The sequence below is a fragment of the Lysinibacillus sp. FSL W7-1291 genome (assembly GCF_038593415.1).
GTDB lineage: Bacteria > Bacillota > Bacilli > Bacillales_A > Planococcaceae > Lysinibacillus > Lysinibacillus fusiformis_D.
On sequence record NZ_CP151994.1, the window covers coordinates 1,614,801 to 1,672,471 of the forward strand.

53 protein-coding genes and 1 other RNA gene (2 of these 54 cut by a window edge) are annotated in these 57,671 nt (G+C 39.3%); 41 read left to right on the forward strand and 13 right to left on the reverse strand.

All coding sequences use genetic code 11. The annotated features are described in order from the left end of the window. On the forward strand, positions 1–626 hold the end of the coding sequence (locus tag NST76_RS07700; RefSeq protein WP_036118515.1) for an amino acid permease. The gene continues 688 nt to the left of window position 1, outside the view; 626 of the gene's 1,314 nt are visible here — the last part of the coding sequence; its start codon lies off the left edge, out of view; its stop codon occupies positions 624–626. On the opposite strand, the gene NST76_RS07705 is transcribed toward NST76_RS07700, so the two are convergent. Beyond that, positions 573–1,379 carry a YqcI/YcgG family protein gene (locus NST76_RS07705; RefSeq protein ID WP_101966312.1) on the reverse strand — a complete coding sequence of 269 codons (807 nt, stop codon included), beginning with the start codon at positions 1,377–1,379 and terminating at the stop codon, positions 573–575. The genes NST76_RS07700 and NST76_RS07705 overlap by 54 nt on opposite strands. A 446-nt stretch (positions 1,380–1,825) precedes the next feature. Further along, complete coding sequence (locus NST76_RS07710) at positions 1,826–2,263, reverse strand: MarR family transcriptional regulator (RefSeq protein ID WP_036118507.1); 438 nt, start codon at positions 2,261–2,263, stop codon at positions 1,826–1,828. Positions 2,264–2,383: 120 nt separating this feature from the next. On the opposite strand from NST76_RS07710, the gene NST76_RS07715 reads away from it, so the two are divergent. Beyond that, the gene (locus tag NST76_RS07715; protein WP_036118504.1) at positions 2,384–2,971 is read left to right on the forward strand and encodes an NAD(P)H-dependent oxidoreductase; all 588 of its coding nucleotides are present in this window, start codon (positions 2,384–2,386) and stop codon (positions 2,969–2,971) included. Positions 2,972–2,997: 26 nt separating this feature from the next. Here NST76_RS07715 and NST76_RS07720 read toward each other — a convergent pair whose 3' ends face one another. The 4 genes from NST76_RS07720 to NST76_RS07735 all read right to left on the reverse strand — a co-directional run bounded on the left by NST76_RS07720 (position 2,998) and on the right by NST76_RS07735 (position 8,091). Next, positions 2,998–4,071 carry a HAMP domain-containing sensor histidine kinase gene (locus tag NST76_RS07720; protein WP_089933204.1) on the reverse strand — a complete coding sequence of 358 codons (1,074 nt, stop codon included), beginning with the start codon at positions 4,069–4,071 and terminating at the stop codon, positions 2,998–3,000. Next, positions 4,068–4,745, reverse strand: a complete 678-nt coding sequence (locus NST76_RS07725; RefSeq protein WP_342544909.1) for a response regulator transcription factor — start codon at positions 4,743–4,745, stop codon at positions 4,068–4,070. Before NST76_RS07725 ends, NST76_RS07720 begins: the two co-directional genes overlap by 4 nt. Before the next feature lie 14 nt (positions 4,746–4,759). Beyond that, positions 4,760–6,517: an ABC transporter ATP-binding protein gene (locus NST76_RS07730; protein ID WP_058845078.1), complete on the reverse strand. Its 1,758-nt coding sequence runs from the start codon at positions 6,515–6,517 to the stop codon at positions 4,760–4,762. A gap of 389 nt (positions 6,518–6,906) precedes the next feature. Next, entirely contained in the window at positions 6,907–8,091 is a 1,185-nt protein-coding gene (locus tag NST76_RS07735; protein ID WP_058845079.1) for an MFS transporter, read from the reverse strand. A 125-nt stretch (positions 8,092–8,216) separates the two neighbouring features. Here NST76_RS07735 and NST76_RS07740 point away from each other — a divergent pair, with 125 nt between their 5' ends. Both NST76_RS07740 and NST76_RS07745 read left to right on the forward strand, forming a co-directional pair. Then, positions 8,217–9,095, forward strand: a complete 879-nt coding sequence (locus tag NST76_RS07740) for a LysR substrate-binding domain-containing protein (RefSeq protein WP_342544910.1) — start codon at positions 8,217–8,219, stop codon at positions 9,093–9,095. 198 nt (positions 9,096–9,293) lie between these two features. Beyond that, the gene (locus tag NST76_RS07745; RefSeq protein ID WP_342544911.1) at positions 9,294–10,544 is read left to right on the forward strand and encodes an MFS transporter; all 1,251 of its coding nucleotides are present in this window, start codon (positions 9,294–9,296) and stop codon (positions 10,542–10,544) included. A gap of 52 nt (positions 10,545–10,596) precedes the next feature. Here NST76_RS07745 and NST76_RS07750 read toward each other — a convergent pair whose 3' ends face one another. Next, positions 10,597–12,432 carry a multicopper oxidase gene (locus tag NST76_RS07750; protein ID WP_271913558.1) on the reverse strand — a complete coding sequence of 612 codons (1,836 nt, stop codon included), beginning with the start codon at positions 12,430–12,432 and terminating at the stop codon, positions 10,597–10,599. A 312-nt stretch (positions 12,433–12,744) separates the two neighbouring features. On the opposite strand from NST76_RS07750, the gene NST76_RS07755 reads away from it, so the two are divergent. From NST76_RS07755 to NST76_RS07785, 7 genes are all read left to right on the forward strand, one after another. Next, entirely contained in the window at positions 12,745–14,169 is a 1,425-nt protein-coding gene (locus NST76_RS07755; protein WP_342544912.1) for a tetratricopeptide repeat-containing diguanylate cyclase, read from the forward strand. A 274-nt stretch (positions 14,170–14,443) separates the two neighbouring features. Then, on the forward strand, positions 14,444–14,926 hold the full coding sequence (locus tag NST76_RS07760; RefSeq protein WP_036118471.1) for a DUF5590 domain-containing protein: 483 nt from the start codon (positions 14,444–14,446) through the stop codon (positions 14,924–14,926). A gap of 16 nt (positions 14,927–14,942) precedes the next feature. Beyond that, the gene (locus NST76_RS07765; RefSeq protein WP_036118468.1) at positions 14,943–16,136 is read left to right on the forward strand and encodes a pyridoxal phosphate-dependent aminotransferase; all 1,194 of its coding nucleotides are present in this window, start codon (positions 14,943–14,945) and stop codon (positions 16,134–16,136) included. Between the two features lie 28 nt (positions 16,137–16,164). Beyond that, entirely contained in the window at positions 16,165–17,460 is a 1,296-nt protein-coding gene (asnS, locus tag NST76_RS07770; protein WP_036118465.1) for an asparagine--tRNA ligase, read from the forward strand. 76 nt (positions 17,461–17,536) lie between these two features. Then, on the forward strand, positions 17,537–18,268 hold the full coding sequence (locus NST76_RS07775) for a DnaD domain-containing protein (RefSeq protein ID WP_036118461.1): 732 nt from the start codon (positions 17,537–17,539) through the stop codon (positions 18,266–18,268). Between the two features lie 14 nt (positions 18,269–18,282). Continuing rightward, the gene (gene nth / locus NST76_RS07780) at positions 18,283–18,945 is read left to right on the forward strand and encodes an endonuclease III (RefSeq protein ID WP_342535487.1); all 663 of its coding nucleotides are present in this window, start codon (positions 18,283–18,285) and stop codon (positions 18,943–18,945) included. Next, a complete protein-coding gene (locus tag NST76_RS07785) occupies positions 18,942–19,256 on the forward strand; it encodes a YpoC family protein (protein WP_036118455.1) in 315 nt (104 codons plus the stop codon). The genes nth and NST76_RS07785 overlap by 4 nt, the downstream gene beginning before the upstream one ends. A gap of 182 nt (positions 19,257–19,438) precedes the next feature. Here the strand turns inward: NST76_RS07785 and NST76_RS07790 are convergent, their stop codons facing one another. Beyond that, positions 19,439–22,087: a penicillin-binding protein 1A gene (locus NST76_RS07790; protein ID WP_089933188.1), complete on the reverse strand. Its 2,649-nt coding sequence runs from the start codon at positions 22,085–22,087 to the stop codon at positions 19,439–19,441. Between the two features lie 2 nt (positions 22,088–22,089). Next, positions 22,090–22,734 (reverse strand): Holliday junction resolvase RecU, encoded by a 645-nt coding sequence (gene recU, locus NST76_RS07795; protein ID WP_058845086.1) that lies wholly within the window; start codon positions 22,732–22,734, stop codon positions 22,090–22,092. Between the two features lie 379 nt (positions 22,735–23,113). Between recU and NST76_RS07800 the strand changes: the two genes are divergently transcribed. The 30 genes from NST76_RS07800 to NST76_RS07945 all read left to right on the forward strand — a co-directional run bounded on the left by NST76_RS07800 (position 23,114) and on the right by NST76_RS07945 (position 54,591). Beyond that, complete coding sequence (locus NST76_RS07800) at positions 23,114–23,308, forward strand: hypothetical protein (protein WP_036118439.1); 195 nt, start codon at positions 23,114–23,116, stop codon at positions 23,306–23,308. 216 nt (positions 23,309–23,524) lie between these two features. Beyond that, the gene (locus NST76_RS07805; RefSeq protein ID WP_230593757.1) at positions 23,525–23,902 is read left to right on the forward strand and encodes a YppE family protein; all 378 of its coding nucleotides are present in this window, start codon (positions 23,525–23,527) and stop codon (positions 23,900–23,902) included. After that, the gene (locus NST76_RS07810) at positions 23,877–26,141 is read left to right on the forward strand and encodes a DEAD/DEAH box helicase (RefSeq protein ID WP_340833911.1); all 2,265 of its coding nucleotides are present in this window, start codon (positions 23,877–23,879) and stop codon (positions 26,139–26,141) included. The genes NST76_RS07805 and NST76_RS07810 overlap by 26 nt, the downstream gene beginning before the upstream one ends. A gap of 123 nt (positions 26,142–26,264) precedes the next feature. Further along, positions 26,265–27,839, forward strand: a complete 1,575-nt coding sequence (locus tag NST76_RS07815) for a helix-turn-helix domain-containing protein (protein ID WP_342544916.1) — start codon at positions 26,265–26,267, stop codon at positions 27,837–27,839. Positions 27,840–27,937: 98 nt separating this feature from the next. Continuing rightward, positions 27,938–28,906, forward strand: coding sequence for an ABC transporter substrate-binding protein (locus NST76_RS07820; RefSeq protein WP_330493851.1), 969 nt, complete (start codon positions 27,938–27,940; stop codon positions 28,904–28,906). A gap of 29 nt (positions 28,907–28,935) precedes the next feature. Then, the gene (locus NST76_RS07825; protein WP_342535489.1) at positions 28,936–29,994 is read left to right on the forward strand and encodes a serine hydrolase domain-containing protein; all 1,059 of its coding nucleotides are present in this window, start codon (positions 28,936–28,938) and stop codon (positions 29,992–29,994) included. A gap of 209 nt (positions 29,995–30,203) precedes the next feature. Further along, a complete protein-coding gene (locus NST76_RS07830) occupies positions 30,204–31,454 on the forward strand; it encodes a ribonuclease H-like domain-containing protein (RefSeq protein WP_342544917.1) in 1,251 nt (416 codons plus the stop codon). A 121-nt stretch (positions 31,455–31,575) separates the two neighbouring features. Beyond that, a complete protein-coding gene (gpsB, locus tag NST76_RS07835) occupies positions 31,576–31,872 on the forward strand; it encodes a cell division regulator GpsB (RefSeq protein WP_036118417.1) in 297 nt (98 codons plus the stop codon). 61 nt (positions 31,873–31,933) lie between these two features. Beyond that, positions 31,934–32,313: RNase P RNA component class B (rnpB, locus tag NST76_RS07840), an RNA gene on the forward strand. A gap of 404 nt (positions 32,314–32,717) precedes the next feature. Then, positions 32,718–34,463: a GGDEF domain-containing phosphodiesterase gene (locus NST76_RS07845; protein ID WP_036118414.1), complete on the forward strand. Its 1,746-nt coding sequence runs from the start codon at positions 32,718–32,720 to the stop codon at positions 34,461–34,463. Between the two features lie 3 nt (positions 34,464–34,466). After that, positions 34,467–35,603: a class I SAM-dependent RNA methyltransferase gene (locus NST76_RS07850; protein WP_036118413.1), complete on the forward strand. Its 1,137-nt coding sequence runs from the start codon at positions 34,467–34,469 to the stop codon at positions 35,601–35,603. 85 nt (positions 35,604–35,688) lie between these two features. Then, positions 35,689–37,596, forward strand: a complete 1,908-nt coding sequence (locus NST76_RS07855; RefSeq protein WP_342544919.1) for an ATP-dependent DNA helicase — start codon at positions 35,689–35,691, stop codon at positions 37,594–37,596. Between the two features lie 227 nt (positions 37,597–37,823). Beyond that, on the forward strand, positions 37,824–39,284 hold the full coding sequence (locus NST76_RS07860) for a histidine kinase N-terminal domain-containing protein (RefSeq protein ID WP_051891581.1): 1,461 nt from the start codon (positions 37,824–37,826) through the stop codon (positions 39,282–39,284). Further along, positions 39,277–39,855, forward strand: coding sequence for a response regulator (locus NST76_RS07865; RefSeq protein ID WP_036118407.1), 579 nt, complete (start codon positions 39,277–39,279; stop codon positions 39,853–39,855). The genes NST76_RS07860 and NST76_RS07865 overlap by 8 nt, the downstream gene beginning before the upstream one ends. A gap of 83 nt (positions 39,856–39,938) precedes the next feature. Further along, complete coding sequence (gene eutH / locus NST76_RS07870; protein WP_141904141.1) at positions 39,939–41,183, forward strand: ethanolamine utilization protein EutH; 1,245 nt, start codon at positions 39,939–39,941, stop codon at positions 41,181–41,183. Between the two features lie 26 nt (positions 41,184–41,209). Continuing rightward, complete coding sequence (locus NST76_RS07875) at positions 41,210–41,551, forward strand: BMC domain-containing protein (protein ID WP_036118401.1); 342 nt, start codon at positions 41,210–41,212, stop codon at positions 41,549–41,551. 10 nt (positions 41,552–41,561) lie between these two features. Next, positions 41,562–42,062 carry a EutP/PduV family microcompartment system protein gene (locus tag NST76_RS07880; protein WP_342544921.1) on the forward strand — a complete coding sequence of 167 codons (501 nt, stop codon included), beginning with the start codon at positions 41,562–41,564 and terminating at the stop codon, positions 42,060–42,062. Positions 42,063–42,079: 17 nt separating this feature from the next. Further along, positions 42,080–43,501 (forward strand): ethanolamine ammonia-lyase reactivating factor EutA, encoded by a 1,422-nt coding sequence (locus tag NST76_RS07885; protein ID WP_036118394.1) that lies wholly within the window; start codon positions 42,080–42,082, stop codon positions 43,499–43,501. 5 nt (positions 43,502–43,506) lie between these two features. Beyond that, positions 43,507–44,877 carry an ethanolamine ammonia-lyase subunit EutB gene (locus NST76_RS07890; RefSeq protein WP_342544922.1) on the forward strand — a complete coding sequence of 457 codons (1,371 nt, stop codon included), beginning with the start codon at positions 43,507–43,509 and terminating at the stop codon, positions 44,875–44,877. A 9-nt stretch (positions 44,878–44,886) separates the two neighbouring features. Further along, positions 44,887–45,897 carry an ethanolamine ammonia-lyase subunit EutC gene (eutC, locus tag NST76_RS07895; protein WP_330493849.1) on the forward strand — a complete coding sequence of 337 codons (1,011 nt, stop codon included), beginning with the start codon at positions 44,887–44,889 and terminating at the stop codon, positions 45,895–45,897. Positions 45,898–45,908: 11 nt separating this feature from the next. Then, the gene (eutL, locus tag NST76_RS07900; protein ID WP_036118375.1) at positions 45,909–46,559 is read left to right on the forward strand and encodes an ethanolamine utilization microcompartment protein EutL; all 651 of its coding nucleotides are present in this window, start codon (positions 45,909–45,911) and stop codon (positions 46,557–46,559) included. Positions 46,560–46,574: 15 nt separating this feature from the next. Then, positions 46,575–48,065: an aldehyde dehydrogenase family protein gene (locus NST76_RS07905; protein ID WP_271912860.1), complete on the forward strand. Its 1,491-nt coding sequence runs from the start codon at positions 46,575–46,577 to the stop codon at positions 48,063–48,065. Between the two features lie 16 nt (positions 48,066–48,081). Next, complete coding sequence (locus NST76_RS07910) at positions 48,082–48,360, forward strand: BMC domain-containing protein (protein ID WP_004269321.1); 279 nt, start codon at positions 48,082–48,084, stop codon at positions 48,358–48,360. Positions 48,361–48,562: 202 nt separating this feature from the next. Further along, positions 48,563–49,153, forward strand: coding sequence for a phosphate propanoyltransferase (locus NST76_RS07915; protein WP_342544925.1), 591 nt, complete (start codon positions 48,563–48,565; stop codon positions 49,151–49,153). A 12-nt stretch (positions 49,154–49,165) separates the two neighbouring features. After that, complete coding sequence (locus tag NST76_RS07920) at positions 49,166–50,035, forward strand: phosphate propanoyltransferase (protein ID WP_036118369.1); 870 nt, start codon at positions 49,166–49,168, stop codon at positions 50,033–50,035. A 36-nt stretch (positions 50,036–50,071) separates the two neighbouring features. Then, a complete protein-coding gene (locus tag NST76_RS07925; RefSeq protein ID WP_036118365.1) occupies positions 50,072–50,356 on the forward strand; it encodes a EutN/CcmL family microcompartment protein in 285 nt (94 codons plus the stop codon). Further along, a complete protein-coding gene (locus tag NST76_RS07930) occupies positions 50,349–50,717 on the forward strand; it encodes a BMC domain-containing protein (RefSeq protein ID WP_036118362.1) in 369 nt (122 codons plus the stop codon). The genes NST76_RS07925 and NST76_RS07930 overlap by 8 nt, the downstream gene beginning before the upstream one ends. After that, a complete protein-coding gene (gene mdh / locus NST76_RS07935) occupies positions 50,717–51,664 on the forward strand; it encodes a malate dehydrogenase (RefSeq protein ID WP_058845099.1) in 948 nt (315 codons plus the stop codon). The genes NST76_RS07930 and mdh overlap by 1 nt, the downstream gene beginning before the upstream one ends. Before the next feature lie 260 nt (positions 51,665–51,924). After that, a complete protein-coding gene (locus NST76_RS07940) occupies positions 51,925–53,019 on the forward strand; it encodes an AraC family transcriptional regulator (RefSeq protein ID WP_342544927.1) in 1,095 nt (364 codons plus the stop codon). A 75-nt stretch (positions 53,020–53,094) separates the two neighbouring features. After that, positions 53,095–54,591: a carboxypeptidase M32 gene (locus tag NST76_RS07945; RefSeq protein WP_342544929.1), complete on the forward strand. Its 1,497-nt coding sequence runs from the start codon at positions 53,095–53,097 to the stop codon at positions 54,589–54,591. A gap of 53 nt (positions 54,592–54,644) precedes the next feature. Here NST76_RS07945 and NST76_RS07950 read toward each other — a convergent pair whose 3' ends face one another. From NST76_RS07950 to NST76_RS07965, 4 genes are all read right to left on the reverse strand, one after another. Beyond that, on the reverse strand, positions 54,645–56,306 hold the full coding sequence (locus NST76_RS07950) for a b(o/a)3-type cytochrome-c oxidase subunit 1 (protein ID WP_058845107.1): 1,662 nt from the start codon (positions 56,304–56,306) through the stop codon (positions 54,645–54,647). Beyond that, the gene (locus NST76_RS07955) at positions 56,293–56,784 is read right to left on the reverse strand and encodes a cytochrome b5 (RefSeq protein ID WP_036118325.1); all 492 of its coding nucleotides are present in this window, start codon (positions 56,782–56,784) and stop codon (positions 56,293–56,295) included. Before NST76_RS07955 ends, NST76_RS07950 begins: the two co-directional genes overlap by 14 nt. Before the next feature lie 24 nt (positions 56,785–56,808). After that, a complete protein-coding gene (locus tag NST76_RS07960) occupies positions 56,809–56,934 on the reverse strand; it encodes a hypothetical protein (RefSeq protein ID WP_255358839.1) in 126 nt (41 codons plus the stop codon). 300 nt (positions 56,935–57,234) lie between these two features. Then, a protein-coding gene (locus tag NST76_RS07965) for a chemotaxis protein CheX (protein ID WP_342545255.1) crosses the window boundary here: on the reverse strand, positions 57,235–57,671 show its 3' portion. Its footprint extends 22 nt past the window's final position; only the last 437 of its 459 coding nucleotides appear in the window; its start codon lies beyond the right edge, outside the window; its stop codon occupies positions 57,235–57,237.

Genomic DNA, 57,671 nt, shown 5'->3' on the forward strand with positions numbered 1-57,671 from the left:
CAGGGAGAATTATGCTCATTGTCATTACTATTATTTTTATCATGGCTATTGCGCTTGCGTTGGCACTTGTTTCCTGGAAAGACTTTTCGATAGATGAAAGTCCTTTTATTACAGCGCTTCAAGGTTATCATATCCCTTTTGTGGCAGATATTTTTAACGGTGTTTTAATCATTGCTGGTTTTTCAACCATGGTTGCTTCGCTTTACGCGGTCATAACCATTCTCACTACACTTGCCGAGGATCATGATGCGCCTGCCATCTTAGCAAAAAAGGGGAAGATGAAAATTCCTTTTCCTGCCTTTTTATTTTTAACAAGTGGCTTAGTAATTACGATTGTCATTGGTTTTTTGATGCCCGAAAAAATCTTTGAATATTTGATAACGGCAGCAGGTTTAATGTTGATCTATAATTGGCTCTTTATTTTAATAACATATAGAAAGCTAATGGAGCTATCGAGGTGGGAGCAAATTAAGAACAGTCTTGGCATGTTGCTTATTGCTGTAACCGTGTCTGGTACTTTAGGCGAAAAAACGAGCAGACTCGGTTTTTGCGTGAGCCTGCTCTTTATTGTCCTAATCGGTGTGGCGACCTGGATCGTTGTGAAAAGGCAAAAAAACATTGCGTAATGTCCTATTTTCCTGTGACATCCGTAAAAAAGGGCATTCGGATGGACTATGATTGTCATCACTTAAAAAATATTGCTTCCATTCATAGCTATCCTCTTGACCATACCATTTTAAATCTGGATGCCCTGGAATCTCGTCATATTCTGCGATGCGCTGGCGGATAAGTTTTTTGATTTTTCGTCCAAATGCAGTAGCGTCGTTTATATCGTCAAATATCCAACGTGGCTGAATAGCCATTAGCAAAGTAGAAAAGTGACGACTCTTCCGCAATTGATGAGCTGGTGTTGCACAAGAAATAAAATAGGGTTCTCCATTAAAGCAAAACTCCCATTCATGATGGTCTGGATTTGTCGGTATTGCCTCAGGCCAATCCAACTCATCCATATTGGTTAAATTGTTTAAAATGGACCAAAATAATTGCTGGTAATCCGCCACCTTATAGCTATCAAGCATATCATGAGGGGTATGAAAGAACACCGTGAGCGTTGTATATTTTCCAAAAGATCTTGCTGTGTTCCCATATTCCTTTAAGCATTCAGCTAACATCTGAATCGATTGCTCCTCCCGTGGATCCCCTATAAAGCTATAGCGTAAATGGTTCGATAAAAACCCCATTCTGGCTGGTACACAAGGAAACGTATTCCCTTCATCGGCAATTGTGGCAGCAAAGTCAGTATAGGCTGACTGTTGCCACAACGGCAATGTCTCCAAATGTTCCTCAATCCACTTCCGATCAAACACGATTACTTCCACTGGAAACTCCTCCTTTTACTCACATTTATTCTATTAAAGAAAAAGCAAATGGGTTACGACTCTGTGCAGTGTGCAAGGATGTTCTTTTTAAGGAGATTTTTAAAGATTTAAGGTAAATCATCAATAATCAATTTTTAGTTAAGGGATTGCTTTGATTAAGGAAATAGCTAAAAATCATCGTTTTTTGCAGAGGTTTGGGCTGTTGCGAGCGCTTCGGGCAAAGGAAAGAACGATTTTGAAGCAAAAGAGAGCACTTCGAGCAAAGATATGAGTGGAATTGAGCCAAAAGAGAGCGCCTCGAGTAAAGGGATGAGTGGTGTTGAGTCCAGGGTGAGCGCTTTGAGTCAAAGAATGGGCAGTATGAGCCAAGAGAGCGCTTAAATCAACGTTAAGAGCGACTCTAACCTCAGAAAGAGTGATTCAAGCCGCTAACACACAATCGAGGCTTAGTCTTTTTGTTGAAAGACCTTTTGCTCAAGGATGGTTAGGGCATGCTGGATGTCCTTTAAATCATCCGATGTGGCATGCTGAATAAGCGCTAAAAAGCGTTCCTCAATACAGGCGAATGCCTCTGCCATCATTTTTTCACCTTCGGGTGACAGGCGTACATATTGCTTTCTTCGATCCTCTGTGTCGCTAAATTTTTCAATTAATTGGCGTTCTTGTAGTTTTCGTAATTCACGGCTTGTATTCGGTAAGGACATGTGCTGACATTCACTGATTTCGGTTGGTGTGACAGGTTGGCTTACTTTAATATATTCAAGAATTTTATAGTGAAGCGGTGTGATATTAGCTGTGGTTACATTTTGTGTGAGATCATGTGTCACTTGATGGATTGTGGCTGTGAATGATACAAACTGATGAAATAAAGTGCTTTTATTCAATGGGATCACCTCTACTGACAAGATAACAAATAACTTGTCCTAAAACAATTATCATTTGACAACTAAAAAGGGATGGTTTATTATTTTGTTATCAAATGATAAGTAATTGGAGGGCACATGATGAAAACGTTAATTATTTATACATATCCAAATCATAAAAGTTTAAATTATGCTTTTTTACAGGAAGTATTAAAGGGTTGTCAAGAGAATCCTGCCATCGAAGAAATACAGATACTAGATTTATATGAAGAGGAATTTGATCCACGTTTAATTTTCCATGAGCATAAACGACGTCGTGATATGTATCAGGATCCGAAATTGGAAAAATATCGACAACAGCTTTCCTGGGCGGATCAGCTTGTATTTGTTTATCCGATCTGGTGGGGAAGACCGCCAGCAATGTTGTTAGGTTATATTGATCAATTGTTTGCAGCTAACTTTGCTTATCGGGATACAAAGGGGTTATTTCCAGAGGGACTTTTAAAAGGGAAGTCGGTTGTTTGTGTGTCGACGATGAAGGGACCAACCAATTATCCGTTTTTATGGTTGAATAATGCGCATAAAATTTTAATGAAGAGAGCATTGTTTAAGTTTGTTGGGATGAAAAAAGTAAAGTTTTTTGAGTTTGGAAATATGGAAAGTAAAAAGGGGAAACAGCAGCAAAAATTGGATAAAGTATATCACTATTTTAGAAAAGTTGCTTACTAGTTAAAAATAACTCGTGCAGACCGCTTTTAGTCGTTTGCACGAGCTGATGTACTATCGATGGGCACTGTAACCAAAAAGCTTGTAAATTCAGCGAGCTTGCTCTCCACAGCAATAGTTCCATGGTGCATATCAATAATTTTTTTGACAATGGCTAATCCTAAGCCACTGCCACCATTAGCCGATGTTCGTGATTGATCAGCCTTATAAAACCTTTCAAAAATATGCATTTGTTGTTCTTCTGTTAGACCAATGCCAGAATCTTGAATAATGACAGTGATCGAATCTAATTGCTTCTTCATAGACAATGTGATGGTCCCTTTAGCAGGTGTAAATTTAATGCTATTCGTTAGCAAATTCATCCAGACTTGATTCATTAAATCCTCATCTGCTGTGATGCTTATATTGTCAAGATGGAGGTCAAAGTCAAGCTGTTTGGCTAGCCAATTCGGTTCAAGAGCTAGGACAACAGTGCGTAATTGTTTATCAAGCCGATAATTTTTAGGTTCAAAGGGATGGTGATGTGATTCTAAGGATGTTAGTTTGAGTAAGTTATCGCTGATTTTTGATAAACGATTACTTTCCAATTCAATAATGTCTAAATAATGCTGACGCTTTTCTTCGGGCAAATTAATATTTTTAAGTGCCTTCGCAAAGCCATTAATAGACGTTAAAGGTGACTGAATTTCATGAGAGACGTTTGAAATGAACTCTTGACGCATTCTTTCAAGTTCACCTAATTCAACGGCCATATGATTGATGCCATGGATTAATTGCCCAAATTGGTCTTTTTCATCTGCTTTCAAGTCTAACTGGACATCAAAATCACCTTTTGCCATGCGACTTAATGCATCAACGATTTTATCCCAGTAGTTACGTTGTCGGTTCAGTCCAATTAAAAAGATAATTGCTGCAGAACAGGCAAAGAGTACAAATACACCAATTACCGTGCCTAATTGTAGCCAGAAACCATGGGGCTCTGTCCCCAATCGAGCATACAGCCAAGTGGTTGCGTGATAGGCAATAAAAGCAAATACAGTATTGGCAATAAGGAACAGGCAAAAGACCATTGCCAATCTTACAAGGAATCTTCGTTTTCTCATAACATTAATTCCAAACGATAGCCAAGACCACGAATAGTGCGAATGACAAAGCCACTCAGCTCTTGTGGGAAACGCTCGCGTATTCTTTTAATATGAACATCGACTGTTCGCTCATCTCCCTCATAGTCATAGCCCCATATTTCTTCAATTAATTGTTCTCTTGAAAAGGTTTTACCAACATAGCTGGCTAGGGTAAATAAAAGCTCGAACTCCTTTAAGCGAAGTAAAATAGTCTGTCCATTCATATCTACTTCATGTGTATGGCGATTGAGTTTGACGTTACCTGCTTCGACAACCTGAGAGAGAGAAATGCGATATCTTTTTAAAATCGATTTTACACGCACGATTAGCTCGGCTGGCTCGAATGGTTTCACGAGATAATCATCTGTCCCTAAATGAAAGCCTTTGACCTTTTGAGAAGTTTCGCCCTTCGCTGTCAGCATCAGGATAGGGAGGTCTGTATCAAATGAACGTATTTCCTCACATAATGCCCAGCCATCCATATTGGGCATCATAATATCCATTATGACCATATCCACTTTTTCAGTGGCTAATTGGGACAGTGCATCCACACCGTCCATAGCCTCAATCACCTCTAAGCCTTCATTTTGTAGAAAGACTTTTACTAATTCTCGAATATGTGCATCATCATCCACCACTAATAGTTTTGTCATCTCAACAAACCCCTTTATTCATCCTCTTTAATACGTAATTGTTGCATCGCAAACTCACGGTACATAGCATGTGTTTCAAAGAGCGTTTCGTGTGTACCACATCCTGTAATATGCCCTTTCTCAATAAATAGTATTTGATCGGCATCTACTACTGTTGATAGACGGTGCGCAATAACCAATGTTGTGCGACCTTCCATTAAGTTGTCTAATGCTTTTTGTACATAAATTTCTGACTTACTATCTAAACTCGATGTTGCTTCATCTAACATTAATATTTGTGGATTACGTAAAAGCGCTCTTGCAATAGAGATACGTTGACGCTGTCCTCCTGAAAGCTTAATGCCTCGTTCTCCAACTTCTGTGTCAAACTTATCTGGCAGCTCGTTAATAAATTGATCGGCATAGGCCATTTTGGCTACCTTTTCTAGCTCATCATCTTGCACATCTCGCTCAATACCATAGCAAATATTTTCTCGAATCGTTCCTGATAATAGGGCACTTTCCTGCGCCACATAGCCAATTTGACTGCGCCAAGAATGGAGTGAGAATGTTTCTATTGGTATATCTCCTAGCGTAATACTACCGCTCGTCGGCTGATAATATCTTTCTAACAGTGAAAATGTAGTTGTTTTACCACCACCACTTGGCCCGACGATGGCTGTTACTTTGCCTGGTTCAATCGTGAAGTTTATATCAGATAAAATAGGTTCTTCCCCATAAGAGAAATCGACATTTTTAACATAAATGGGTTGATTTACTTTTTCAACTGTTAAGCCTTCTTCAATATGTTCCTCTTCATGTTCAAGCAATGCACTAATACGTTCTGTTGCACCCATTGCTTTTTGCAGTTGAGTAAAGAACATTGTCAATTGCGTCATTGGCATAATGATTTGGATTAAATATAAAATAAATGCCACCATATCGCCAGCCGTCAGCTCCCCAGAGGAAACACGGACACCGCCATAGCCAATAATAGCTACAAGCACAGACATCAGCACAAATGAAATAAGCGGTGAAATCAATGCATGGATTTTTGCTTCTTTTAAGCCAAATGTAAAGAGATTAGAAATACCTTTTTTTCCACGCGCATATTCAATTTGTTCAGCATTGGAAGCCTTGACTAGACGTGTTTCGGGTAAAACTTGATTCAATACAGACGTAAATTTCGCTGTCTCATCTTGCATACCTTTTGAAATGACAAACATGCGTCGACCAAGCAACATTAAAATGACCATTGCCAGTGGTACAGCAATCAGCATCACTAACGTCATTTTCCAATCTAAAAATAACAGAATGATGATCGAACCAATAATCGAAATAACACCAGATAAACAATTTGCTAAATGCTCTGTAATCAGTTCTTTCACAACAGCTGTGTCATTTGTAACACGGCTCAAGGTTTCCCCTGTATCATGTTCATCATAATAGGGGATTGGTAAGTGTAGCAGTTTTCTCCATAATTGATCGCGTAATTTTGCTACAACATGATGACCAACTCGATTTAAATAGTAAATAGATAAGCCACTCGCAACAGCTTGTGCGATAAAGGCAATACCTAGCACAATGATTTGCCAATAATTAAGTGATTCTAAAGAAAAGCCATCCACTAATTGTTTTGTAAATAATGGAACAATAAAACCTACACCCGTTGTCGCTAAACTCATCACTAAAGCGATGACGAGTAGCCAAATCGGCGGCTCAGCCCGTTTTATTAATTGTATAAAGCGTCGCCAATCTTTTTGTTTTGTCGTATCTTTTGATGTCTCTTGCAAAGAAATAAGCCTCCTTCATTGTTCGAAAACAATGTTTTTCGTTTCTATGGCTTTACTATAGCATGCGATTATGAACTGAATATGAAATGAATCGTCATTAAAAAAGGTGATGTCACCATCATCTTTTGCTATTAGTCTGCGCATTCATCATGGTAGCAAGACTTCCCAAGCAAGCGATAGGTTCTAAGCTTTAGTTGAATTTGTAAAAGTTCCTCATAGCTTTTTAAATCAGTTTATAAAATTTCTTTAATCTATTCGATACGATAAATCAACATTTCCTTGGCGGTTTCGCTAATTTTCATATTTATGTAGATGCAATATGAATTGCAGAGGTACCCATTTAATGAAGGCCAACAAACGATTCAAAAATAAAAAGACGACCTACCTTGCTAGGAAGTCGTCTTTTTCATATGGATATGAGGTTGATTCTGATTGCCAATTTTTAGTTGAATCAGGACCATAGCTAGAACGATGATAATCATGCCAATAATCGCAACTGAAAAATTGCCTGTGAAGTCTCGTACTAGACCAACAAAAAATGGACCCAGGGCAGCGAATACGAAACCAACTGATTGTGTCATGGCTGCCAGGAAGCTTGCCTCGCTCATATCCTTGGCCTCATCGATAGGTAATGTTAATCCTAATGAGAATAGCCCACCTGCACCAATGCCAATCAACATACTACTTAACCAAGGATTATAAGAAAACAGTAGCATCAATAACCCAATTAATTCTAATGATGAACTGCTGATTAGCCATACAGCTCGATGCTGAAAACGATTATTTAAGATAGGCACTAAAAACGTGGCAGGCATTTGGGCGACGGTTAATAGTGTCAGCATCATGCCAGCATCGTGTTTGCTGTAGCCCATATTTTCAGCGATTGGTGGTAACCAAGCCATTATGGTATAAAACATGAAGGCCATTAAACCAAAAAAGCCTGTTAAAAGCCAAGCCTTTTGATTCGTTAGCATGTGCTTCACATTTATACCAGTACTAGATGGTTTAGCAGCGCCTGATTTTTGTTCGACTGGTTTCCACCAAAAGACTAAAGCAATCAGGGCAAGTATAGCCCATGAAGCGGCAGAAGCTTGCCATGAATGAAAGAGATTGCTCAATGGGATGGAAAGCCCTGAACCAAGTCCAGCGCCTACAACAAGTGCTAACGAGTAAAGACCGATTACACGAGACGGATTCGAAAACTTCTCCTTAATATAGCCCGATAATAAAGGACCCGCTATAGCAATACCAATGCCTGATAAAAAAGCCGTAACTAGCATCACCCAGGCAGAATAAGCAAAAAATCTTGCAGCTGTTGCTAGTCCAATAAGAATAAGGGAGTAAGCAATGGCTCTCTCAATGCTCCAACGATTGGCTAGTTGTATCGCAAAAGGAGCAAACAAGCCCATACATAGCACAGCTAAAGATGTTAATAAACTTGCAGTAGCCGCACTCATATGTAAAGATTCGCGGATGATGCCTAACAAAGGTGAGACCGAAGTAATCACAGGACGTAAATTAAATGAAGCTAAAATAATAGCGATAATGGGTATAATTGTTTGCTTTGCATTCATGTTATTTCAACTCCGATACAATTCATAGTAAGTTCAAATTGAAGTCTATACCAACCAAGATGATTGAACAATACTATTATTACTATTACAATAATAGATAAAAACTATGATTGGGTGTGATCGGTGTGGAAATACGTCATTTACACTATTTTATGGCAGTCTGTGAGGAGTTACATTTTACAAAAGCTGCTGAGAAACTTGGCATTTCTCAGCCAACATTAAGTCAGCAAATACGCGTGCTTGAGGACGAGTTAGGTATGCCATTGTTTGATCGGATTGGAAAAAAGATTGTTGTAACAGAGGCTGGCTCTCTATTATTTAGCTATGCTACGGAAATGCTCACAACATTACAAAATGTTAAAGATGCTATCAATGATTTACAGGAGCTGCAAAGAGGACAAATAAGTGTTGGTATTATGCCATCTGATTTAGATTATCGGATTACACAGCTTGTCATTGACTTTCATCAAAAATTTCCGAAAGTAAAACTGAAGATACTGGCTTCTATTGATATTATGCGGCAGGTTCTTGAAAATGAAGTGGATATTGGCATTGGGACGAATGTGGAGCCAGATGATCGTTTGGTAATCATTCCTTTACGTAGAGAGGAGTATGTACTGACCGTTTCACAGGAGCACCCATTGGCGAATCAAACCGCTATCACCATTGCTGAATTGAAAGGCCTGCCTATGGTGATGTATCCAGAAGGCTTCTTTGGCAGAGAGATTGTAGAGGAGGCTGTAAAAAAACATGGTTTTCAGCTTCATTCTATTCTTGAAACAAGCTCTGTCACGTCGATTATGAATCTTGTCCATGCCAATATTGGTGCGACAGTGCAACCATACCATCTAATCCAACAAATAAATGATCCTACTTTGTGTAGTATACGTATTTCAGATGGAGCACCTAGCCGTAGCTTGTCTATCATTTACCGAGTAGATCGCTATGTCAGCCAAGCAACAACAGCATTTATTAAACAAATTAAAGAATATTTCAAGGCTTGAAGCAAACGGTTAAGAAGATAAATTGCCAAATAAAGTTCCTTTTTTTGGTGAGATTACATATACTATTTATAAACCGACAGTCAGTCTAATTTATGTAGGGCAAGATATGAAGCGTGTAAAGTTTCACTTGTGCCTACACTTTTTTTACATAAATAATGACCGACAGTCGGTCTAATAAATTAAAGAGGTGGTCATTAAATGGAAATAACAATAACAGAAAAGGGCTATTCGAAAGATTTTTTTATAATGGTAGTTGGGCAAATTATTTCTATTTTGGGCTCTGCACTTTTAAGATTTGCTTTGTCACTTTTTGTGTTAGATATGACAGGACGCGCAGATCTTTTCGCTTTGCTTTTTGCTATTTCATGCCTACCTATTTTACTTACGCCATTTGGTGGTGCTATAGCAGATCGATTCAATCGACGTAATTTAATGGTCCTATTTGATTTTATCAGTAGTGCTATTGTCTTTATTTTCTTTTTCGTGTTACTGACAGACAATCATTCCGTGTTATCGATAGGGTTTGTTATGGTGCTGTTATCACTTGTCAGTGCAATGTATACACCAGCCGTAATGGCTAGTATCCCTATATTGGTTAGTGAACAGAAACTAGAGCAAGCCAATGGCATTGTCAACGGAGTGCAGGCTTTGGCAGGTGTGACTGCACCTGTACTAGGGGGAATTTTATATGGTGTGCTCGGCCTAAAAATGCTGGTCATTGTAAGTGGTTTTTTATTCTTCTTTACAGCTATTGTAGAAATGTTTATGACGATTCCCTTTATAAAGCGAGACTACGATGGGCATTTGGTGCAAATATTAATGAAGGATATGAAAGAAGGCTTTACCTATGTCGTGAAGCAAACATTTATTTTAAAATGCACGCTACTAGCTGCTTTATTGAATTTATTATTGACACCGCTTTTTGTTGTGGGCGTGCCGATTATCCTTCGCGTCACAATGGAAAGTAGTGATGCATTATATGGAATAGGTATGGGTATCATTGATTTGGCAACCATTTTAGGAGCATTAACGATGGGCTATTTTGCACAAAAGCTTCGTATTCACAACCTCTACATTTGGGTGTTGCTGTCGGCATTATTAGTCATTCCTATGGCGATGGCTGTGTTGCCTCGAATGTTACTAGTAGGCTATTATCCTTCATACGGCATCTTTATTGGGTGTGCCGTTGTGATTGCGATGATGATGACGATCATTTCCAATTACGTGATGACCCTTGTCCAAAAGCAAACACCAAATGATAAATTAGGGAAGGTCATGGCAATTATGATGGCAGTATCACAATGTATGGCTCCACTTGGGCAAATAGGGTATGGTATGTTGTTCGAGGTCTTTCAAGGTAGGATTTATATACCTGTTCTCATGATAGCTGTATGTGTACTATTGTTAGCGTTCATAACGAACAGAGTATGGCGATTTGAGACTAAATGATTTGTTATAACAAAGAAAACCACCTTTTTAATGGTAGTTTTCTTTGTAAAGCTTAAAATCTTCTCGCTCTATGACGCCTCTGCCTGTTAGTAGGAGCCTGCGTAGGCAAGAATGGGAAGAGAAGTGGTGGCCTAAACTGTGCATTATTGCCTACATGGACAGCCAGCGATTCCTTTTCACTCGTAGGAGCCGCACTCTCTTCCTCCTGTGCTATGGCGTTTAATAGCGGTGCTGGAGACTCGTTATGATGTGTAGTACTGGTAGTTTCAGTAGGATTTGTTGTAGCAGTCGCTTCTTGATGTTGTGCTGGATGTTCGATGGCAGCATGTGGCTGCTGGACTGCATGGACGTCTTTCATGACGAGGATTGGCCGCATCATATCATGGTCCTCGTGCTCAAGGAAGTGACAATGCCACATATAATGACCAATATGATCTTTCCAATGCATAATAATTTTCGTTACCTTACCTGCATCAGCTTTCACTGTATCCTTCCAGCCTCGCTCATAGTCACGTGGCTCCTCAGGTGGCCCTGTGAATTCTATAATGCCTTCATTTTGATAAAGTTCCAGATTAAAGGGTCTTCGCTCCAAAATTTTAAATTGAATGAGATGTAAGTGAATAGGGTGAAGAAAAGGTGTAGCATTAATAAAATTCCATATTTCCACACTATCTAAAGATGGTTTTTCTGTTGCTGGGTCATGGTACATACGGTCATTTAATAATAACATGGGGCGTCCAAATTCATCAGTTGTAGCTGTCAAGGGCAGTTGTCTTTCAATATGTGCATGGTGTGTATGGAGATCCATCGTAACGGCTAGCCTTTCAGGAATATCACTTGTATCTTCACATTTTAAAGGTACTGTGACTCTAAACTGCATAATGACATTTGTGTGTTCATTACTGAAATCTGTATCCGCATTGATTAAGGTGATTTCCTGTCCCGCACAGTTTGAAAAATCGATAATCACATCTGTACGTTCTGCTGGCAACAACTCGACAGATTGGATCAGTTGGGGGGCGGATAAGAAACCGCCATCTGTACCAATTTGAAACATTGGCTGACCATTTGACAGGCTGATAACATAGCCCCTCCGATTGGAACCATTAAGAAAACGAAATCTATATTTACGTGGCTCTACATCTAAGTAAGGCCATAATTTTCCGTTCACTACGATTGTATTACCAACAAAACCAGGTGTAATGGAGGGGTGAACGGGGACTGGGAATGGTGGTTCATCAGGATAAAACAACGAACCATCCTCATTAAAGGATTTATCTTGTATTAAAACCGGATATTCGTAGTCTCCACATGGTAAATTAGCGCGTTCCTCAAGTGCATCTCTCAGTAAATAAAAGCCTGCTAATCCTGCATAGACATTTAAACGTGTTAAGGCCATTGCATGGTCATGATACCACATGGTAGTGCCAGGCTGATGATTTGTATATTCATGTATTTCCTTATTAAATTTTGGCCCAGTATGCCGATAGTCTCTTGTGTACCATGCTTCTGGATGACCATCACTCTCCCAATCCACATTGGCGCCATGTAAGTGAGTGACGGTTCTTACCTCTTGAGAATCGTTGGCGGCATGAAGTGTAAAATCTACGGGCAAAAAGTGCTGTAAGGGTAGCTGATTTTTATATTTCACGTAAATGGTTTTGTCTTTAGTAGCTTCAATGGTTGGTCCTGGATAAAGCCCGTTATAGCCCCAAATGTATGTTTTGGGGAAATGCTTATGAAAACGGTGCTCGCCTTCCATCATGACTAATTCATAATAATCATTTTTTTGTTGCCCTCTACTATATTTGGGTTTAGCTATCATTGGTTTTGGAAGTTCATCTACAAATTTTGGAATAGTTGCTGGATCAGAAGGGTTAATTTGCATACTCACAACATCACGTCCTTTTTCAATACTTAAAATGGCTAATTATTTCATCATATGGGTAAAAACAATAGGTAACGGGGACAATGATGGAGAAAAGTGTGTGAAGGCATAAAAATTTAACGACAACTATGAATGGAAAGCGATGATTCATTTTGAAGGTGTAGCGCAAGAAAAAGATGGTTGGACCTAGTAAGAGATTTTGAAATGCAGGAAATAGTTGGTTATCTAATGAAAAGGGCGGACGGAGTGAATAAATATACCTTATAATTGAGAAAGCACAAAGTGTATAGGGCTTGGAGAAGTGGTGAAACGGTGAAATTAACATTAGAAGAGTTAAATAAAACGATTATGGAAATGCGCACGAAGGGGTTTTTAACGGAAGCATTAAAACTAGCGGATCAAGGTCTTTTAGTCGCATTAGAGAGCGAAAATTATGCATATGTATTGGATTTGTACTATCAAAAAATACTAGTTCACCATTCTTTAGGTGACACATTAAGCATGGTCAGTCTTATGCATGATTATGAGGCGATTTGTCAAAAATATGGTTCTAGCAAAGATTTAATGCATTATCATTTAATCATGTCTTTAATCTATGACTTGGTAGGCATACGGGAAAAAACAGTAGAGATGACGAAGAAATCGATCGACTATGCACAAGAGTTGCAGGACGCCATCATGCTTGTTCGGTGTCATAATAATTTATGTTATTTAGAGGTGGAGAAGGGCTGTACGAAGGAAGCACTTCAAGCAGGGCTTTTAGCTAGAACATATAATCAGTCCTTATCTAAGACAATGCCCGATCTTGCAAAATTACATGATATTCGTATTAATAATAATTTAGCAGATGTTTATATTTTAGAAGGGGATTTTAAAACGGGGAAGGCCTTGCTGGACAGCACGTTATCCTCTGACATTATTCATCAGCATAAACGCGAAAAAGTAGCTGCGTTGTTTGGCTATGGCTTTTTATATGAAAAGCAGCAAAAGTTTGAAGAAGCCGTCCCCTATTATAAAAAGGCTGTAGAGCTTGCTAAATCCTACGGGGATAAACCGACAACGAAAAAAGTCATGCGTTTACTGTTAGATGTATTGTATCAATTGAATTGGCGGGATGAAATTTTTGATGTACAGCGTGAATATATTGATCTTACAGAAAAAATGAGTGTTGCGAATTTACTACAGCAAGTCATGAATTTGGAATTTAAGCGTCAAAAGGAGAAGCTTGAGAAAAAAGCCCATTATGATCCATTAACAGGCGTGTTAAATCGTCATTTTTTGGATCATGAGCTACATGAATGGTTAAACATAGCCGAAATGACGCAATCATATGTGTGTATTACGGTACTAGATATTGATCATTTTAAATTGTTTAATGATATGCATGGTCATCTGTTTGGGGATATGGCTTTACAGCTTTTAGCCAAGGGCTTGAAGAACTTTTTACAGAAGGAAGATGTGAAAATTATTCGGTATGGCGGAGATGAATTTATCCTTTGTATCAAGCATCAACAAAAGGACTATATCAAAACACTTGTCAACAACACGCATGCTTATTTACTCACTTTAAAGCTAGAACAAGAGCATCAAAGCTATCCGTTAAAGGTGAGTATGGGTGCTTGTGTCAACGATCAGCAAAATTATCAGTATAAAGAGTTGTTTGAGCGAGCAGATAGCTGTTTGTACGAAGCGAAAGATAATGGCCGTGCCAGCTATGTTCTGTGCGAACTATCATAAATTTACGCATTCCTATTTACTTGGTTGAATAGGAATTTTTCAATGGAAAAAAATTCGCTATACCAATCATTTGAAAACGTTATTCTAGCAACGTACAATATATGAAATTAGGAAACACGACAGTACAAAATTGTTGTATAATGTTGTGGTATGAGGAAAGAAAGCAGGTTGACAAAATGGAAAGCAAAATGAATGGTTATACAGTGATAGACATACACAAGCTTCAGCTATGTGTTATGCCAAAACAGCTCGATAGGAAACATAAGGTGAATAGATGAAAAACTGGTTAATTTTCATTTCTGTCTTTATTGTTTCATTGTCACTTGTCATTAGCATTTTAGTACTCTGGAAAGCCGAGGCTCCGTTCCGTTCAATTGAAGAGAAGGCTGAACAGTTGGCACTCGATGCCAAAGCCCTCGCAATTGTCTCGGAGTCCTACACATATAATGGCAAACATTCGTATGTTACTGTGTTCGGGGTAGACGAATACGGTGATAAAAAAGCTGTCTTTGTTCCAACGAATCTAGATGAGGATTCCATTCAGGAAGTGTTATTAGAAGATGGTATTACGGAAAAGCAAGCATTATCGGTTTTTAAAAATGAAGGAAATGTACAAAAAGTCCTCCACATGAAATTAGGTTATGAGGAACCTGGCGCTGTTTGGGAGATTACCTATCTAAACAACCATGATCAGCTCAACTATGTCTATATCATGTTTAAGGATGGCGACTGGTGGAAGCGCATTACGAATTTATAAGAGGAGTAGATCCCGGATGAAAAATTTATTAGCAACACGTGTAAAAACTTTAACACCATCTTCAACATTAGCTATTACTGCGAAAGCAAAAGCATTGAAAGAGCAAGGTATTGATGTTATTGGTCTTGGGGCTGGTGAACCAGACTTTAACACACCTCAAAATATTTTAAATGCAGCCATTGATTCAATGGAAAAAGGATTAACAAAATATACACCTGCTGGCGGACTTCCAGTTTTGAAAAAAGCTATTATTGATAAGCTTCAACGCGATAATAATCTTGCCTATCAATCAAATGAAGTCATTGTCGGCGTAGGGGCAAAGCATATTTTATATACGCTATTCCAAGTTATTTTAAACGAGGGCGATGAGGTTATCATTCCAATTCCTTATTGGGTGTCTTATCCAGAACAAGTGAAATTAGCTGGTGGCGTACCTGTATATGTTGAAGGTACACGTGAACAAAGCTATAAAATTACAGCGGATCAACTAAGAGCAGCTGTGACAGATAAAACGAAAGCTGTTATTATCAATTCACCTAGCAACCCATCAGGCATGATTTATTCTCGTGAGGAGCTAGCAGAGCTTGCAGCTGTTGCAGAAGAAAAAGATATTTTAATCGTGTCAGATGAAATTTATGAAAAGCTTGTATACAATGGTATTGAGCATTTTTCAATTGCACAACTTTCTGATGCAGTGAAAGCACGTACAATCGTTGTAAATGGTGTGGCAAAATCTCACTCTATGACAGGCTGGCGTATTGGGTATGCTGCAGGTGACGCAGACATTGTTAAAGCAATGACTGACCTTGCATCACATTCAACATCAAATGCGACAACAACAGCACAATATGCAACTGTGGAGGCGTATAATGGCCCTCAGGACGCAGTAGAAGAAATGCGTCAAGCATTTGAATCTCGTCTTGAAAAAATTTATCCACAGTTAAGTGCAATTCCTGGCTTCCATGTCTTAAAACCACAGGGTGCATTCTACTTATTACCAGACGTAGCAGAAGCTATGGCTCACACTGGCTATGATTCAGTAGATACATTCGCTGCGGATATTTTAACAGAAGCAAACGTAGCAGTGATTCCAGGCTCTGGCTTTGGTGCACCAACTACAATGCGATTATCCTATGCTACATCTTTAGAATTATTAGAAGAGGCAGTCCGTCGTATTGATGCATTTGTAAAATCAAAATGGCAAGACTAATCCCTCTAGTCGACTTTGGAGGATTTCTATGAAAAAAATTATGATTAAAGATATGCCACAGCATATCGGTGAAACAGTCAAAATTGGCGTTTGGTTAGCTAACAAACGTTCAAGCGGAAAAATCGCGTTCTTACAGCTACGTGATGGTTCTGGCTTTGTACAGGGCGTTGTCGTGAAAGAAGAAGTAGGCGAAGCAATTTTTGCTACGGCAAAAGGAATGACGCAAGAAACGTCTATGTACGTTACGGGCGAAGTGAAAGCTGACGAACGCTCAAGCTTTGGCTGTGAGCTTGCTGTAACAGGTATTGAGGTACTACATGCAGCAACAGATTTCCCAATTACACCAAAAGAACATGGTCCTGAATTTTTAATGGATAACCGTCATTTATGGCTACGCTCTCGTAAACAGCATGCCATAATGAAAATCCGTAACGAAATTATTCGTGCCACATATGAATTTTTCAACAATAATGGTTTTACAAAAATGGACCCACCAATTTTAACAGGATCTGCACCTGAAGGTACTTCAGAGCTATTCCATACAAAATATTTTGATGAAGATGCTTATCTATCTCAATCTGGTCAGCTTTACATGGAAGCGGCTGCAATGGCGTTAGGAAAAGTATTCTCATTCGGTCCAACTTTCCGTGCTGAAAAATCTAAAACACGTCGTCACCTAATCGAGTTTTGGATGATTGAGCCTGAGATGGCATTTGTAGAATTTGAAGAAAACTTAGAAGTACAAGAGCAATATGTAGCGCACATCGTACAATCCGTACTGGCAAACTGCAAATTAGAATTAGAGCGACTTGGCCGTGATACATCGACACTTGAAAACATCAAAGCGCCATTCCCTCGTATTTCGTATGATGATGCGATCAAACTTTTACATGAACAAGGCTTCGACGATATCGAATGGGGCGATGATTTTGGTGCGCCACATGAAACAGCTATTGCGAATTCATTTGACAAACCAGTATTTATTACTTGTTACCCAGTAGGCATTAAACCATTCTATATGCAACCACATCCAGAGCGTGATGATGTTGTCTTATGTGCTGATTTAATCGCACCAGAGGGTTACGGTGAAATTATTGGTGGTTCTGAGCGTATTCATGACTATGAATTATTAAAATCACGTTTGGAAGAGCATAATCTATCATTAGATGCTTATGCATGGTATTTAGAGCTTCGCAAACATGGTTCTGTCCCACATTCAGGCTTTGGTCTTGGATTAGAGCGAACTGTAGCATGGATTTCTGGCACAGAGCATATCCGTGAAACGATTCCATTCCCACGTTTACTGAACCGCTTATATCCATAAGCTAATCAATTTAAAAGTCGCGTAGTGAAATATCTACGCGGCTTTTCTACTTACTAAAGAAGGAGTCTGGAGAAACATGAACGTAAATAATCATCGACTCCGTACATGGACTGAGCAGAGAATGATTCCCATTCCTCAGCTTTTTTTTCAGTTTTATAAGGAGTTAAATATGGAAGATGAAGAGGCACTCATTGTCATGCACTTATTAGCCTTTCATATGGAAGGGAATGATTTCCCAACACCTAATGATCTCAAAAATCGCCTCACAATGTCTGACCATGACATCACATCACGTTTACAACGCTTAATGCAAAAAGGTTTTCTTGAAATTTCACGCGATGTTGATGCGGGAGGCAAGCTATATGAAAAATATTCCGTGTACCCACTATGGGAGCGCATTGTGCAGATGATGGATATGAAAGAGCAGCAAAAAACGGCAGTGACACTTCGACAAGAAGAAGGCGAGCTATTCCGTCTATTTGAAGAGGAAATGGGGCGTCTTTTATCTCCTTTAGAGCTTGAAAAAATAGGATGTTGGCTTGATGAGGACAAGCATAGTCCAGCGCTCATTAAGGAAGCACTAAAGGAGGCTGTCTTTGCTGGGAAACTGAGTATTCGTTATATTGATCGCATTTTATTAGAGTGGAAAAAGAAAAATATTACGACACCACAAGCCGCACAAAAGCAAAGCGAGCAGTTCCGTGAGAAACAGACATTTAACAGAGCACCAGCGCGGACAGCTCAACAAGAAACAACGCAACCAACGAATAAAGTACCATTTTACAATTGGTTAGAGGAAAGAGAATAGAGGGGGCATCTGGTTTGTTAACAAAAAAACAGTGGGAGCATTGTCTGGGAGAGATGGATCGAATGTTTCCCGATGCACATTGTGAGCTCGTGCATGACAATGCCTTTGAGCTGACGATTGCTACATTATTATCCGCACAATGTACAGATGTACTAGTCAATAAAGTAACGAAAACATTATTTCAAAAATATAAAACGCCAGAAGATTATTTAGCGGTATCCTTAGAGGAGTTACAGCAGGATATTCGTTCTATCGGTCTTTATCGTAATAAGGCAAAGAACATTCAGGCATTATGTCAACGATTGCTCACTGAGTATGGTGGTGAAATACCTGCAACACGTGAAGCACTTGTGACATTACCAGGCGTAGGGCGAAAAACAGCCAATGTCGTGCTTTCCGTTGCCTTTGATATTCCAGCACTTGCAGTAGATACGCATGTGGAGCGAGTTTCAAAACGGCTAGGGCTCTGTCGATGGAAAGATTCGGTGCTTGAAGTAGAAGAAACGATTATGAAAAAAACACCTATGGACAAATGGTCGAAAACACATCACCAGTTAATTTTCTTTGGACGTTATCATTGCAAGGCACAAAATCCTGGGTGTCATGCCTGCCCTTTACTCGCTGATTGTCGTGAAGGTCAAAAACGCTTAAAGAAAGGCTTGGTGAAGGAAGCGTGAACAATGAGGCTATCGCAAAAGATAAAGTAGATGCATGGTTTGCTCAATGGTCAACCTTGCAAGCAGCGATCCATACAGCCCACGATGCGAGAAACGGTACAGCTAAAGGGCTAATGGAACAAGCCATCGAGCTATTTGAACAACTTGTACAGGCAGCAGGCGATGAGGTGCTACCGATCAATGGTGTTGAAAGACTTTCCTTTATTAAAGCCAAGCCAGGCCAATACGCATGCTACCGTCAGCTAGATGAATTATTCAAAGAAACCAAAAAGCGCACAGCTCGATTGCGAATTCAAGCTAGCAAAAGCTAGGAGTCGATAGAGCACCAAGATGCGGATAAAGTGCAAGAAGTGGTGGATAGAAAGTCAAAAGTAGCGGATAGAATGAGCAAAGTGATGGATAGAGCGCCAGAATTGATCGATAGAGCACTAACAAAGTGTTAAGAACGAATTTAAAAAGCCGAGAAGCAAATTGCTGCTTCTCGGCTTTGTGTTTATTCTGAGCTTTGGTCTTCTTCTATTGGGTTGGTTGGTTCGGTAGGAGGGGTTGGCTGTTGATTGCCATCATTGTTACCACTGTTGCTACCGTTACCGTTATTACCTTGCCCATTGCCATTATTATTGTTGTTATTGCCATTGTCGTCATTCCCGTTGTCATTGTCTTCTTGACCAGGATCTGTTGGTAAATCGATTTCTGGCTCATCTGGGTCTTCTGTTTCTAAATCTTCCTCAGGCGTACTTGTGATTTGGAAGGTAGTTGTGCCAGGTTCACTGCGTGTGCCATCTACAATGGCTACGACAGAGATTGTGTAATTACCATCTTCAAGCGTGTTGCCAACAGTTAAGCCTTTGCTGTCTGTTGTACCAAGCGTTATTGATTCTCCGCCATCACGTTTGGCAGTTACTTCAAATGAAGTTGGTAATGGTTCATCTGTTTTTGGATCTAGGATCGCATCATGTTCCCAAGAGATATTAATAGACTGTGCTCCTAAATCTAGGCTTGCTGATACATTGTAAGGTGTAGATAATTCTGGAGCCTCGTACACACTCGACACCTCTGTTGGTTCAGTACCACGAACGAATAGTTCTGTTTGACGTAGTTCGCTAGGTGTATAATCACTTGCTAATTTAAGTGGTTTAGAGCCGACTTCAATCGTTGCTTCTACAACGGTATTTGGCTTTTTAAAGCTTGTATTTTCAACATTTGATGAAATATCTTGCATAATTGATTTAAATAAATTTTGTGGTAATCGACGTTCTTCCCACGTTGTAATTGGATCAAAGTGTTTTTCATAACCACTCCAGATAGCAATGGAGTAGTTTGTTGTGTAACCCGCAAACCATGAGTCTGGTACACTTGTATTTGGTAAATTATATTTGCTAAAATCTTCTGCTGAGTAGTTGGTTGTACCTGTTTTACCTGCGATATCTAAGCCAGGTACATTGGCAGCAGTACCAGATGCATCTGGTTTATTGCCAACGACATCACGTAGCATATCTGTCACCATATAAGCTGTGTAATCGCTCATAGCCACTTTAGGCTCAGGTGTGTAATTTTTAGATGTTTTACCGTCACGGTAGACGATTTTTGTAATGGCATGTGGATCTGTATAGACCCCGTTATTGCCGAAAGCAGCATAGGAAGCAGCCATTTGGATAGGGGAGATTGTAATGGCACCTCCACCAATCGCATCTGACTCATATAGATTTTCCGTTTCAATTCCTAAACGCCCTACAAATTCTTTTGCTTTGTCAGTACCAACTTCTTGTAATGCTTTGACAGCTGGTACGTTACGTGATGCATATAACGCTTTACGTGCCGTCATGGCCCCCATATATCTGCCATCCCAGTTTGTGATTGTTTGTTTTGAATTTGTATAGTTCATTGGTTCATCGACAAGTGTTTGACCTGTAGACCATTTTAAATATTCAATTGCTGGACCGTAGTCAACTAATGGTTTCATTGTGGAACCAGGTTGATTTTTTGTTAGGTCATCTGCATAGTTGAAACCACGCTCAGCACCGTAATGACGACCACCACCAACGGCTTGAATGGCACCAGTCTTTGTATCGATGACAGCTACACCTGACTGAATTTCTTCAGTAGGGAAATTACTGTCGTCGTTCATTACGTTTTCTACAACTTGTTGGGCATTCGGATCAAGTGTTGTATAAACTTTAATTCCTTCTGCCATCGCTGTTCCATCACCATTATTTTCTAATTCATTAATCACAATATCGAGGAAGGCATCATATTTCGAACCTGCAAATGATTGACGTGTTGCATCATCCGCTAGACCTGATTGGACTTCCATTTGTTTTGCTTCTTCCATCTCAGCTTTTGTAATTTTTCCATGTTGATGCATTAAGCCTAAAACCGTATTACGACGTTTTTTTGCAAGCTCAGGGTTTTTTAATGGATTATAAGCATTTGGTCGTTGGACTAATCCTGCTAATAATGCTTCTTCATCTAATGTTAAATCTTTTAATTCTTTACCATAGAAATATTGTGCTGCTGTTCCGAACCCGTAAATACGACCCGACATGAGCATTTTATTGAAGTACATTTCAAAAATCTCTTCTTTTGAATACTTACGTTCTAGTTGGAAGGCTAGCCAAGCTTCTTGTGCCTTACGCTTTAGTTTTTTCTCGTTTTGTAAAAATGAGTTTTTGACAACTTGCTGTGTCAGGGTAGACGCACCTTGTGCACCAAAGCCATCACGGAAGTTTGCCAAAATAGCACCGCCTAGACGATAAAAGTCCATGCCGTGGTGCTCAAAAAAGCGCACATCTTCCGTTGCGAGAATAGCATTGACCATATCTTCAGGTATATCTTCATACTTTATATATTTACGGTTTTCAGCACCGATTGTAGCAAATAGTTCACCGTTTTTATCGTAGAACTCTGAAGAAACAGGGTCCTTTAATAATTCTTCATCAAGCTCTGGAGCTGTGCTTGCATAGTAGGCAAACAATCCAGCGCCTCCAATGAAGCCCGCCACACCGATTGCTAAGAGTGTTAAGAAAATACGTTTAAACCACGTCTTAGCAGGTGAAGATGATGTTGTTTTTTTCTTACCTTTTTTATTTTTTTCAGCGAGAGCTTTTTGGTGCTCTCCACGTGTTCGACGACGTTCAGTCATTCTTATTTCTCCTCACTTTCAGACCTGAAGCATGTTGCATCGATCCATTGTTGGATAATGGGTAAGTAATCGATACGTGGATAATAACTTGTAGGAATTTCATATGCCTCTTCTTCAATCGTTGAAAAGGGTATCGATTTACGATCGCCATTCTCCATTGCTTGCCAGGCCTTTTGTAAAACTTCGTAGGGCACAATAAAATATCGTTCAAAGGCAGAAAAGCGAACGATAATAAAAGCCATACCATTTTGTTCCGTCACTTGCTGCATATGGATCATTTGATGCTCATGAATATTTTTTAAGGGGAAGCTCGTTTTGGAAGCCGTTTCCTTTGCATCAAAATCTATATAATGCCCATTCCAAACACCATTGTAGTCGGTTGTAGAGGGTGTTCGAAAATATGCTTCACGAATAACAGCAGCACTTCGTGAAGGGTACTCTACTTTGACGATTTGCACAGGAACAGGTTTCTTATGAATGATAGCAAGTCGCCTTTTTATATAATAGTCGTTTGCTTCATTAATTTCATCTTCTAGAGTCTTGCCACGATTACTAAAAGACAAATCTTTGCTATTCCTTTTTTTTTCTGTTTTCTGTACAGACACATTCGGCGTATACAATTTTCCGTTTGGATAACGAATTGTCATTCAACTCACCCTTTATCATACTGCTTTTCTATACACTAGTTTACCATGTTTTAGCGGCTATTCTCTACCTCCATCAGTCATGTTATTGCTAATAGAATCGTAGAGAACAGATGGGAAGTAGAAACAAATTACGTCGAAAAATCACTAGCTTCTATTTTACTCGAATCGTCAAAATAACTGATTAATTTTAGTCATGAATTGGCTGAAAATATGTCCCTTTCAGATCTTTCATAGAAGACGTTTTTTTTAGGTTGAAGGTTCATTTTTAAAAATTTATCGAAAATCTTCTTCTTTCAGCTAACTTACGCTTATTTTGTCACGCTTGAAGGTAATTCTATACATACGAGGAATACTAAAGTAAAGCAAAGGAGGCGTTATATTGAACAAGTTAGAACAATTAGTTGCGCAGTTAGATCTGGTCAATCAATTACTTTTCACGAGAGTGTCCCTGGAAAACAATGCACATAGTTTGCACTTTTTTATGCAGCTTCAAGCGGTTAGCCAGAAAGTAAGCTTAGCAGAAAAGAACTGGCAAGTAAAGAATGCTTGTTCGCCTATTAGTAGTGAAAAATGATAGACTTTGGTACACTTATCTCATAAGCAATTGAACTAACACAATAGCATTAAAATTGATACATTATTTACCATGAAATAGCGGTGAATAAAGATCAAGAGCGTGATATTTCCATAGTTGCTTTGTTGGACAAAATATACTCACCATGTATATGCAGTGACTACGAAATATATTTGCTTATGCGTAATTGATGAGAGATGAGGTGCAAAATTGTTAGTGATTCAGCAAACATCCCAATTAATAGATGAATGTGAACAATGTGTTTTACGATTCTGGCAAATGCGTGAGGAAGATCGGACACCTGATTTTTTCCAAGAGGTGAAACCACACGCTGATGAAATTCATCAACTATTGAAGGAATGGCAGCAAGAGGCCAATACATGGATTCAAAAAAATAAACCGAAATATATGCATACGCAGCAAATTGCTTCAGTGGTAGAATCGATGGAGCAATTTGTTGTGCAATCTTTTTATAAAGAAACTAGTAAAAAACGTTTTTTAGATGCGACCCATTCTACCTCCTATACTTTAAAAACCTTTGAACGATTACTAAAGGAGGAGGAATCGAATGCTATCGAAGAAACGAACGATTAGGGAGCTTTTACAGGAATGGAGATACGATGAAGAATTAAAAGAGCGTATTTTACATTGGCAAACACTAGAAAGTCGACCAGCCAAATATGCACCTTTCCCAGGAAATTTACACCCATCCCTAGTGAAAGCACTACAGGCAAGGGGTATCGAGCAACTATATACACACCAGCGAGAAGCCTTTGATTTGGCGCAGCATGGTACATCTTTTACAGCGGTTACGCCAACTGCTTCGGGTAAATCCTATTGCTATCATCTACCAGTGCTGCAAAAAATAATAGAAGATAAAAATGCGCGGGCCATTTATTTATTTCCAACAAAGGCATTAGCACAGGATCAAAAAAATGATTTAAATGAACTCATTGAGCAAAGTGGCGAGGAAATTTTAAGTTATACGTATGATGGAGATACGGCGCCAGGCATTCGCCAAAAAGTTCGAAAGGCAGGGCATATCGTTATGACGAACCCCGATATGCTGCATTCCGGAATTTTGCCACATCATACTAAATGGGTCTCACTCTTTGAAAATTTGCAGTATATCGTTATTGATGAATTGCATACATATAAAGGGGTATTTGGTTCGCATGTTGCCCACGTTATTCGAAGACTAAAGCGTATTTGTGAGTTTTATGGTAGTAAGCCGGTGTTTATTTGTACATCAGCTACCATTAAAAACCCGAAAGAACTTGCTGAGCTTCTGACGAATGAATCACATGCACTAATTGCTGATTCAGGCGCACCTGTTGGCAAAAAAACCTTCCTTTTTTATAATCCACCAATTATTCATAAAACATTTGGGGTGCGTAGAAGTGCCGTGTTAGAGGTTAGTGATTTAGCCAAAAGGTTGTACATAGCTGGTATTCAATCCATCATTTTTGCCAAAAGTCGAGTACGAGTCGAGATGATTGTCACGTACTTAAAGGAGCTCACTCGCAATAAGCTACTCGATGAATCTGTGCGTGGCTATCGAGGTGGATACTTGCCCTCTGAGCGACGTGTCATCGAAAAAGGCTTGCGTGAGGGTACGATTCAAACAGTGGTTAGCACCAATGCATTAGAACTAGGTGTTGATATCGGTCAATTACAAGCTTGTATTATGACAGGTTACCCGGGAAATATTGCAAGTGCTTGGCAGCAAGCAGGACGTGCGGGAAGACGTCAGGATGAGGCATTGATTATATATGTTGCACAATCTTCTGCATTGGATCAGTATGTGGTGAATCATCCTTTGTTTTTGCTCGGTAGTACGCCTGAGGAAGCGCGTATCTATCCAGAAAATATGTTGATTTTAATGGATCATTTGAAATGTGCTGCCTTCGAGCTACCCTTTTCAATAGGCGATTCGTATGGAGAATATGACATACAGGAATTGTTGGATTACTTGGCGGAGGAAGGGGTTGTCTTTAAGACGAGTGACAAATGGCATTGGATGAGTGATCGTTTCCCTGCGCATGATATTAGCCTGCGCTCTGCGTCACAGGAAAATGTGGTCATAATTGATCTGTCCGTCCCTGCACAGACAAAGGTGATTGGAGAAATGGATCGTCATAGTGCCATGACCCTTTTACATGAAGAAGCCATTTACCTACACCAAGGTATTCAATTTCAAGTGGAGAAGCTCGATTGGGAAGAAAAGAAAGCCTTTGTCCGTGAAGTAGATGTGGATTACTATACAGATGCCAATCTAGCAGTCGAAATGAAGGTGCTAGAGGAGGATCGTAGCCGTCCCTATGGAGGCGGTACGATTAGCTTTGGCGATGTTGGCTTAGTCGCACAAGCAACGATCTTTAAGAAAATCCGCTTCGGCACACATGACAATATCGGTTCAGGCCCTATCCACCTCCCCCCAGATGAAATGCATACAAGTGCTTCGTGGCTTTCGTTCAATAGGGTGTCTCAATGGTCAGAGGCAGAATTAACGGATGCTATGGTAGGAGCTGCTTATGCGATGAACGCTTTTATCCCGATTTTTATCCAGTGTGATAGTAGTGATGTAGCAGTTGTGCCGCAAGTAAAGGCATCACACAATGAGTTACCAACGTTCTTTGTTTATGATAAGTATCCAGGTGGGATCGGTTTAAGTGAGAGAGTATTTGCACTATGGGAAGAACTGTTAAACAAAACGCTACAACATGTATCGAGCTGTCCTTGTGAATCAGGTTGTCCGTCCTGTATTGGGGCGCAAGATAGTTTAGAGCAAGGGAAGAAAAGAGTGATAGATCTTCTTCGAATGTTAAATTAAATAAAAAGGGCTTAGGGAATAAGCAAGTTCGTTCCTCAAGCCCTTTTATATTTTATAAATAGTATCATCTTATTTGTTAAAACGAGGGTTACCTACTACGCTTGTGGGAAGGAGGAAGTCGATTTGCTATTCGACCAAATGACACATTTTCTTTTTCATTTTCTTGATATTAAAATTTTATCAAGCAAGACGAAACGGCATTATCAACAAAGACTTGAGAGCCATTGCTTACTGTTTACCACAAAGGGGACTGCTAATTTGGCTTTTGGAAATCACCAACACAGGCTGCTTAAAGATAGTGTCTACCTTTGTCCTGCTCAGAGCGAGCTTATCTTAAAGGTGGATTTAGAGAAGTTAACTACCGTTTACCTTATTACCTTTAATGCTCTCCCACAGATGGAGGCGAAGACTGATAGAAGAGAAGAGATAAATCTTGAACAAACAGAAGAAATCATCCGTCTTTGTAACAGTCTAATGGCATTGGTTGAGAGTCCTATCAAAGAGGACATTTTATTAAGCCAAGCACATTTTTACTTGCTTTTACATACCATCACTCAGCATCGTAAAACCTCTAATAGAGACTTGCAACATATGTTAGAAAAAACAAAACAACATATGGAGTATCATTTTCAAGAAGCTATTCAAGTGAAAGATTTAGCCCAAATGATGAATATAAGTGCAAAATATTATATGGAACTATTTCGAAAACAGTTTGGTATTAGTGCCATCCAGTATTTAATGAATATAAGAATGGAAGCGTCTAAATGGCTTTTAATAAAAGGAGGTAAAACCCTTCGAGAAATTGCAAGTGAGGTTGGGTATAAAGACGAGTTTTACTTCAGTCGTCGATTCAAACAACAAATGGGTATGTCTCCCTCTCTATTTATGAAAAGTCGTAGAAAAAACATCGCTGTTTTAGATAGTTCCTTTTTTGGCTTGCTTGCACCACTACATTATATCCCCATTGCAGCACCGCTCCATCCAACATGGCGATTTCATTACTATAAGACTTTTGGCAATCATGTACCTATTCAGCTAGCTGTGGGCAGAACGCCAGCCGTTTTAAATGAAAATATGGCGTTACTTCTACAAGAAAATCTGCAATATGATTATATATTTTGCTTAGATAATGTGACGGATGAGCAGTTGACGATATTACAAAAGAGAGGCCATGTTTATCGACTTGCGTGGAGCAGTTTATCATGGCGTGAACAGTTGCTAGAGGTTGCAAAAATCCTAGATGCAGAGATGGAAGCAAGGAAATGGCTTATAGAATACGAACAAACTGTACAAGAGGCGGTTGCTAGCTTAGCGTACATTTGCCATGAGCGAAGTATGTTATTTTTGTTAGTGAGAGGGGATGAATGCTATCTGTATCAGGATAGAAGTATTCAAGAAGTTTTGCTGGAGGACCTAGGACTAAATGTGATGATCTCTGACACACAAGAACCTATTACAATTGGGCAATTATCTGAAATGAATCCAGATTTCATCATGGTACTTGTTTATGAAGACGAGGAATCGATGATGAAATGGGACGAGCTTCAATCAGATGAGCTGTGGCTTGAATTGAAATCAGTGCGAAATGATTCCGTCTATACACTTACTCATTTTCCATGGCGCGACTATGCTCCGTTGCCACATTTACTGATTGTAAAAGAAGTCATGCAATTGTTAACCGCAGATAGTTCATTATAAAATCCGCCTTTTCTACATGGACGCCAAAAGAACGCTTGTTTACTATTGATAATAGTTTTCATTCTCAATTGAGATTAGCGTAAAAGGAGGCGTTCTTGATGAAGAAAACTATGGTCATTTTAAGCATCATAGTATTAACTTTAACTTTATCTGCATGTACAAAAGATAAGGAAGAATCAACATCATCTGACTTGCAAAAAAAGGAAAGTGAAGAACAGACAACAAAAATTACTTATTTAAATAATCACTACAGCGTTCCAGTAAAACCAGAGAAAATTCTCTTTTTAAATGCCTTTGAATCCATTGAGGATGCTGTGATTTTGGGCATAGAACCCTATGCAGCAAGTGCAATTGGTAGTGATGAGGAGCCATTCCCCAGTTTTTTTGGCGACGTTACGGCGAATACAATTCCTTTATTAACAACGAGTGGGGACAGTTTGGAGTACGTTTTGCAACTTGCACCAGATTTAATTATCAGTACAGATATGGAAGATCCAAAAGTTTTAGAACAGTTAGAGAAAATCGCACCAGTAATTCCAACTTCTCATTATGGACCAGATTGGCAGGAGAATCTTGAAATGCTAGCTGAGATTACTGGAAAGGCTGAAAAAGCAAAAACACTTATTGATCAATACCATCAGGATAAGCAAAATGCTATCCATTATCTCGACTCATTCCAAGACAAGGATATAGTAGCCATACGTATTCGAGGTGGCGAAATGATGATTTACCCTAAAGACGTATTTCTCAATGATGTACTATACGGTGAATTGAATCTCCCTGTGCCAGAAGCTATTAACAAGGTGAATCAGCAAACCGTTATTACTTTGGAGGGCCTCTATCAAGCCAATCCAGATTATATTTTTATTCAGTATGATCTTTATGAAAATGATATGGATGGAAGTATACTTGAGGAGCTTCAACAAAGCCCAGTTTGGAAAGGATTAAAGGCAGTCGAAAGCAATCAAGTTTTTATTAATGCCGTAGATCCATTGGTAATGGGTGGAGGGACATTGAATGGTCGAATTCGTATTTTAGAAGCAACTATGGAAGCATTAAGTAACTAAAATACGTAAAGGTGATAAGGAGCGATTGTGTGAAATTATCAGAGGAACTTGAGCAACTATTTATGTCAAAATTTGAACAAGGGCTTTTCTCAGGCAATATTTTAGTAGCGAAGGAAGGTAAACCTATTTATATAGGTACTTTTGGCTTATCAAATTACCATAGTGGCAAGAAGCTTTCCGAAAATTCCTTATTTGAGTTAGCTTCAGTAACGAAGCCTATGACAGCCATGGGCATTATGATTCTCGAGGAACAAGGGAAACTTAATTATGATGACACTATCAAGAAATGGATTCCCTCATTTCCATACGAAACCATTACTTTACGACATGCATTAACACATACATCTGGATTGCCAGATTATATGGAATTATTCGAAAGCCACTGGGATCATCATTGTATTGCGACGAATAGAGATGTACTACGTTTACTAACGGAACATAGACCACCGCTCTATTTTGACTCAGGTGAAAAGTATCAATATAGTAATACAGGTTATGTTTGCCTGGCAATGATAATTGAAAAAGTATCAGATATGTCCTATGCCATGTTCATGTTACAGCATATATTTAAACCGTCAGCAATGCAACGAACAAGGGTCATGAATCGCAGGTATCATCCTGAAGATGTTGAGGATTTTGCTTTTGGCTATATCCGTGATGAGAATAGTGCATTAATCTCCTTGCCTGACGACCTTCCAGGTTATGAGTTTGTGAACTATTTAGACGGAATCCAAGGAGATGGAATGATTCATTCAACCATAATGGACTTACTTTCGTTGGATAGAGCACTAAAAAGGGGGGATTTGCTTTGTGCATCATCTCTTGAATTGGCTATGTCCTCAATTGTGACAAAGGATGGTCAAAAGACACCATGTGGCTTTGGTTGGTTCATTGATCAATCACCAAAAACAGGGAAAAAGGTATTCCATAGTGGTGGTTGGCCAGGTTATACCACGATGTTATGCTGTTATATAGAGACTGATTACACCATTATTATCCTCAATAATGTAGAATACCATACAGAAGATAACCTGCATGAAAGCGTATCAGATTGGTTACAGCAAATTGAAACATATATATTTCATTGAATGTGATACAGATAGAAACTCAGTGGGACTTTTTCCATTGAGTTTTTTTATCTTAATTTTGTGGATAGTATGCTATAGGTCGTGATAGTTTTAGGTTAACTTCTGCTCGTCAGTGTGAAAAACTAGACGAAATGACTTTGAATGAGTCTAACAATCATGGTAATCTTGCAAGAGAGTCTTATACTATAAGCAGAAAATGAGTGAAATGCATGTCTTACGAAAATAAAATACTACAAATGAAAAAAATGCTTGGTAAAAAACCAACAGCAGCTCAACAAAAGGTAGAAGAACCAGCTTATCAAAAGCCCGCTAAGCCGAGCTATACCGAGCGCTGGGAAAAGGCGGGGCTTACGGTTGTAGAAAATGATTTTGGGATTGTGTTTAAGCGTCATGTGCAGTATCCGTTTTCTTATCAGCATGGTCATTATCAGCTACAGTCATTCTTTGATGCCTTGAAAAAATGGCAGGGTGCCGAGTTTGACCATCCTTATGCACTTGATTTACAGGAGCCTGTATTATTTTTTGATACGGAAACGACGGGCTTAAAAGGTGTTGGTACGCATATTTTTTTGCTTGGGTTTTTAGAGGTAGACGAAGAATGTTTTAAATTGACTCAATATATTCTTGCAGATCCTGCACATGAGGCAGCTTTCTTGTTTGAATCAAAGCTTTGGCAAAAATCAGCGACTGTGATTACCTACAATGGGAAAAGCTTTGATTGGCCGCAACTTGAAACGAGATGGACGCTCCATCAAAAAACATTACCAAAATTACGAGCGCAGCGACAGATTGATTTGTTGCATAGTTCGAAGCGTTTATGGAAAAATGATATGGAGCGCTTAAAATTAAAATCTGTGGAGGAAGAGAAACTTGGTTTTTCTCGTATAGGAGATATTCCAGGCCATCTTGCACCAATTATTTATTTAGATGCTGTGAAAAGTGGCATACCTGACGCTCTTATGAAGGTGCTGCTTCATAATGAGTGGGATTTACTGTCCCTCATCACACTTTATAGTCATTCAACGCAATTATTGTTTGAAGAGGAGCATGAGGAATCAGCAAAAACCTTCACCAATATTGGGAAATGGTATGGCGATTTAAAAGAAAGCACACAAAGCGTAAGGGTTTTAGAAAAGGTGACAATGCAATTTGATGCACTAGAAGCGGGGAATGCTCAATATTATTTAGCGTTACAGCATAAAAAGGGAAAACGTTATAATGAAGCTATTGACTCATTTGTAGCCTCTCTCCATTTTGTTGAACCAAGGACAAAGTTACATGCCCTTGAGCAGTTAGCCATACTTTATGAGCATCAAATGAAAGACTATGACCAGGCCCTTTATTATACGCAAGAAGGCATACGTCTTATTCAAAATCATGAGCAATGGAGAATAGAACAAAAACAAAAATGGGAAATTTCGTGGGAAAAGCGATTACACAGATTAGGAAATAAGAAATAATTTCCTGGGGAAGCGCAAGAAACGACAAGTTTAGCCTTACAATTGGTGTTTTCAGACGATATAATGTGATGAAGTATGCTATAATGTATTCGTGTATGTAGTGTGAGGAAGGGCGATGTGAATGGACATTAAATTAACGTCAAAAATGATCCTTGAAAAGGAATTTAAAAAGAACTTTAAAGGCTACAATGTAGAAGAAGTAGATTCTTTTCTTGATGAAATTATTCAAGATTATGAAACGTTTGAAAAAGCGGTGGCCCAACTACGTGAAGAAAATAGACAGTTAAAAGAAGAAATTGATAGTACCCCAAAGAGACAACCAGTTGCATCAGCAGCTGCTGGTACAACTAATTTTGATATTTTAAAACGTCTTTCTAATTTGGAAAAGCATGTATTTGGCAGCAAGCTATACGAATAATTTTTTATTAATTATATTGTATTTAACATAAAACTCTAGTATAATCTTTCGTATCATCATGAAATTCTGGTAATCGCTGCGGCGCTAGACGTCGTAGAGGAAAGTCCATGCTCACACGGTTCTGAGATGTCCGTAGTGTTCGTGCTTACTGAAAAAATAAGGTAAGGCAGCTGTTCAAGCTGACGGCGGAAGGAAAACCTAAGTCCTAGGATATGGTTGACACTTCCTGAAAGTGCCACAGTGACGAAGCTTGCTTGGAAACATGCAAGGTGGAACGAGGTAAACCCCACGAGTGAGAAACCCAAATTATGGTAGGGGCACTCTCTTGAAGGAATTGAACGGATAGAGGGACAGAGTATGCTCTGTAGATAGATGGTTACCACCTGATCGTACGAGGCGCAAGCTGTTTGAGTACTCAGGAACAAAACATGGCTTATGGAATTTTTTGATGCTTATCTACGAAATATCAAACGCTCTCCAATTCGGTGGAGAGCTTTTATTTTGAGTTCATGAGGAAAAAGTAACCTTGTTAATCAAGTCTTGGTATGCGCGATACGTTTGAAAATGGCGAATATATCGCTACCGCTTCTAAGTCATAACATCTGAAAACGGCTATCGCATCCACGTGATGTATTGCTCTTGATGGCATATTTTATCGGGTGTCTAAACACCCGTTGATCAAGATAAAGCCTCTGGCGAATGGCGCAGATTTTAGTAATTTGCAGAACATGTAAGTTCGAAAATATCTGGACACAATTAGCTGAGGCGGAATGGATTACATACCGGTTAACCTGACATAAATGCCCTTTGAGGGGGAGTATAGAGAGATAGGATGGAGCGGAAACATGAACGGAGTAAACAATTGGGAAAGTATGGATAAACTAAAGCTAATTTCTAAATATCCGACTACCTTAATACTTAAAATCTTCGAAAATGTATCTGAAGGTATCATGATTACAGATGAATTCAAAAAGATAGTAATGGTCAATCCTGCCTTTGAATTTGTTACAGGCTATACACGTGATGAGGTGGTTGGAAAAACGCCAGCCGTATTACAATCAGGTGTACATGAGTTGCCATTCTATTTAGAGATGTGGGAACAGATACGACAAGAAGGCATTTGGCAAGGTGAGATATGGAATCGTCGTAAAACTGGAGACGTATATCCTGAATGGTTAACAATTGTTTGTGTAACCAACGATGAGGGTGAGGTTACAAATTACTGTGGTATTTTCACAGATTTGTCTGAAAGAAAAATAGTAGAAAACGAATTAGAAAAGCGTTTGCTTACGGATTCATTAACAGATGTATCCAATCGTTTTGCCTATATTGAAAGAATGGATAATCTCTTAGAATCGACTTCTGCTATTTCTCATTCAGTGCAGCATGCGATCTATTTCTTAGATTTGGATCGATTTAAGCAAATTAATGATACATTAGGCCATGCTGTTGGAGATTTAATTTTGAAAGAAGTAGCAAATCGTCTAAAACAGCTACTAAAAAACAAAGACATTATTGCTAGATATGGTGGCGATGAATTCGTCATTACTTTAACCAATGTGAAAAATGTGAAAGAGGCTGCAAAATTTGCTGATCAAATTATTAGTTGTATTGAACAACCGATGATGATTAACGGTCAGGAAGTTTTTATGTCGACAAGTGTGGGTATTAGTGTTTATCCAGTAGATGGTAAAAATACAGAACAACTCATCAATTGTGCAGATCGAGCAATGACCTATTCCAAAAAGAATGAATTAAACGGCTATTCCTTTTATTTTGATGAACTACAAACAGACGCACAGCGCGTTTTATTGCTAGATTCAGAGCTAAGAAAGGCTATAGAAAACCGTGAATTTGAGCTGCATTTTCAGCCGAAGATTTCGATGGAAGATGAGCAAATTCAAGGCTTAGAGGCACTGGCTCGCTGGAATAGCGAGAGGTTAGGCTTTGTGTCACCTGCGGAGTTTATTTCCTATGCGGAGGATACGGGTTTAATCATTCCGTTAAGTGAGCTTATTATTGAAAAAGCATGTGAGGCAGTTATTCAAATGCAGCAACAGGGTTGGAAAATACCTGTTGCCATTAATATATCGAGTATACACTTTAAACAGCAGAATTTTTTAGAATCGATACAAGCCATATTAGAGCGCTATAATATGCCAGCTAATAATTTTGAAATAGAAGTGACGGAGCGAACGGTGATGAACAGTGCGAACGAGACGGTTAGTAAATTGGTTCGTTTGAAACAATTAGGCTTTAAAATCTCAATCGACGATTTTGGGACAGGCTATTCATCCCTAAGCTATTTAGTTCGCTTTCCATTAGATTGTTTAAAAATTGATCGAAGCTTTATTCAGCATATTGGCTCACTCGATGAAAAACAGGCAGTTGTAGATGCGATTATTCAAATGTCCCATCGCCTAAAAATGAAAGTTGTTGCTGAGGGTGTAGAACAGGCACAACAAGTGGATATACTACGTAAAATGAACTGTGATATTATCCAGGGCTATTATTACAGCAAACCATTACCATTAAACGATCTCATTGAGTTTATGGAGTTTTGGGAAATTGAGCATCAAGGAAGGAAATAAGTTATGGCAAACTATCAATTAGTAGCTACGTCAGCAATGGGCTTAGAGTCTATTGTGGCCCAAGAAGTAAAAGCTCTTGGCTATGAAACAACTGTTGAAAATGGCAAAGTATATTTTGAGGGCGATGAAACGGCTATCGCACGCACCAATTTATGGTTGCGTGTAGCGGATCGTGTCAAGATAGTCGTTGGACAATTCCCAGCAAAATCTTTTGAGCAATTATTCGAAAGTGTCAAAGCATTACCATGGGAAAAATATTTACCTGTGGATGCGGCTTTTCCGGTTTCAGGGAAATCTGTAAAATCGAAATTATTTAGTGTACCAGATTGCCAAGCAATTACCAAAAAAGCAATCGTTGAACGAATGAAACAGCATTATAAACGACTTGGCTTTTTAGATGAATCGGGTGCGACTTACAAAATTGAGGTTTCGATTTTAAAAGATGTGGCGACACTGACTATTGATACATCTGGCGCAGGCTTACATAAGCGTGGCTATCGTCAGGCACAAGGGGAGGCACCGTTAAAGGAAACGTTAGCGGCGGCACTTGTGCAAATTTCGAAGTGGAATCCAAATCGTCCGTTCGTTGACCCATTCTGTGGCTCTGGTACTATTACACTTGAAGCGGCAATGTTTGGACAAAATATTGCACCAGGGTATAACCGTGAATTTATTTCTGAGGATTGGCCTTGGATGAAAGCGGCCATCTGGGATCAAGTCCGTGATGAAGCGGAAAGTTTAGCCAATTATGATCAGCCATTAGAAATTATTGGTTCTGATATTGACCATCGTATGGTCAGCATTGCACAAGAAAACGCAATAGAAGCGGGCTTTGGTGAGTTAATCACGTTTAAGCAAATGCAAGCACGCGATTTTACAACACAGTTAACGGATGGTGTCATGATTGGGAACCCACCATATGGAGAACGTATTGGTGATGTAGAAGTCGTGGAGCAGGTAATCCGTGATGTCGGGAAAGTCATGAAAAACTATCCATCTTGGTCTGTGTATATGCTATCCTCCATGAAAAATTTTGAAGAATTATATGGACGCCAAGCGACGAAGAAACGAAAATTATTTAATGGTTTTATTGAAACAAATTATTATCAGTTCTGGGGTCAAAAGTCTAAAAGAGATTAACGAATAGTAACGGAAGATAAGATCTTTTCTTATCTTCCGTTTCGTCGCGTATAATAGCACCAGATAGTTAGAGGGGGAACATCAATTGCGTAAATCTTTACCATTTGCATTATCAAAGGACCGTTCATTTTTTGAATCATTAGGTGATTGGATGGGCGATGTCCTTTATGATGAATTACCTGAAAAAGGCTTTGAATGCCGTGATGAGCAAATTTTTATGGCTTATCAAATAGAGCAAGCACTGAAAGAAAAAAATATCCTCTTTGCAGAGGCAGGCGTAGGAACTGGGAAAACAATCGCTTATTTATTACCAGCCATCTCTTATGCACGCTACACAGGGAAGCCTGCGCTAATTGCTTGTGCAGATGAAACATTAATCGACCAACTCGTGAAAGAGGGGGGCGATATTTATAAACTCCAAAAAACGTTAGGGCTCGATATAGATGTTCGTCTTGCAAAATCGAGAGACCAATATTTATGCTTAAAACGCTTTGAGGAAGCAGAAAAAGTGGAGACTGATGAATGGATTGATGATATTGCCTTTTCCATCCCTGATGGTGTCTATGCACAAGGCTCTATGATTGCTTTACAGCCATATGGAGAACGTAGTGACTATCCAACGGTTAGTGATGAGGATTGGCAAAAAGTGAATTACAATGCCATTATGCAATGTTCTGTTTGTGAGCTGCGTAATCGCTGTGGGCAAACGTTGCATCGCTCCCATTATCGTAAATCAACAGATCTTGTCATTTGTTCTCAGGATTTTTTAATGGAGCATTTGGCTACAAAGGAATCTCGTGAGCGTGAAGGTCAGCTTGCTTTACTGCCAGAGGTATCGATGATTGTGTTAGATGAAGGGCATTTATTGGAATATGCTGCGCAAAAGGCAATGACATATAAAGTTCAGGCAACTACCATCGTACAATTATTAGAGCGATTGATGGTAGATGGGGTACGCGAGCGTACACTGTATGCGATGGAAAAATTACAGGATGATCATGAGCTATTTTTTGATCAGCTTCGTGATGATATCGTTGCTTCAAATGAGGATCGTAAACGTATAAACAAATCGAAAGCATTGCTTGCTTATGGGAAGCAGCTAATAAATGATGTTGAAGTTTTGATGGAAGAATTCGTCTTTGAATCAGAAATGTATATGATTCCTGAATATGAGTTAAATATGGCGGAAGAATACTTAGAACAATATGAGGCTTCCTTACGTATTTTCATAGCACAGGGAGATGCGGTGGATTGGTTAGAGGAAACAGATGGCGAGGAAACGCTTGTCATTATGCCTCGTTTAATCACAGAAGTTTTAGCAGAAAAATTATTCTCTAAAAAGCTTCCAATCGTCTTTTCTTCTGCCACATTATCGGTCAATAAGGACTTTTCTTACATTGCCTACAGTTTAGGTATTCGCGATTACCAATCATTTTCTGTGCCTTCTCCATTCGACTATGAAGAAGTGATGAAAATTTATTTACATGAGCTTACGCAACGTGACAAAACAGCGCGTGTTCAGCAATTGCTGCGTGATGGCGAGCAAACATTGATTTTATTTAAATCAAAGCAAGCCATGCTAAACTTTAAGGCAGAATTGCCGATTATGGAGCGTATGTATGTAGCATTTGAAGGAGATCGAGAGCTATCGGCCATTGTTCGAGATTTCCAGCAGGGGACTATTAAAACATTATGCTCCTATCATTTATGGGAAGGCTTAGATTTACCTGAGGAAGCCTTAACATGTGTGATTATTTATGATTTACCATTTCCTCCACAGGATCCATTATTTGATGCGAAACGTACGTTTGCTGAAAATCCATTTGAAGAAGTGGAACTACCTTTCATGCAACTACGCTTGCAGCAAGGGATGGGTCGCTTAATCCGTACATCTAATGACCATGGAGATATTCATATTTTATTAAATGAAGAAGAACAAAAACAACGTGCAGCCTTTGAAAATATAGTAGCGGTTGTACCAGAAATAAAATAGAAAGAAGCGAGTTTGCCATAAAGGTAAGCTCGCTTTTTTAATATATTAAAATAACATTATGGGTATGGATATAATGTGGTGGTTTAAAAAACTGTTGAATATTTCTCTTTTAAGCTATATAGTTCTTTGTAATGCAACGAAATTTGGTGAAAGAAAATATTTTTTGTATTGAAAATAATTTCACAAAAGGTTTATAATAATGACAAGAATTTTTAAGAATAGTCAAATTGCTTGCTGACTATTCCTTGATAGGGGGCTTAAACCTGTCGAACATTCAATCATTGTGTAGAAAATATACAAATCTATCGGCAACGGATATTGACAAGTTAATAGAAATTGAAGCTACGCTAACATATTATGCTGAGTTGACTGATTGTTATATGTTCATAGATTGCCTGCTGGAAAATTTACCGCATGCAATTGTTGTGGCAGAGGCATTCCCGAAAAAGGAAATTGGTTTATATGAAAAATCAGTTATCGGAAAATTCGTATTTGAAAGTTTTGAACCAGCTGTATTTGCTGCATTCAAACATCAAGAAAAATCTTCTATTTCCAGAGCGATTACGCAGGAAGGGATTACGGTAGAGCAAAATGTGATGCCTATTTTTAATGAGCAACAGCAAGTGATTGCTGTGTTGATTCAGGAAAAAATGGTGAAGATGCAAACGACACCGAAAGATGATTTTCAAAATATGCCTTTTGCTTTAATTGAGCATATTGTAGAACCGAATCCGCAACCGATACCCGTAGTTTCTGATTTACTTGTAGAGTCCATAATTCTCACCAATCATGAAAATAAAGTGATTTATAGCAATCCTGCTGGCTATCATTTTATTTCTGAGCTATCGGGATTAGAGAACTTTGACAATGTTGCATTGGATAAAATTTTACCTTTTTTACAAGAAGTCTATGATAAAGGCGATGATGTCTTTTTCTTAGAAATTACAATTGATCGTAAATCCTTTATTGTAAAGAAAATTCCGATTCGCAGTCAAAACGAGAAGGTCACTCTACTCATTATTCATGATCTAACAGAGCTTAAGCTGAAAGAAAATGAGTTAATGATGAAAACCTTTGCGATACGAGAAATTCACCACCGCGTGAAAAATAATCTTCAGACAGTGACAAGCTTATTACGCCTGCAAATGCGCAATGATCGGTCTGCTGCGAATGCAAGTGCTTTTCAGGAGGCATTAAATCGAATATATAGTATTTCATCTGTTTATGAGCTTATTTTAGAAAATGAAGATAACGCTGAAGAAAAAGTAGATGTTATCGCGTTAGCTAAAAAAATTGGTCATAAAATGATTGATACGTCCAATACAGCAACTATTCAACTAGCCTTTCAACATGATAATTTGCAGCTATTCTGTCATTCAAAAAAAGCGGTATCTCTCGCACTCATTATTTGCGAGCTCCTGCAAAATGCATTAAAGTATGCTTTTATCGGTCGTGATGAAGGAACCATTGATATTCAATTCATTCAGGAAGAGTCTACTATTTCACTCCATATTTCTGACAACGGCGTTGGAATGCAAGAGGTGAAGGCATCTTTTGGGATGGAGATTATCACAAGGCTTGTAGAGTATGATTTAGCTGGCTCATTTTCAATTATCCCTAGTGAAGAAGGTACACATACTCAAATTCAGTTTCCTGTAAGTGAGGAGGTATTTATCGTAAATGACTAGGAAAGTTATGATTGTCGAAGATGAATCACTGATTGCGATTGATTTGAAGTTTATGTTAGAAGACAATGGCTACGAAGTAGTAGCACAGGCGAGTAATGGGGAAACAGCCATTGAATTAGCCTTTTTACATAAACCGCAATTAATCTTAATGGACATTAAAATGCCTAAACTTGATGGGTTGAAGGCAAGTAAAATTATTGAACAACAGCTTGGTATACCCGTTCTTTTCATCTCGGCATACAGTGAAAAAGAATTGTTGCTATACATGAAGCAAGACAATATATTAGGCTATGTCATGAAACCGTTTTCTGAGAAAAATGTGTTGCCTGTGTTAGAGGTTGCTTTTCATCAAATTGATAAATTTAACCGACTCAATGGCGAGATCTTACATAAGCAAACACAATTGGAAAAACGAAAAATCATTGAACGAGCAAAGGGTTTGCTCATGCAGGCTGAAAACATTAGTGAGGACGAGGCTTACCGTAAGATTCGCAATGAAAGCATGCAAACACAACAGGAAATGGTACACATTGCACAGCAAATTATAAACACCTTACAAGTCAATAGTTGAAGCAAAGGCGCTTTAAAGAGATTTCTTCTTTAAAGTGCCTTTTTTTATATAAATTTAATAATGAAAAAGGGGTGATGAGTAAGATGGCAATGATAGGAACGATTATCGTTTATATTATTATGATTTGTGCTGTTTTAGGGGCAATCGGGGCTATCCGAGATGCTGAGTATGGGATTGGGAAAGAATTTATGAATGGGATTCATACCGTTGGGCATATTTTTGTCCCAGCAGCAGGGATCATGGCAGCTATACCTTACTTAACATGGTTTATTAGTCATTTTATTAGTCCGATTTTTGAGTTAATTGGTGCAGATCCTGCGATTGCAGCGACGACGATTTTAGCCTCGGACATGGGTGGTTACCAATTAGCCAATGCGTTAAAGGAGTCTTATGAGGGATGGGTAATGGCTCTTGTTGTTGGCTTTATGTCAGGTGCTACCATTGTATTCTCAATTCCAATGGGTCTTGCGATGTTAGATAAGCGTGATCATAAATATATGGCGCTAGGTATTATGGCTGGCGTATTAACAATTCCGATTGGTGCATTTATTTCTTCGATCATGATCGTGCTATTTAACACAGAAGTACGTGAAGTTATTAGTACAACAGAGGCACCTACATATGTGTTTGCCATTTCTGTTTTACAAATATTAATTAATTTACTACCGTTATTCATTTTCGTTATTTTAATCGCACTAGGCTTAAAGCTTATTCCGAACGGTATGATTGCAGGCTTCATGATATTCGGACGCGTGATGGATGCGGGGATTAAATTAGTGTTAGTGTTCTCGATTGTAGAGATTTTTACAGGTATTTTTACAAAGATATTTGGTGCGTGGGGCTTCGATCCAATCATGGCTGATGAAATCGACCAATTCCGTGCATTAGAAACAGCTGGTTATATTGGAATTATGCTAGCGGGTGCGTTCCCAATGGTGTATTTAATTCGAAAATATGCTTCCAAACCACTTGAAGCGGCTGGTAAAAAATTAGGTTTATCATCTGTAGGAAGTGCGGGGATTTTAGCAACAATTGCTAATATTTTGGCGATGTTTACACTGATTCGCCATATGCCACCGAAGGATAAAGTAATTAACATCGCGTTTGGTGTATGTTCAGCCTTTTTATTAGGCGATCACTTATCATTCACAGCTAACTTCCAGCCAACCATTATTTTACCTGTAATCGCTGGGAAGTTTTTAGCTGGTGTTATTGCGATTATTTTAGCTTATAAGCTTTCTGTACCAACTGCATTAAGGCTGGAAATTGAGGATCGCAAGGCAGGCATTATTAAAGAAGGCGAATATTTAACAGATCAAAAATCTTAATTGATTAAAAAGTGAGGTGATGACGTGTGAGTGAAGAGAAAAAAAGATTTATTCAGGAGTTTGTGCCGGGTAAACAGCTAACATTGAGTCACCTTATAGCCAATCCTGATCCCGATATGTTTCAAAAGCTGGGTATCCAAGAATCGGGCGCACTGGGCATTATGACGTGTACCCCAAGTGAAACGGTGATTATCGCAGGAGATTTAGCGACAAAGGCTGCCAATGTCAGACTAGGATTTTTAGATCGTTTTACAGGTAGTCTCGTTATTGTTGGTAGTGTATCAGAGGTGGAAATGGCGATGTTAGAAATTAATCGTTTTTTATCTGAGGTATTAGGTTATACACCATCAAAAATAACAAAATCATAGGATGTGTCATATGAAAAATCGAGTAATGATAATAGGCGGTGTGCAGGCAGGAAAGTCAACATTGATGAATATGTTGTTGGGTAAAGAAAGCAGTGCCAATAAAACACAAGCACTCGTTTATGATGACTGGATTGTTGATACACCAGGTGAATATGTTGAAAATCCAATGTATTACAGGAATATTATGGCAACATCATTGGAAGTAACCCATGTCATTTACTTGCAGGATGCCACCTCTGCAAGAAGTGTGTTCCCTCCGCAATTTAGCTTAGGGATTCCTAAAATACAGATTGGTGTTATTACCAAGATAGATGCCCCTAATGCCAATATGGAAAGGGCTATAGCCTTATTAAAAAATGTGATGACACATGGGCCCATCGTGAAAACCTCTTCCTGGCAAAAGTTAGGCATCGAGTTGATTGAACCATTGATTCAACTTACGACACAGGAAGAAATTCGTCAATTCGTCAAGGATCGCGATAGTCCGTATCTCATGTATTGCTCACAGTAGCGAGAGGGAGGTATAGGGTGAAAACTGAAAAAATATTTAGTGCAGGCATTGATATTGGGACAAGTACTACCAAAATGGTGGTCAGTAGTTTTCTGTTAAAGAATGTGGCTGGTGTGACACATGTGCCAAGGATTGAAATTATTGAGAAAACGGTGTTACATCAAAGTCCAATCATTAAAACACCTTTTATCAATCGAGACATCATCGATATGAAAAAAATTGAAGAATTTATTTTTCAGCAATATCAATTAGCACAAATCGCACCAACTGACATTTCAACAGGTGCCATTATTATTACAGGCGAATCGGCCACGAAGGAAAATGCAAGCGAGGTTGTCCATACCATTGCCGATGGTGCAGGTCATTTTTTAGTTGCTACCGCTGGTCCTGATTTAGAGGCCATCATTGCTGCTAAAGGGGCTGGTACCCTACAGCAATCAAAGAATTCAGCTAAGGTGATTGCCAATATTGATATTGGCGGAGGAACTGCCAATATTGCTGTGATGCAGTTTGGAGAAGTTATTGGTACATGTACCTTACATGTTGGTGGTAGATTGATTGAATTTAAGGATGGGAGGGTTCAATCAATTTCTCCGCCACTCATGCGACTAATGGAACAATGGGCTAATCCGTTAGCTGTCGGTGATGCGGCCGATGATGCTCGTGTTTCACAATGTATTGACGAAATGGTTGGAACACTTGCCATGATTCTTAGTGGACAGTGTACCGATGGAGAGCATCCATTATTACTAGGGCATTTACCGAACTGGCATAAACCAGTGGATGCCATCGTCTTTTCTGGTGGTGTAGCTTCCTGTATTTATGAAAATGAATGTACTCAGCGCCAATATGATGATATAGGCGAAAAATTAGCGAAAATGCTTATACAACATGAGCAACTACAATCGTTTTTATGGCTACGACCAGAAGAAACAGCACGTGCAACAGTCACTGGAGCAGGTACACAAACAACTGAAATTAGCGGGGCAACCATTCAGGTAGATGCCGAGGTGTTACCACTAAAAAATGTACCTGTTTTCAACTGCCATATGGAGTCAGCGAAAGATTTTAATACTACGGTGAAGACAGCCGTAGAACGAGCAGATGATTTATTTTCCATCCAGGATAATCGTTCGCCTTTCGCACTCTATTTTAGCGAATTGCCGTATTTAAGCTTTCAGGATGTACATGCATTGTGCCAGGCTATTTTGCAACATTTGGCGACAAGATGTTCCAAGGACATACCAATTATCATAGTCATTCAATCAGATTACGCAAAGATTATTGGACAGACCATACAAGCCATTCATGCGACAGTACCAATTATTTGCATCGATCAAATTAAAGTGGAGACGGGCGATTATATCGACATTGGAGAGGCTCTGCCATCTGGCGTTGTTCCTGTTGTGGTGAAGACCCTTGCCTTCCACTCAAAGTAAGGAGGATGAATGTGAATCTATCGGTGATATTTGGTGGAGAAAAATATAATTTTAAATCATTAAAAGATGTAATGGCTAAGGCCAATGAAGAAAAATCAGGCGATCGGCTAGCTGGTATTGCAGCTGAGACGGTTCAACAACGAATCGCAGCTAAAGCTGTATTAAGTGGGCTTTTAGTCAAAGATATCCGAGAAAATCCATTAGTGCCGCAGGAAAATGATGAGGTTTCACGCATTATTGAGGGCGATATTAATGAGCAAATCTATGGAGAAATCAAAAACTGGAGCATCGAGCAGCTGCGTGAATATATTTTATCGAATGACACAGGGGATCGTGAATTAAAGCGATTAAGCAAAGGGATGAATTCAGAAATTATTGCTGCTGTCACAAAGCTCATGTCAAATCTAGATCTTGTTCATGCAGCCAATAAAGTAGAAATACTGTCAACGTGTAATATTACCATTGGGCAAAAAGGGACACTGTCCTCTCGCCTACAGCCAAACCATCCAACAGACAATATTGATGGCATCATCGCCTCACTAAAAGAAGGACTGTCTTATGGTATTGGAGATGCTGTTATCGGTATTAATCCTGTAGATGATTCAGTTGAAAGTGTCAAAAAGGTACTTACGGCTACAAAAGAATTTATCAATGACTGGTCCATCCCTACACAAAACTGTGTCCTAGCTCATATCACAACACAGATGAAAGCAATTAAGCAAGGCGCACCAGCAGATATGATTTTCCAAAGTATTGCTGGGACGGAAATTGCCAACCGTTCGTTCGGTATTTCTGCGGATTTAATAAGAGAAGCAGAGGAGCTCATTAAAAAGCAAGGAACGGGTACTGGCCCAAATTTATTCTACTTTGAAACGGGCCAAGGCTCAGAGCTATCGGCAGAGGCTCATATGGACATTGACCAAGTAACACTCGAATCTCGCAATTATGGATTTGCAAGACATTTTAATCCTTACATTGTGAACACAGTAGTGGGCTTTATCGGTCCAGAGTATTTATACAATAATAAACAGGTTATTCGAGCAGGTCTAGAAGATCATTTCATGGGCAAAATGCACGGTATTCCAATGGGTGTAGATATTTGTTATACCAACCATATTAAGGCGGACCAAAATGATGTTGAAGATTTAAGTGTGCTACTAACAGCAGCTGGCGTTAACTTTATTATTGCTGCGCCGATGGGTGATGATGTTATGCTCAACTATCAATCAATGAGCTTCCATGATGTGGCTACATTACTCCAAACATTTGGTAAAAAACCAGCACCAGAATATTTAGCATGGTTAGAGAAAATGGGCATTTATGAAAATGGTCGACTTTCAGCAAGAGCTGGCGATTTATCCATTTTTGAAAGGTAGGTGAGTCCAGTGAATGATCAATTAGTCTCTATGATTACACAGCTTGTTATGGAAAAGATGGAGAAAAGCACCGAGAGCCAAGTGCCTGAAACGGTAGCTACTCCAACAGAACAACCTCTTATTACGTTTTATGATACAGCAGCACATCAGGCAACAGAAACAACAACATCAAGAGCAACATCGCAGGAGCCATTAATTCAGCTGTATCAGCATGGAGCTCCACAGCAGGCGACGGTAGCTCCTACTGCTACTTTCGAACAACCCATCAATGTAGCTGTGTCGATTAAGCCTTTTCAGTTTGAGGCAGATACGTTAACGGATAGTGTACAAGCCGCTAAAAAACATACACCTGCTCGAATTGGCGTTGGAAGAGCGGGGACAAGACCAAAAACAAAAACTTGGTTAAAATTCCGACTCGATCATGCTGCTGCAGTGGATGCCGTGTATGGTGAAGTGTCCGAGGGTCTTTTACAAAAGCTTGATGTCTTTCAGGTCACAACGAAAGTCACGGATAAAGAGGAATACATTACAAGACCTGACTTAGGTCGTCGTCTATCAGACGAATCAAAAGCGTTAATTCAGCAAAAATGTAAGCCGCAACCAAAAGTACAGATTATTATTTCGAATGGCTTAAGTGCTAGTGCGATTGAGGAAAATGTGCAAGATGTGTACTTAGCCCTTCAGCAAAGTCTTAGCAATTTAAATATTGATATCGGCACAACTTTCTATATTGATAAAGGGCGTGTTGCTTTAATGGATGAAATTGGTGAGCTGCTACAGGCAGAAGTGATTGTTTATCTCATTGGTGAACGTCCAGGGCTTGTATCTGCTGAATCGATGAGTGCGTATCTATGCTACAAGCCAAGAATCGGTACAGTGGAAGCGGAGCGTATGGTGATATCAAATATCCATAAAGGTGGTATCCCACCATTAGAAGCAGGTGCTTATCTAGGAACCATTGTAGAAAAAATCTTGCATTATCAGGCAAGTGGTGTAGAGCTTGTCGCAAAAGAAGGTTAGGGGGCTGAACCATGAATCCTCAAAAAATTATGGCGCAAATTTTAGCGATGCAAACCATTCCAAGAGTGAACAGTGAACTAGCAGAGCAGTTAGATTTGAAGCCATATCAACACAGCATTGGACTTGTCACACTGACAATCGACGATGTGGGTTATGTTGCCTTAGACGAGGCAACAAAAAAGGCAGATGTCGATGTTGTCTATGCGAAAAGTTTTTATGCGGGAGCGGCTCATGCATCTGGCCCATTGTCAGGTGAAGTAATTGGCATCATTGCGGGAAGCTCACCTGATGAAATTCGTAGTGGACTTGATGCCATTCAACAAAAAATTGAATTTGATACGTACTTTGAAGCCATTAATCATAATGACAATCACGCCCTGTTTGCCCATACCGTGGCAAGCTGTGGTACGTATCTTGCCGAGCTTGCAGATGTAAAGGTTGGCACACCACTTGCTTATTTAATCGCACCGCCATTAGAGGCAATGATTGGATTAGATGCAGCATTAAAAGCGGCAGATGTGGAGTTAAAGGTTTTCTTTGGTCCTCCGTCTGAAACCAATTTTGGTGGCGGCTTATTAAGTGGTAGTCAATCGTCATGTGAGGCTGCGGCGAATGCTTTCAGAGAAGCTATTGAAAATGTAGCTAGAAATCCAGTGATCTAGAAAGGAGGCGGCTTTATGGCCACATTAGACAAAGACTTATTAGCGATTCAGGAAATGAGAGATGCTGTAAAACATGCTAATACAGCACAGGCTGCCTACATGCAATTTTCACAGCAACAAGTAGACAACATTGTGAAGGCTGTTGCGGATGCTGCCTTTAAGGAAGCAGACCGTTTAGCAAAAATGGCGGTGCAAGAAACAGGGATGGGTATTCCCAACCATAAAAAGATGAAAAATGAAGTGGCTTCAAGAGATGTCTATGAGGATATCAAAGACTTAAAAACGGTTGGCATTGTGGGCTATGACCGCATGAAAAAAGTAGCCGAAATCGCTAGTCCTTTTGGCGTCATCGCAGGTATAGTGCCAACGACGAATCCAACCTCTACAGCCATCTTTAAAACACTTATTTCTTTAAAAACAAGAAATGGCTTAGTACTTAGTCCACATCCATATGCCGTGAAATGTACGAAAGAGGCTTTAGATATTTGTCGAGTAGCTGCTGAAAAAGCAGGTGCACCAGAAGGTTTACTGCAATGTTTAACGATGTCTTCTATGGAGGCAACACAGCAGCTAATGAAGCATCCTGACATTCATTTAATTTTAGCGACTGGTGGCGGTGCATTGGTGAAGGCAGCGTATAGCTCTGGCAAACCTGCTTATGGTGTAGGGCCAGGGAATGTACCAGCTTACATCGAAAAATCGGCTAATCTTCAAAAATCTGTACGTCAATTAGTGCAAAGCAAATCGTTCGATAATGGCACAATCTGTGCAACAGAGCAAGCCATTATTGTGGATAAGGCGATTGCAGAGCAAGTGCAGACAGAATTAAAGAAAAATGGTGCTTATTTATTAAATGCTGAAGAAAAGGCTAAGATGGAGAAATTGATTTCGCCTGTTCCTGGAAAAGTAAATCCACAGATTGTCGGCAAATCAGCTACTTGCTTAGCAGATTCTGTTGGCATTACGGTACCAGACGATACAAAAGTACTCGTTGGATTGGAAACGATGATCGGTAAAAATATTCCGTTTGCTCTTGAAAAATTGTCACCAATCTTTGCCCTTTATGTAGTAGAAAACAGTACAGAAGCAAAGCAAGTCATGATTGACCTGTTAAATATTGGTGGACGCGGACACACATGCTCTATTCACACAGAAAATGCAGCATTAGCAGAGCAATTCTCCGTTGAATTACCAGTATCACGCATTGTGGTCAATACATTATCATCTATCGGTGCAGTAGGTGGCACAACGGGGCTAGCCCCATCCTTTACATTAGGCTGCGGTACATTTGGCGGCAATATTACGTCAGATAATATAACAGCAAGACATCTATTAAATATTAAACGTATGGCGTACGGTATTAAAGATGTTGAAGTGCCAAAACCAGAATTTGAAGTACTGTCCGTTGTCGAGTCGGTTGTAGCACAAGAACCTTCTTTAGATACGACAATGGTTCAGCAAATTGTCGATCAAGTATTAAAACAAATCACATTACAAAATAAATAATTTGGAGGAATGACAAATGAGTACAGCATTAGGAATGGTAGAAACAAAAGGTTTAGTAGGAGCAATTGAAGCAGCGGACGCAATGGTAAAGGCAGCAAGTGTTAATTTAGTAGGCAAAGTACATGTTGGTGGCGGTATCGTGACAGTTCTTGTACGCGGAGATGTGGGTGCGGTGAAAGCAGCAACAGATGCAGGTGCAGCAGCAGCACAACGTGTAGGAGAACTATTATCTGTGCATGTAATCCCACGTCCACACCACGAATTAGAAATGATTTTACCAAAAGCAGAAGCATAATTTATCTTCTTTCAGTAGGAGACGCTTATTGCTATAGATGGTGTGAGATAAATGCCAATATAGCTTCCATTTACAAAACACGTACTGGATAAGAAGCCATTATGCCAAGACGTAATGGATCAGCATGAGAGCTGACCTAACCGTAGGAAAGCTCTTATCTTGTCCAAGTCAAAACAATTTATGAAATATAGAGGTGGCTAACGTGATAACAGCGACAAAAACATTTCCAGTGGCCATTTCGGCTCGTCATATCCATCTTAGTGAAGCGGATTTACAAGCACTTTTTGGTCCAAATGCAACGTTAACAAAGGATTTTGACTTATCACAGCCAGGGCAATTTGCTGCCAAGGAGCGTGTCTCAATCGAAGGGCCAAAGGGCATTATTCATAATGTCCGTGTCCTTGGACCTGTAAGACCAGCAACCCAAGTGGAAGTCAGCCGCACAGATGCGATGAAGCTTGGGGTTACCCCTCCTTTAAGGCAATCAGGAAATATTGAAAACTCGGCAGGCATTAAAATACTTTATCAAGACAAAGTGTTGGAGATACAGCAGGGGGTCATTATTGCACAGGCACACATCCATATGACAGAAAAAGATGCCAAAGAATTGGAAGTACACAATAATGAATTGGTTTCAGTGGAAGTCATCAGTGATCGACCTGTCACTTTCCGTGGTGTCGTTGTACGTGTTTCAAATGACTTTAGTTTAGAGATGCACATTGATACAGATGAAGCAAATGCAGGCTTTATCGAACAACAAGCACAAGGTAGATTAGTAAAAGTATCATCGTAAGGAGGAGGCAAGATGCAAGAAAATTTAGTGCAAAAAATTGTGGAAGAAGTTCTGCAACAAGTTTTAAAAAATCAATCTTCCTCTCCACATGACGGTAAAATTCCCGTTGGCGTATCCGCTCGCCATGTCCATCTTGCACAAGCAGAGGTGGAGCAACTTTTTGGTGAGAATTATGAGCTTACACCAAAGTTTGAGCTTTCACAGCCAGGACAATTTGCTGCGGAGGAAACCGTTGTCATCGCTGGTCCCAAAGGATCGATTGAGCGAGTTCGTATTCTGGGCCCAGCTCGCTCCTTGTCTCAAGTGGAAGTAAGCTGGACAGATGCAATGAAAATAGGATTGAAGCCCCCGTTAAGAGTTTCGGGTGATATTCAAGGCTCTAGCCCTGTTACATTGATTGGTCCAAAGGGGAGTGTTGTGTTAAATGAAGGACTCATTGTAGCACAGGCACATATCCATATGTCCCCTGCGGATAGTGCGAGATTCAATGTAGTAGATGGACAGTCTGTACAAATCAAGGTAGGGGGTATTCGCCCCATTATTTTATCGAATGTGATCGTCCGCGTATCAGAGCGTTATCGATTAGAAATGCATATTGATACAGATGAAGCAAATGCAGGGTTCATTCAACAAGGAACGTTTGCTGAAATGGTCCATCATCAAGTAAGCGAGCCAGCTATACCTGAGAAAGAACAGTCTCCAGCTATACAGAAAGTAGCGCAACCATCCGTCTATCATTATGACAAAAAGCTACTTTCACAAATAGAAGTGCTAGATATCGATGCACAAGAAATTGTGGTCCCAAAGAAAACGATTGTGACAGCACTGGCTTATGATAAATTACGAGAGTTAAATAAAACATTAACAATTCGTTCGGAGTAATAAGAAAATCTGTGTCGCATAAAGAGGGTGAAGTTCATGCAAATGGGAAGAGTGATAGGCAGTGTATGGGCAACACGCAAGGAGGAAGGGCTGAATGGTTTAAAGCTACTCATCATTCAACCAATTGACTCCAATCAACAGCCGATTCGCACAGAAATGGTGGCAGCTGATCGTATTGGTGCGGGTATTGGTGATGATGTACTCATTACAAGCGGTGGGTCATCACGCTATATTATGAAAGAAAATCCGTTACCAATCGATGCAGTGGTCATTGGTATTATTGATTCTACTGAAGTGATGAGAGGTGAGGACAATGAGTAGTGCAATTGGTATGATTGAGACCAAAGGATTAGTTGGTTCATATGAAGCGGCTGATGCGATGATTAAAGCGTCAGATGTGACAATCGTTAAACAAGAATTCGTCGATGGTGGTATTGTGACGATAGTCGTAAAGGGCGACGTAGGTTCTGTACAAGCAGCAGTGGAAGCTGGTAAGGCTGCTGCCATGCGTGTTGGTGAATTATTAGGTGCTCACGTCATTCCGAGACCTGATGAAGAAGTATTCCAAATGATTAAAGGACCAGAGGCATCAAAGAAAAAGCCTGCCACTACAACAGCATCAACACGTGCTAAAAAAACAGCAGACACAACATCACCGACAGATAATAGAGGTGACGCATAATGGCATTTCGTAAAAATAAAATTGCTGTGATTGGTGCAGGTCATACAGGTGCTACATTAAGTTTATTTTTAGCACAGAAAGAATTAGGCGATGTGGTGCTAGTAGATATTCCAGAAGCGGAGAACCCGACAAAAGGGAAAGCATTGGATTTACTACAAACAGGCCCTATCGAAAAATTCAATGTGTCGATTAAAGGGACAAGTCATTACGAAGATATTGCTGGTGCTGATATTGTGGTCATTACAGCAGGTATCCCTCGTAAACCAGGGATGAGCCGCGATGATTTAGTCACAACAAATGCAAAAATCATTCAACAAGTGTCAAGACAGATTAAACACTATGCACCCAACAGTATTGTCCTTGTGTTAAGTAATCCGGTTGATGCCATGACCTATGTGTGTCATAAGGAAACAGGCTTTGCCAAAAATCGGATTATCGGTCAGTCTGGTGTATTAGATACAGCCCGTTTCAATACATTTGTTGCACAAGAGCTACAAATTGCTCCAGAGGATGTATCAGGCTTTGTGTTAGGTGGACATGGTGATGAAATGGTGCCATTAATTCGCTATTCCTATGCAGGAGGCATTCCATTAGAAAAGCTAATTCCCCAGGATCGACTACAACAAATCGTTGAACGTACACGTAAGGGCGGCGGTGAGATTGTCGGATTGCTAGGCAATGGTAGTGCCTACTATGCACCAGCAGCAGCGTGTGCACAAATGGTAGAAATTATTATGAAAGATCAACGGAAAATTATCCCCTCTATTGCCCTATTAGAAGGAGAGTATGGCTACAACGATCTGTTTTTAGGTGTACCAACTATTTTAGGTGGCAATGGGATTGAATCTGTGATTGAATTGCACCTAACAACTGAAGAACAAGCAGCTCTCCAGCATTCAGCTGAGGCTGTGAAGCAAGTGATTGCTATTTGCCAAAACATTGAATAGGGTAAACAGACTCTGTTCTTTGATAGAAAGAAAGTATCCCCAACTTTCTTTCTTATTGCTCTTAATTAATGTTTGATTGGAAACCGAACATGACTTGAAAGCTAGTTAAAATCCCCCTAATAATATATAAAGCTCTTATTTGTAAGAGGATAAACTGTAGCAAGCTCAAAAGTTTGCTACAGTTTTTTTATTGCACATTCACAACTTATATCATAAAAACAATGATGCCTTCTACTATAATCAAAGTAGGAGGGATGTGGATGAACAACATCGTACAGGAGATGATTGATTGCATTGAAGGTCATCTCTTAGAAGGGTTTTCGTTAGAGCAATTAGGGAAGGAGATGGGCTATTCTCCTTATTATTGTTCTTTCAAATTTCATCAGATGACGGGGATGACGATTAAAAAATATATGTCATTACGAAAAATCTATCTTGCATCCTGGGTATTAAAAGAGACAGAGGAGAAAATTATTGATATTGCTTTCTGCTATGGTTTTTCATCTCAGGAATCCTTTTCAAGAGCATTTAAAAGGGTCTTTGGCATAAGCCCGTATGATTATAGGAGGTCTCCTCAGCCTATGCAAACATTTGTGAAGTTAAATTTAAATGATGAAAGAGGCTGGTTTATAATGGACATTTCTCAAAAATTGAAAATTAAGGAATTACAAGAAAAGATTTTTGAGCAATTTGATCAAGAGACTTTGAATGTATTAAATGGTCAGATGATGTATGAAGAATTTGCAAAACATCAATTAATGGGAAATAGTGATTATGTACCTTTCAATGAAGCCATGTGTACGAATCCGACTGCTAGCCCGATTTTCAGCGAGGAATTCAATCAAATCCGAGCGGCTGGGCATCAAGTGTCATTACAGGCATACGAGCAAATGACATTGAATCCTTTGAAGCCTCTATGGACAAAAGGCTATCAATGCATTGTGTTATGGTTTGGGGATGATATGTTTTGTCAGATGAATTTATTGACCATGCTTGCTTTTCTCGAACAACAAGGATATCAAGGCAAGGTCTATTTCCATATGGTCAAGGAAACGACCTATGATGTGGAGGAAACAGAGCTGGAGTTAGGAGGCTATCTAGAGGTCTATCAAGAAGTTTTCATGCACCATCGTTTTCCGAAGGCTACACTTTTACCCGTCATGTATCAGGGCATTCAATTATATTTTAACTATTTACAGGAAGAAAATGATATTACGACGTATATAAAAAAGCATCTTGAGCAGCCGCTAGGGGATTTAATGAAGCAATTATTTTCTCTCTTCCCTCACTATGGGTTAGGAGATAGTCAATATTTAAAAATAATAGAGAAAGTAAAAGACGAATATTCTGAATAAAAATACTAAAAAGTCCACAATATACAAAATTTTCGAAAATATGATAAACTTATAATGTAAAAGGAGGATGAATGCATGACAGTTCAACAATTTACAGACTATGTGAAGAAAATGCAGCATTATGAGGAAGCACTCAATGTCGTTTATTGGGATATGCGTACGGGTGCACCGAAAAAAGGTTTAGCACAACGTTCAGAGGTAATCGGTACATTATCTGCTTCTTTATTTGATATGCAAACAAGTGAAGAATTGGGGGAGCTTTTAGTAGCTTTAGAGTCACAAAAAGCTAATCTTGACTATGTAACATTGCGTTTAGTGGAAGAAGTAAGAAAGAATTATGATCAAAACAAAAAAATTCCAGCTGACGAGTATAAAAAATACGTCATTCTTCAATCGAAGTCTGAAACTGCTTGGGAAGAAGCGAAGGCAAGTAATAATTTTGCATTATTCCTTCCATATTTAGAGGAAATCATTCAATGGCAGAAAAAATTCATTCACTATTGGGGAATTAAAAATGGATCTCCTTACAATACATTACTCGATTTATATGAACCAGATATGACGACTGATGTTTTAGATCAAGTATTTGGTGACCTACGCACATCCATTGTGGAACTGGTCCAAAAAATTGCCAATTCATCGAATAAACCAGATACAAGCATGTTATTTAAGCATTTCCCACGTGAAGCACAGCGTGAATTATCGTTAGAATTGCTTGCTCAGCTTGGTTATGATTTTGATGCAGGGCGCTTGGATGAAAGTGTGCATCCATTCATGATTGGCTTAAACTATGGAGATGCTCGTATTACCACTAAATATGATGAAAATGACTTCCGTTCAGCCATTTTTGGTACAATTCATGAGTGTGGTCATGCGATGTATGAGCAAAACATTGATGAAAAGCTTGCAGGTCTGCCATTGGCTACTGGTACTTCAATGGGTATTCATGAATCTCAATCATTATTTTATGAAAACTTTGTCGGCAGAAATGAAAAGTTCTGGGAGCATAACTACGAGCGTCTTCAGCATTTCTCACCAGCACAATTTGGCGATGTTGCATTAGGCGATTTTTTACGTGCCATCAATATGGTCGAACCATCTTTTATTCGTATTGAAGCGGACGAATTAACGTATCCACTACATATCATGATTCGCTATGAAATTGAACGTGATCTGTTCAATGGTGATTTACAGGCGAAGGATCTACCACAAGTTTGGAATGATAAATATGAGGAATATTTAGGTATTCGTCCTGAGACAGATGCACAGGGAGTATTACAAGATATGCACTGGTCAGGGGGCATGTTTGGCTATTTCCCATCCTATGCTTTAGGTATGGTTTATGCAGCACAGTGGAAGCATGCGATGGATAAGGATATTCCAAACTTTGATGCGCTACTAGAAAAGGGAGAGCTACTACCAATTCGAGAGTGGCTAACTGAGAAAGTTCATCAATATGGAGCATTGAAAAAGCCATTCGAATTACTAAAAGAAGCGACAGGAGAAGGCTTAAATGCTAAATACTTAGCAGACTATTTACAAGATAAATATAGGAAGCTCTATCAACTATAATATAAAAAAAGCGATTTCTCATTTCTGAGAAATCGCTTTTTATGTCTAAATGCTTACCACAATTGATAGCCTTTGGAGCCAGCCGGTGAGTTCGAAATAATATCGATAATTGGCACTGTGTAAGCGAATAAAATTAACGCTACTAAAATAACAAGCCATACTTTGAAGTTTTCTAAAATAGCTGGTGTTGGGCCGCTAAGCTCATGTACATCACCAATAGGGAATTCTTCTTCACCTTTAGGTGCAAACCAAGCTAATTTCACGACGATATACATAATGACTAGAATCGCGATAAAGAGAATCGTTCCGCCTACAGCTTGTGCGATTTGATAAGGAATCCAATCATAGGCCTGTGAAGCACCACCATATTCTGAGTAATCTGAGCGACGAGGTGCACCGATAAGACCAGCAATATGCATCGCAGAAGACATAATCGTCATACCAGTAGCCCATAAGATACCAGCGAAATTACTAAGATTATTTAATGATTTCGTCAATGTACGACCTGTTAAATGTGGAATTAACCAGAAGGCCGCACCGAAGTAAGTTAAAACAACAGCTGTAGCAATTGTTAAATGGAAATGCCCTGTAACCCAAATGGTATTATGGATTAATTGGTTCATTTGATAGGAGGCATTGACAATACCACCTGCACCACCAGGAATAAATGCCACCATACCGATAAATGGAACGAAGAAACGAGCATCTTTCCATGGTAATTTTTTAAACCATCCGAACAGCCCTTTACCACCTAATTCACGACCACGTAACTCGAACATGGCAAACATCGAGAAGGCTGTCATAAGAGATGGGACAATTACAGCGAACGTTAATACAACTTGAATGAACTTCCATGTACCATCAATACCAGGCTCTGTTAACTGATGGTGAATCCCAACAGGAATAGAGAAGAGTAAGAACAGCATGAACGAAAGTCTTGCTAAAGAATCGGAGAAAATTTTTCCGCCAATTACTTTTGGAATAATCACGTACCAAACCATGTAGGCAGGTAATAGCCAGAAGTATACAAGTGCATGCCCGAAATACCAGAAGAGGGTACGGGATAATGCAACATCGACACGTTCAATTAAACCTAATGACCATGGTAACAGTTGAATTAATACAGAAGCTGCTACACCAAGTGTTGCCACGAACCACATTAAATTATTGACAACTACCATAAACGATAATAATGGGCTGCGTTGTCCGCTACCTTTATTTTCTTTGCGCCACTGTACATAACGTAAAATTTGACCTGCGCCGCCAACCCAAGAACCAACCACGACTAATGTAAGGCCTAAATAGAAAATCCAGTGTGCCTTTAGAGGTGCATAGAATGTATAAAGTACAGTTGCTTTATTCAATAAAACCATGGTTGCTGAAGCAGCTGTACCAATTGTCATTAACCAAAAACCGATCCAGCCAAGTCTACGTTGACTAGCAGTGAATGTACCAGATGTACGACTTACACTAGCAATTTGGAAGCCGTAAATAAAGAATGTAGTTAAAATAAGACCAAGTAATACACCGTGTACTGTTAAAACTTGATAATAGCCAATGCCTGCTGGTAATGTAAATTGACCAGAACGCACAAATACTTGTAATAAACCTGCAAGACCACCTAATAGCAATGAGATGAATGCCACATAAATATGTGCCATTGCTAGCTTTGCATCGCGACGATCTACTTTTGTCATCGAATTAGTGTGACTCATTTGAATCCACCACCTTTAGCATAGAGTGCATCATCGTATGTCCTGTACCACAATACTCATTACATACGATTAAAAACTCGCCTACTTTGTTAACTTCTGTTACGTATTCCGAAATATAACCAGGCTCAAGCATCATGTTGATATTCGTACCTGCCACCTCAAAACCGTGCATAACATCTTCGCTTGTTGCGATGAATTTCACCTTTGCACCAAGTGGTACCTCAATTTGTGGAGGATTATAATTGAATGCAGAAGCTACTACTACCACTTCATAATCCCAATCTTTTCCCTCGACCTTATGAACTCCTGGATTATCAAAAGGTGCTGTCTCTTTCACTTTCTCGTAATCTAGTGTTTTTTTACCATTGTTCGGATGGGAGCCTTGATGAAATGCCCCGATACCGAGAATGATCAGGAATGCAACTAAAGTAGCAACTCCGAACACAAGCCAATACTTCTCATACTTATGTATGTGCATATGTTTCTGTCCCTTCTTTATATATTAAAATCTTCCAATGAACAAATCGAAGCAGTACACCCAAAGTAAAATGATGATAATACCAACTCCAAAAACTGCATAGAGTGAACCTTTTAAATTTTCATCTGACTTCTTTTTGTTGTTTGCCATTTTTGCCCCTCCTACGCTTTTTATTGTTGTGTTTCTTACTGTCATCATATAAAAATCCATATCATTTTGATGTGAAAAAAATCACACTTCTACACGTATTATGTGAAGAAAGTGTGAAGAATTAAAAAAAGAAAAAAACAAGCCATCTCAAAAGTCATTGAGAGAGCTTGTTATCTTATTATATTTTGCTTAATTTTAATAAAAACAATAGATGGAGAAAGACTTGAACATTCCTTCCCGTTTTTTCTACCTATACATGAAGGCTGTAGGCTTTTGCATACAATGATCCATTCTAGTTTTTTATCCTTCTTCCTCGATGGTTAATAGAACAGTTAATGCACCAATGCTTGGAACCGAAACTGGGAGAACAAATGCTTTTTCAAAGCCGTATAACTTTGTATTGCCCACCATCACGGTTGGCGGAGTGATATCAATCTCTAAGCTTTCTTGCCCAACAGTTGTACATAAATTTCCTGCAATCATGTTACCAAATTCTCCAGTAAAGGATTCTAGCATTTCTCCCTCCAGTGGCATACCGAACATGGTACTCCCAATCCGGCTAAACACATCGGGGGATGAATCAATGATAACGCGACCCTTTACATCTCCAATTAAACCAATTAATACGCCCATTTGCTGCTGTTGAAAGGGTTCAGAAATAATACTAGGCGACTTTACTTCTATATCCATAGGAAGAATGGATTTTAAAGCGTGAATAGTCCCGTTTAAAATAGTTT

Excerpts from the sequence above, each read along its gene's own strand:
- NST76_RS07720 (WP_089933204.1), bottom strand. The coding sequence starts at position 4,071 with ATGAGAAAACGAAGATTCCTTGTAAGATTGGCAATGGTCTTTTGCCTG.
- NST76_RS07960 (WP_255358839.1), bottom strand. The coding sequence starts at position 56,934 with ATGGCAAACAACAAAAAGAAGTCAGATGAAAATTTAAAAGGTTCACTC.
- NST76_RS07845 (WP_036118414.1), top strand. The coding sequence starts at position 32,718 with ATGAACGGAGTAAACAATTGGGAAAGTATGGATAAACTAAAGCTAATT.
- NST76_RS07790 (WP_089933188.1), bottom strand. The coding sequence starts at position 22,087 with ATGACTGAACGTCGTCGAACACGTGGAGAGCACCAAAAAGCTCTCGCT.
- NST76_RS07810 (WP_340833911.1), top strand. The coding sequence starts at position 23,877 with ATGCTATCGAAGAAACGAACGATTAGGGAGCTTTTACAGGAATGGAGA.
- NST76_RS07745 (WP_342544911.1), top strand. The coding sequence starts at position 9,294 with ATGGAAATAACAATAACAGAAAAGGGCTATTCGAAAGATTTTTTTATA.
- NST76_RS07910 (WP_004269321.1), top strand. The coding sequence starts at position 48,082 with ATGAGTACAGCATTAGGAATGGTAGAAACAAAAGGTTTAGTAGGAGCA.
- NST76_RS07820 (WP_330493851.1), top strand. The coding sequence starts at position 27,938 with ATGAAGAAAACTATGGTCATTTTAAGCATCATAGTATTAACTTTAACT.
- NST76_RS07955 (WP_036118325.1), bottom strand. The coding sequence starts at position 56,784 with ATGCACATACATAAGTATGAGAAGTATTGGCTTGTGTTCGGAGTTGCT.
- NST76_RS07940 (WP_342544927.1), top strand. The coding sequence starts at position 51,925 with ATGAACAACATCGTACAGGAGATGATTGATTGCATTGAAGGTCATCTC.
- NST76_RS07775 (WP_036118461.1), top strand. The coding sequence starts at position 17,537 with ATGAACGTAAATAATCATCGACTCCGTACATGGACTGAGCAGAGAATG.
- NST76_RS07750 (WP_271913558.1), bottom strand. The coding sequence starts at position 12,432 with ATGCAAATTAACCCTTCTGATCCAGCAACTATTCCAAAATTTGTAGAT.
- recU (WP_058845086.1), bottom strand. The coding sequence starts at position 22,734 with ATGACAATTCGTTATCCAAACGGAAAATTGTATACGCCGAATGTGTCT.
- NST76_RS07945 (WP_342544929.1), top strand. The coding sequence starts at position 53,095 with ATGACAGTTCAACAATTTACAGACTATGTGAAGAAAATGCAGCATTAT.
- NST76_RS07880 (WP_342544921.1), top strand. The coding sequence starts at position 41,562 with ATGAAAAATCGAGTAATGATAATAGGCGGTGTGCAGGCAGGAAAGTCA.
- NST76_RS07890 (WP_342544922.1), top strand. The coding sequence starts at position 43,507 with ATGAATGTGAATCTATCGGTGATATTTGGTGGAGAAAAATATAATTTT.
- NST76_RS07950 (WP_058845107.1), bottom strand. The coding sequence starts at position 56,306 with ATGAGTCACACTAATTCGATGACAAAAGTAGATCGTCGCGATGCAAAG.
- eutH (WP_141904141.1), top strand. The coding sequence starts at position 39,939 with ATGGCAATGATAGGAACGATTATCGTTTATATTATTATGATTTGTGCT.
- gpsB (WP_036118417.1), top strand. The coding sequence starts at position 31,576 with ATGGACATTAAATTAACGTCAAAAATGATCCTTGAAAAGGAATTTAAA.
- NST76_RS07760 (WP_036118471.1), top strand. The coding sequence starts at position 14,444 with ATGAAAAACTGGTTAATTTTCATTTCTGTCTTTATTGTTTCATTGTCA.
- eutL (WP_036118375.1), top strand. The coding sequence starts at position 45,909 with ATGAATCCTCAAAAAATTATGGCGCAAATTTTAGCGATGCAAACCATT.
- NST76_RS07830 (WP_342544917.1), top strand. The coding sequence starts at position 30,204 with ATGTCTTACGAAAATAAAATACTACAAATGAAAAAAATGCTTGGTAAA.
- NST76_RS07725 (WP_342544909.1), bottom strand. The coding sequence starts at position 4,745 with ATGACAAAACTATTAGTGGTGGATGATGATGCACATATTCGAGAATTA.
- NST76_RS07930 (WP_036118362.1), top strand. The coding sequence starts at position 50,349 with ATGAGTAGTGCAATTGGTATGATTGAGACCAAAGGATTAGTTGGTTCA.
- NST76_RS07920 (WP_036118369.1), top strand. The coding sequence starts at position 49,166 with ATGCAAGAAAATTTAGTGCAAAAAATTGTGGAAGAAGTTCTGCAACAA.
- NST76_RS07735 (WP_058845079.1), bottom strand. The coding sequence starts at position 8,091 with ATGAATGCAAAGCAAACAATTATACCCATTATCGCTATTATTTTAGCT.
- mdh (WP_058845099.1), top strand. The coding sequence starts at position 50,717 with ATGGCATTTCGTAAAAATAAAATTGCTGTGATTGGTGCAGGTCATACA.
- NST76_RS07765 (WP_036118468.1), top strand. The coding sequence starts at position 14,943 with ATGAAAAATTTATTAGCAACACGTGTAAAAACTTTAACACCATCTTCA.
- NST76_RS07865 (WP_036118407.1), top strand. The coding sequence starts at position 39,277 with ATGACTAGGAAAGTTATGATTGTCGAAGATGAATCACTGATTGCGATT.
- NST76_RS07925 (WP_036118365.1), top strand. The coding sequence starts at position 50,072 with ATGCAAATGGGAAGAGTGATAGGCAGTGTATGGGCAACACGCAAGGAG.
- NST76_RS07905 (WP_271912860.1), top strand. The coding sequence starts at position 46,575 with ATGGCCACATTAGACAAAGACTTATTAGCGATTCAGGAAATGAGAGAT.
- asnS (WP_036118465.1), top strand. The coding sequence starts at position 16,165 with ATGAAAAAAATTATGATTAAAGATATGCCACAGCATATCGGTGAAACA.
- NST76_RS07715 (WP_036118504.1), top strand. The coding sequence starts at position 2,384 with ATGAAAACGTTAATTATTTATACATATCCAAATCATAAAAGTTTAAAT.
- NST76_RS07850 (WP_036118413.1), top strand. The coding sequence starts at position 34,467 with ATGGCAAACTATCAATTAGTAGCTACGTCAGCAATGGGCTTAGAGTCT.